Origin of the sequence: Maribacter sp. Hel_I_7 (assembly GCF_000688315.1) — a bacterium.
Classification (GTDB): domain Bacteria; phylum Bacteroidota; class Bacteroidia; order Flavobacteriales; family Flavobacteriaceae; genus Maribacter; species Maribacter stanieri.
The window spans coordinates 1,611,612-1,669,282 of sequence record NZ_JHZW01000002.1 but is presented as its reverse complement, the minus strand read 5'-3'; the positions used below and the strand labels follow the sequence as shown (position 1 = coordinate 1,669,282).

Here is a 57,671-nt window from a genome sequence, read left to right as displayed (position 1 = left end):
ATGACGGTCTTGATATTGACCAAGCTTACTCTGGTACTATTGATAATGCAGTCGTTATACAAGGGGGTATTTCTGATCACGCTTTAGAAATTGATGGTCCAGAAGGTTCTTTACAAGGTGGCTTTACTTTAACAAACGCTACTTTAATTGGTTTAACCGATAACGTTGAGAATGGAGAAATCGCAGATTACCGTTCAAACGCACAAGGTACTAGCAACAATATATTAGTAACTAATTTCACAGGAGTAGGTACTGATTTACAACTTTCTGATATTGAATTAGACAACGAAGGTGTTGCTGCTAATTATACTGCAGGTTCACTAGTATTTACCAACTGGGAAATTGTATTACCAGAAGGTGTTACTGCTTCTTCTGAAGTTTTTAATGACACTACAGACAGTACAACTTTTGAAGCTGATGCAACAACTTTCTCATCTGCTGTAACAGAAGGAACTGTTGGTGCTGATACATCTGCTTTTTCTTGGACTTACGCTAACACAAAAGCTAGCTTAGGTTTCTAATTATAAATACAAATAATAGTTACACATAATAATTGCTCGTCCTAAGATAATTTTTAGGCGAGCAATTTATTTCTTTTTAACATTTTCAACTCATTACTTATGAAACTCAAGTTATTATTAATTTTACTCATCACTTTTTCCGCTCAAATAATATCTGCGCAAGAGGGTATTATATCAGGAACTGTGAACGACGGTGAATTTAATGACGTTCTGCCTTTTGCTAACATTCTTATTAAAGGAACTACAAAAGGTACCACATCAGATTTTGATGGAAAATATGTTCTAGACGTAGAGCCAGGCACATACACCGTTACTTTTTCGTATTTAGGATACGAAACAAAAGAAGTAGCAGAAGTAATCGTTGCACCTGGTGCAGATCAAATAATAGATATTACATTAAACCCGCTTGCCAATGCGCTAGACGAAGTTGTGGTTACTACCACAGTTAGTAAAAACACAGAAGCTTCCGTGTTAAACCTACAAAAGAATTCGGTAGCATTATTAGATGGTTTATCCATACAAAGCATTAAAAAATCTGGTGCTAGCGATATTGCAAGTGCTATTAAATCGGTACCTGGTGTATCTGTACAAGGCGGTAAATTCGTTTACGTTCGTGGTTTAGGTGACCGTTACACTAAATCCATTTTAAATGGTGTAGATGTACCTGGTCTTGATCCAGATAGAAACACACTTCAATTAGATATTTTCCCTACCAATATATTAGATAATATTATTGTTGTTAAATCTGCAACCGCAGATCAACCTGCAGATTTTACAGGTGGTGTGGTTGATATTGTTACTAAAGATTTCCCATCAAGAGCAGAGTACAGTTTCTCTGCTGGTTTAGGTTATAACTCTAGCATGCACTTTAAGGACAATTACCTTAGCTATGATGGTAGTCCAACAGATGCATTAGGTTTTGATAATGGTCAAAGAGATTTAGCAATACCACAAAATATAGAAACTCCTTTACCTGTTGTAGACGGTAATAGATCTGCTGCCTTAACAAGATTATTGGAACCAAATCTAAAAGCACTAGAAAATCAAAGTGGTGCAGATTTCAATATTGGTTTTACAGCTGGCAACCAATACGACCTTAATGAAGATGGAACTAAAAAAATAGGTTACTTAGCCTCTCTTACGTATAAAAACAGTACTGATTTCTACGAAGATGCTGTTAGCGGACAAGTATTTAGAAAACAAGATCAAGACAAATCTGTTCTTGAGCTAACCGATGATAGAACACAATCTGGTAATATTGGTGTTAACAACGTACTTATTAGTGGGCTTGCAGGTATTTCATTAAAAAGCCTTCAGTCTAAATACAAGTTGAATGTATTACATATACAAAATGGAGAATCTGGTGCTTCATATATTAGACAAGATAATTTTAATGTAAACTCTAATACTATTTTCAAAGATGTATTAACGTATACACAACGTTCTATTACCAACATTTTATTAAATGGTGAACACACGAACGAAGATGCTTCTTGGAAAGTTTCTTGGAAAGTTTCGCCAACATTCTCTAAAATCTATGATAAGGATTTGAGAACGACTCCATTTAGATTTGAGCCAGAAACTGGAAACTTTACTATTTCTCCTAGTGAATCTGGAGACCCTAGTAGAATTTGGAGGGACTTAGAAGAATACAATGTTGCTAGTAAATTAGATCTTACAAGAAAGCATCAATTATTTGGTAGAGATGCAAAACTTAAATTTGGTGGTGCGTTTACTATTAAAGAAAGAGACTTTGTTGTTAATCAATTCTCGACACCTATACAATCACAAGCAGGAAACTATAGTTTAAATTTTGAAGGTAATGCAGATTTAGTTTTAGCTCCTGAAAATATTTATGATCCTGAAACAAGAGAAGGTACTTATGTAAGACGTGATTCTAATATATCTGATTCTTTCAACTCTCAAATTACAGTTGGTGCAGGTTATGTTGGCGATGAATTTAAACTATCTGATAGGTTTAACGCAATTGTTGGTGTAAGATTTGAAAAGTTTGACCTACGTTACTCAGGTGAAAACCAAGATGGTGAAGTTTTTGACAATCAAACAATTTTAGATAAAGCAGATTTCTTCCCTTCTGCCAACTTTATCTACGAACTAAACGAAGAAGCTAATAAAAAAATAAGAGCTTCGTTTTCTAGTACTACAGCAAGACCTTCTTTTAAAGAAGCATCTAACGCACAAATCTTTGACCCTGTATCAAGTACTTTCTTTATCGGTAATATTGATATTCAACCAACCTATATCAATAACTATGATATAAGATTTGAAGCTTATGGTGAAGGAACGAATTTCTTTGCGATCAGTGGTTTTGCCAAAACTTTTGATGATCCTATTGAACTTACGTTTATTAGAGAAGCTAGAGGGCAATTTATTCCTTTAAACTTAGGTGATGCCAAGGTATTTGGTGCTGAATTGGAATATAGAAGAAATATGGGCTTTATTCCAGGATGGGAAAATTTCAATTTCAATGCTAATATTTCTGTTATTGAATCTCAGCAAACATACAGTGAAGATGAAGAAGCAGCAAGAATCGATAACTTAAGAACAGGTGAAACATTAGATGATACGAGACAATTACAAGGGCAGTCTCCTTTACTTTTAAATGTTGGGTTTAGCTACGATAATAATGACAATGGATGGCAAGGTGGTATCGTTTACAATGTTCAAGGTAAAACTTTAGAGATTGTAGGTAACGGCGATATTCCAGATGTTTACACGCTACCCTTCCACAACTTAAAAATGAACTTAAGTAAAGAATTCGGTAAAGAAAATTCTAGTAAAATAACTTTAAAGTTTGAAAACATTATCAATGATGATATTGAGAGTGTTTATCAATCTTTTGGAGCTCAAGACCAAGTTTATTCTTCTAGATATCCAGGACAAGCTATTTCTTTAGGATATAGCTACCAGTTCTAAAATCTTTAAAATTCAGTATCCAAAAGCCCGCAATTTGCGGGCTTTTTTTATTCTTAATAACCTATAACCATTTGATAACATTTAGCTCATAATAGATGTGGGATTATATCTTAATTTTAGTAAGAATCTTAATATGATGAAAAAAATTACCTTTTTTTTAGCTAGCTTTATTATGGTCATTTTAGCTTCTTGCTCAAAAGAAGAAAATATAGACGAGTCTACATCTGATGAAATATTAAAACCGATTTCTAATGATGATGCATTTCTAATTCCTTCAGGAACACAAATCGTAAAAGACTCATTGCAATTTACATTGAAACTAAAAGATTTTGATCTGGAAATCGATTTTAATGAAATTCACTCAATATCTTTGTTTTTTAAAGACCCCATTTTAAATGAAATGAAACCTTTAGCTTATATCGATTTAGAGAGGGACTATCGCATATCCTACGAAGGAGGAAGCGACCTTGAGGAATTAGACTATACTATTTATATTGAAAATGCTGACGGAACCGATTATTTTGGTTCAAGTTTCGAACTTAAAAACCTGACGATTATAGGCTTAAATATTTCCAAAATTAGAGATATCCCTACAGGAACTTTAGATTATAGAGATTTTGATCAGTTAGTTAATTATTTTAATCTTCACGATTAATTCTACTCTTAATTTTTTTAATAAAAGCCCGCAAATTTGCGGGCTTTTTAAATTCAAAAAATTCTTACAAGCATAGACTACACGCTACTAAAATCAGTAGAAAAAGCGTAGTTAAAGTCATAAAAAGTGCATTTCATCGATCTTTTTGCATTTCATCGATCTTTTTACAATATCCACTCTTACAAAAACTAAAAGGAGTGTTAAATTCATATATTTGTGGCATAGCATTTGTAACCAGCTATATATGAAGCAACTTTACCTAATCATCTTCTTTTTTGTTATTTCCTTCAGCTATGGGCAAAGTTCTCAAAGCAATGGAGATATTGATGGTTTTAGTATGTACCCAAATCCGGTTACCACAGGTAAAGTCTATATTTCTACAAACCTTAATGCTCCGAAAGAAATTTTCATTTATGATGTTTTCGGTACATTACTACTAAAGACTACGATCTTAGGCAAAGAATTGAACTTATCAAATTTAGATGCTGGGGTTTACGTATTACGTGTTCTTGAAAAAAACAAGATGTGTACACGTAAATTAATTATCAAGTAATAGAATCACCATTTTTTATCTTACTTCTTAAAATCCTTATCGGTTAAATACACATTTTCCCGACGAATAACTTCGCCTATCTCATTGACCTACATAATCTTAGGTTTCACAACATTTTCGGTATCCTAGTAACACTTATATATACCTTTGAAGTGTTGATCCCAAATCAATAAAAAATGAAGAAAATCTACTTTATGCTATTTATGGTAGTATCTGTTGGGCTATATGCCCAAGACACCATAGATATCAACAACCTACGTAACGATGAAATTGCCGGTTTTAAATTATATCCAAATCCAACAATTGCAGATGTTGTTTATGTAACAACACAGTTAAACAACCTAAAAGAAGTTAAGGTATACGATGTTTTCGGTGAATTAGTGCTGACCGAAAAATTGTCTACAAAGGCAATGAATATTTCCCGCCTATCCCCTGGTGTGTATGTTGTGCAAGTAACCGAAAACGGTAAATCAATAACCCGCAAGCTTGTTATCAAATAAATATCCTACTTAATTTCTATCCAAAACCATTAAAATAATTTGGTTCAGTACCTTTGTCATAATCGGTAAGAACCAATGGAAAATAATGCAATTTTTGATATTCGCACAAAGAGGGATTTTTTAACTCAAGCACTGCGTATTTTCAAGTTTCAATACACCAATAATTCCGTCTACCAATCATTTTGCAAACTTTTAAATGTTGACCCAGATGCGGTTCTTACTTTAGAGCAAATTCCATTTTTACCTATAGAATTTTTTAAGTCTAAAGAAGTTCTAAGTACTACCACCTTACCAGAAATAACTTTTACCAGTAGTGGAACAACCGGGAGTGAAACAAGTAAACACTTCGTTACCGACCTAAGTATATACGAACAAAGCTATTTAAAAGCTTTTAATCACTTTTATGGAGATATTAGCGACTATTGTGTTCTTGCGCTATTACCTTCATACCTAGAGCGCACAGGTTCTTCCCTAATTTACATGGTTGAAGATTTAATTAAAAAATCTAATCACCCAAAGAGTGGTTTCTTTTTAAATGAATATGAACAACTTCAGGAATTGATACTTGAACTCCAAGAAACCAATACTAAAATATTGATTATCGGAGTTTCTTTTGCCTTACTTGAATTTACCGAAAAGTATCAACTATCCTTAAAAGATGCTGTTATTATGGAAACGGGCGGTATGAAAGGTCGCCGAAAGGAAATTGTACGACAAGAGTTACATCAATTATTATCACAGGGTTTCGGAGTGCAACAAATACATTCAGAATACGGAATGACAGAGCTTTTGTCACAAGCCTATTCTAAGGGAAAAGGCGCATTCGACTGTCCTAATTGGATGAAAATTCTAGTTCGAGATACCGAAGACCCACTTACCTATTTAAACACTGGAAAATCTGGCGGAATAAATGTTATAGACTTGGCGAATATTAATTCTTGCTCATTTATAGCAACTCAAGATTTAGGTAAAATGAACCAAGATGGCACTTTTGAAATTATTGGAAGATTTGATAATTCTGATATTAGAGGATGTAATTTAATGGTGCTTTAGTTTTTACTTAAAGAGTAATCTAATCCAGGACCATCACAAGCCATCCATAAGCTTGAAATCATTGTAGATGTTCTGTACATTAAAAGTTCTTTAGCATCGCCTGTACAATTGCCTGCTAGCTCTTTTCCCGTTTCAAAAGTAAGTTCTAAGTAATGATTAGCATCATCATCATATTCAATTACCTCAAAACTACCTGTAGCTTCAAAAATTAACCCATCTATAGTTCTTGACTTTAAGAAAGTGCCCTCAGGCGAAAAGATATAATACTCTTGCCATTCCATTTCTTCTCCTGTTGTTTCAGAATTTTGAAAGCTCCCTGACATTTGCACCAATTCCCATTTCTGTTCAGAAAAAACGAACTGAGTAGAAGCTAAACCGAAGTCATCATAACTAGAACAGGATGCAAGAAATATCAGATATAGAAATAAAACGGCATATTTTTTCATAATACAAAGCCTTTTATGTATTTACAAGATACCTAACCGTTAAATAGTTGCGTTAAGCCGATCTTAAATTAAAGCCCTAAAATTTTAGCATCTACAAAGAATGTAGAATTAACCTCTAATTCATGATCTGTACTCATTAATTCATCAGTAACGGTATTCAATCGCAAGCTGAATTCATCTTTCTTTATGTACTCTTTCAAATCTGTATCTGAGGTATCTAAAGTAATGACATTACCTGCATCTTCTGGCACTTCATCCAAATTTGCAATTAGAATTTCTTCTAAACCATCTGCCGATATATACACTTCTATAGAATTTAGAAAGCTGAAATCTGCTTCTTCTGGCGAAATCATAACCAACTCTAAATCTGTTAATTTAATTTCTTCGATTAAGTCTTTTCTGGTGTCATTTACAGCAAAAGTAGATTCCGAATTAGTTTCCATTTCTGGGGTAAAAACGTCAAACGGTAAATTAATTCCTGTAGATGATGGTATGGTAGCGCGTTGGCTATACTCCATATCAAACTTTGTCAATTCATCTATTTTATCGCAAGCAATAAACAATACAAGTAAACAGATAAAGGAAATATACTTTTTAAACATAATTTGGGGGTTTATGCTAGAAAACGTAATATGAACAAATTTATTCTAAGGGAATAGAAACATTCCCCCTTAAAACTGTCTTATCGTACAAAAATATAGGTTACCTCATCATCAGAAATCTCTGGACTATCTTCATAAGTAAGTGTGAGTTGCGAACCTTTAACTTCAAAACGAAACACCTTACCATCTGAAAAATTTATACGATTTGCTTGCCCTCCGTAAAAATGCTCTCCATTTTCCCTAAAAAAAGCATACTCGCTTTCATGGGTAACAGTTACCATACTTCTTTCAGTATTAAAGTCGATTTTGGTTAACGAAAAATCTATGTCAGGTTCAAAACCACAATAGCAAACTACATTAGAGAGTACCCATTCACCCTTTACAGCTTCATCTTCAATTACGCGATCATCATCTGAATTACAACTTAAAAACAGTAATGAAAAAACAATTAACAATCTCAATTTCATTATATTACAATTTTAAATAAGAGTGCACAACAAGCTCAAAAGTTGTTTTTTAGTTAAACACCAATACAAAATAATTTTTCTTACCTCTTTGTAATAGCACAAATTTATCGTTAATTAAATCATTAGCTGTAATTAAAAAGTCTTCTTTTACTTTCTCTTTATTTACCGAAATCGAGTTCTGCTTCAACTCTCTTCTTGCCTCACCATTAGAACCTAAGAAGTTCGTTTTTGCCGCTAATGCCCCAATCATATCAAGACCATCTGTTAATTCTTCTTTTGAAAGTTCTGCTTGTGGCACACCTTCAAAAATGTCTAAAAATGTCTTCTCGTTCAACCCTTTTAAATCTGACGCTGTTGATTTACCAAACAAGATTTCACTAGCTTTTACCGCATTGTCCAAATCATCTTGTGAGTGAACCATAACCGTAATCTCGTCTGCCAATCTCTTTTGTAAAAGTCTTAAATGTGGTGCTTCTTTATGTTGTTTTATTAAGTCTTCAATTTCTTGTTGACCTAAAAATGTAAAAATCTTAATGTATTTATCGGCATCTTCATCTGATGTGTTCAACCAATATTGGTAGAATTTATAAGGTGATGTTCTTTCTGCATCTAACCAAACATTACCTCCTTCGGTCTTACCGAATTTTGTTCCATCGGCTTTTGTAATTAACGGACATGTAAGGGCATACCCTTTACCACCGGCAATTCTTCTTATTAATTCTGTACCAGTAGTAATATTACCCCATTGATCGCTACCCCCCATTTGAAGGCTACAGTTATGTTGTCTGTATAAGTGAAGAAAATCATACCCTTGCACTAATTGATAGGTAAACTCAGTAAATGACATACCTTCTTTGGCTTCTGAAGAAAGTCGTTTTTTTACAGAGTCTTTAGACATCATGTAATTAACCGTAATGTGCTTACCTACATCTCTAATAAATTCTAGAAATGAGAAATCTTTCATCCAGTCATAATTGTTGACCAAAACCGCAGCATTATCATCACTACCACTAAAATCCAAGAAACGAGATAATTGTTCTTTCAATGCATTTTGATTGTGACGCAGTGTTTTTTCGTCAAGTAAATTACGTTCTGCAGATTTACCTGAAGGATCACCGATCATACCTGTAGCACCACCAATTAAAGCATATGGCTTGTGACCAGCTAATTGAAAATGGCGAAGCATCATTACCCCTACCAAATGACCTATATGTAAAGAATCTGCTGTTGGATCTATACCTACATAAGCAGACTGCATACCTTCTAATAAATGCTCTTCTGTTCCTGGCATTGCATCATGCAACATTCCACGCCACTGTAACTCCTTGACAAAATTTGTCATCTCTTCCTGAATTTTAATTGAAATGCAAATATAAATGGAATTCCTACCAGTACATAGTAGATTTAAGCATGAATTTCACTCCTATTCGCTAAATTTGAACTATGGTATTAGTTACAGGAGGCACAGGGTTGGTGGGGTCGCATTTGCTACTGAAATTAACAATGGAAGACAATATTGTTCGAGCACTTTATAGAACAGCGGATAAATTAACGCACGTAAAAAAAGTTTTCTCTTATTATTCAGACAACTACGAAGCATTATTTGAAAAAATTGATTGGGTACAAGGGGATATTTTAGATATTCCTTCCTTAGATACTGCATTTGAAAATATAGCCCAAGTATACCATTGTGCCGCATTTATCTCTTTTAATCCATCTGATTTTAAAAAACTAGAACGTATCAATAGGGAAGGAACTGCGAATATTGTTAATATGTGTATTACCGCAGGTGTCGATAAATTATGCCATGTAAGTACCATTGGCACAATAGGAAGAACTATTACTAAAGAAGAAGCAGATGAAGAGACCGAATGGACGCGCCAAAATGCCAACCCATATGCCATTACTAAACAACTTGCCGAAATGGAAGTTTGGCGTGGTGCTCAAGAACAACTAAAAATGGTAATTGTAAACCCTGGCGTTATTCTTGGACCTGGATTTTGGAATAGCGGTAGTGGTTCTTTTTTTAAAACCGCCTCTAAAGGCTATAGTTATTACCCCCCTGGTGGTTCTGGTTTTGTAACCGTTACCGACGTGGTGAACATTATGATTCAGCTTATGAATTCTCCAATTCACAGTGAACGCTTTATTCTAGTTGCAGAAAATTTATCGTACCAAGAGATTTTGCAAAAAATTACGTCTTCTATGGGGAAAAAATCACCCTCTAAACCATTGAAATTTTGGCAACTGAATATTGGCAGAATTGCAGATAAGATAAGAAATCTACTAACCGGAAGTCCTAGAACAATTACAAAAAATACTATCTACGGGCTAAAAAACCCAAATACATTCAACAATTCAAAAATTAAACAAGCATTGCAAATTGAATTTGAACCTTTAGAAGAACAAGTAGCATTTTGTTCTAAGCAATTTATTTCTGACCAGTCTTAGCCGCAATAGAGTCCTTTTCCTTTAGCTCTATTTTCTTTTTTGTTTTCTTGGCAAGGCTAATACTATCCCTAAGTTTTTTCTCCATATCCAATTGTACACGTTGCGCTTCTAGCTCAGACTCAACCTTTTTATACATATTCTCATACCTCAGAGGTTTTGAAGCATAGTATCTATCGCTATCTACAAATTGTACACTATCAATTTCAAATTTTTCAAAAACGAATGTAGTAGGCTCTATTCCGTTCTCCCTTAACTTTCCAAGATTGGTTGTTTTTGCAGCATTGACAATGGCCATTTCTTTTATAATGGACACCATTTTATCTTCCGGAATTAAATTATCTGGCTTTTCAATCAATTCTTCTGCACAAGAAGAAAATAATAACATTCCTAAAACTAATAATAGTACTTGTCTCATGGTCTATTAAATGTTAGTCTTTTTGCATTTCGTTTTTCTGAAAACTGACCATTACTATAACCTAAATGTCCATTAACGAATGTGTGTATTACCTTAGATGAGAATGTAGTATCCTCAAAAGGAGACCATTTACACTTATAAGCAATATTCTCTTTTGTAACCGTCCATGGGTCATTTAAATCTGCAACAACTAAATCTGCATAATAACCTTCACGTATATATCCACGCTTCTCTATCTGAAATAGAATTGCCGGGTTATGACACATTTTCTGTACCATCTTTTCTAATGAGATAACACCGTCCTTTACTTTTTCTAACATAGCATTTAATGCATGCTGAACTAATGGACCACCAGATGGCGCTTTTGTATAAACATTATTTTTTTCCTCTAATAGGTGTGGTGCATGATCGGTAGCAATAACATCTATTCTGTCATCTAACAAAGCATCCCAAAGCATGTATCTGTCATTTGCTGTTTTTACTGCAGGATTCCATTTTATTAAAGTTCCCTTTTTAGCATAGTCGGCATCTGAAAACCAAAGGTGATGAATACATACCTCTGCAGTTATCTTCTTTTGCTCTAAAGGAATATCATTCTGGAACAAATCGGTTTCCTTACCCGTAGATAAATGAAACACGTGTAATCTAGCACCTGTTTTCTTCGCCAATGCTATTGCTCTTGAAGAGGAAAGGTAACACGCTTCTTCACTACGAATAATAGGGTGCAATTCTAACGGAATATCATCTCCATATTCAGCTTTATATTTTGCCAAATTTTCTCGAATGGTAGTTTCATCTTCGCAATGTGCTGAAATTACCATCTCTGTATTTCTGAAAATATTTTCTATTACTTTTTCGTCATCTACAAGCATATTCCCCGTAGAAGAGCCCAAAAATAATTTTATACCAGAACAGGTATTCTTATCTAATTTCTTTAGCTCTTCCAAGTTATCGTTAGTACCACCAAAAAGAAAAGAATAATTGGCAAATGCCGAGTTAGCAGCTGTTGCAAACTTTTCTTCAAGCTTTTCAACAGTCGTCGTTTGTGGTGTTGTATTAGGCTGCTCCATAAATGTTGTTATACCACCGGCAAGAGCTGCCCTACTTTCTGTTGCAATAGTACCTTTGTGCGTAAGACCAGGTTCTCTAAAATGCACTTGATCATCTATAACGCCTGGCATAATATGTTTACCTGAACAATCTATTACCTCAGCATGTGCATCAGATATGTCTTTTGCTATTTTTACGATTATTTCATCAACAATAAGAATATCACTTTCCTCAATAATCCCTTCGTTAACAATAATTCCGTTTTTTAATAAAATCTTACCCATAACTAAAACTTATTTTTCAAAAATAGACTTCTCATCTTCATTATAAATACACCCCAAATAGCCTCACTTATAATTGATGAACTCATTTTAGATTTTCCCAAAACACGGTCTCTAAAAATTATAGATACTTCTTCTATTTTAAAGTGTTTTAAGTGCGCCCTAAACTTCATTTCTATTTGAAAAGCATAACCTACAAAACGAACGGAGTCTAAATCTATAGCCTCTAGTACATGTCTTTTGTAACACACAAAACCTGCCGTTGGATCATGCACGCGCATACCCGTAATTAACTTCACATAAATAGAAGCCCCATAAGATAATAACACCCTATACATTGGCCAGTTTACGACGTTCACCCCATTTTTATATCTAGAACCCACAGCAAGATCTGCTCCGTTTTCACATGCTTTTAATAACCTCAACAAATCTGAAGGGGTATGAGAAAAATCGGCATCCATCTCAAATATATAATCGTAACCCTCGGCTATCGCCCATTTAAAACCATGTATATATGCGGTTCCTAATCCAGATTTTTCCATTCTAGTTTCTAAAAAAAGTTTTCCATCAAACTCTTTTTGAAGACTACGAACACAATCACCTGTTTTATCTGGCGAATTATCATCTACGATTAGCACATGAAATTCTTTCTGCAAATCGAATACCGCCCTAATTATGGCCTCTACATTCTCAATTTCATTATACGTAGGTATGATTACAATACTACTGGACATAAGTTATTTATAGGTGTTTCGACAAAAGTAAGGTTTTAATAGTCTTCTTAAAATGGCCAACAATACCTTTATGAAATTTTTAAACTAGATAGCTAACCTTAAATTTGTAATTTTGTCACTTAGTAACCTATACAAATGTTGACTAAAATTCCAAAGCAGTTTTACTTTTTTTTAGCTGCAATATTCATTTTAAATCTTATTCAATCCAATTTTACGCAACTCATTTTTGATGAAGCTTATTATTGGTATTACAGTCAGAATATGGCTTGGGGCTATTTTGACCACCCACCAATGGTAGCACTTTTGGTTAAAATAAGCAGCTTTTTCTTTAACGGAGAACTTGGTGTAAGGTTTATGAGCTGTGTATTATCCGCAGTCAATATTTTACTACTTTGGTTGATGATAGACAATCCAAAAAAGAATGATTACGTAAAACACTTTTTTGTTCTTGTCTTTTCCATGACATTATTAAATGCGTATGGATTTTTCACTCTACCAGACACACCACTTTTATTTTTCACAAGTTGTTTTTTATTGACTTATAAGCACTTTATAAAAAAGCCTACAGCTGTCATAGCCATATTGCTGGGTGTTTTTATGGCTGCTTTAATGTATAGTAAATACCATGCTGTACTGGTCATCTTCTTTGTCTTATTATCTAACCTAAAATTAGTAACCAATAAATACGCATGGCTATCTGTAGTTGTTGCTCTGTGCTGTTACGCACCACATTTTTATTGGCTATATGATAATGATTTTGTTTCTATAAAATATCATTTATATGAACGACCAAATGGTGCTTATAGTTTTGAGAAATATACCCTAGGCTTTTTTGTTAATCTGGTTGCCGTATTTGGACTAACATTCCCTTTCATCTATAAAGCTCTTTTTAAGACTAAAGGAAATGACTTATTCAACAAAGCACTTATATACTTAACATACGGTGTTCTTATCTTCTTTTTTATATCTAGTTTTAATAGAAGAGTGCAAACACAATGGATTATTATTATTTGTATTCCTCTAGTCGTTATCGCTTTCAATTATATGCTACAAAACAAGCAAGCCTTAACTTGGATTTTTAGACTTGGTCTTATCAATACAGTTTTAATTATTTATCTACGAATGGGTCTCGCCTATCAACCGCTCCTTTTTAATTTCTTTTACGAAAGTCATGGTAATAAAGAATGGGCACAGGCTATTGAAAAAGAAGTAGGAAATATTCCTGTAGTATTTGAGAACTCATACAGAAATGCACCGATGTATTCTTTCTATACTAACGGCACGCCAACATTTTCCTTAAATAATTTTATGTACCGTAAGAATCAATATTCCATAAACGATTCTGAAGAAAAAGTACGTGGTAAGGATGTCGCCTATATCTCAAAATATTCTAACAACCCTACTTTTACTTATACAAGAGAAGATGGCGGACTCTACAAAGGTAAGTACATATCTAACTTTCAATCGTATCGTAAATTAGAGTGTATTATTGAGGACACTCCTGTTTCATTGAATTCTGATGAGGACATTTTACTAGAAGTCTACAATCCTTACAAAGAAAGCATTGATCTTAAAAAAGTGAAATTCGCAGTTACCTACATGGACGACTACAAAAGTCCTGTTGAAACTCTTAAAATAACACCAGAACTCGTAGAACCAAATACAACACTCTTAAAACAAAAAGACACCACAAATTTTAAATTTCAATTACCCAAAACCAAATTGAAAAACATTGGTTACTTTAGAGTAGTTATTTCTGAAAATGAGCTTCTTTATGGGCTAAACGGAAAACCAATTCCCATAAATTAATGGAACCTATTGCAAGAACATTTGGGCAAACCGATTGGATCACCATAACAATTATGGCTAGCTTGCTATTTCCATTAATTGCAAAAAGCATCTATTATCCACGATTTTTAAACTTCATTATTCTTCCTTTCAACAACAAGTACATTAGCATGTACACTAAGAAAGAAAAACTGTTTAATTGGTTTCATTTTCTAATGAGCATCTTTCAAATCATAAATACTACATTATTTATATTTTTTATTTGGCGAGCTTACTTGAATCCTACAGAGTCAAAAAACCCTTACATATTTCCATTATTACTTGCAGGTGTTTTCTTATTTATTACTGCGAAAACAATGTCCCAGCTTTTTAACGGGTTCATATTTAATTCCTACAATACCTTTAATGAGTTGATTTTTAAGAAACTAACCTACCTTAATTATTCCAGCATTATTCTTTTCATTGCTAATGTGTTCTTGGCATATGTTTTTATAGATTCAACAATTGTAATTATTATTGGGTTAATTCTGTTTCTCGTTATTAATATAATTGGTTGGGTTACAGTATTAAGGAATTATCAAAAATTGATTAGCACCTATTTTTTCTATTTTATTTTGTACCTTTGCGCACTCGAAATTGCACCCTTAGTTATTATGGGAAGCTTTCTAAAATAGTGCAGCGTATGAAAGTAAAAACGATTTTGGTCTCTCAACCCGAACCAAAAATGGAAAACTCCCCCTATTCCAAACTTATCGACAAAGAGAAAGTAAAGGTTGATTTTAGACCATTCATTCATGTAGAAGGAGTTGACGCAAAAACAGTGCGCCAGCAAAAGATAGATTTGAATGATTTTACTGCGATTATCTTAACCAGTAGAAACGCAGTAGACCATTTCTTTAGAATAGCAGAGGAGATGCGCTTTAAAGTGCCAGATTCCATGAAATATTTCTGCCAATCTGAAGCTGTTGCCTATTATCTTCAAAAATATGTGGTCTACAGAAAACGTAAGATTTACGTAGGAAAAAGATTATTCACAGATTTGGTACCGTTGATCAAGAAATATAAGGATGAAAAATTCTTACTTCCTTCATCAGATGTACTTAAAAGTGATGTTCCAGATACTTTAGAAACTTTAGGAATTAATTGGAAAAGAGCTATTTTTTACAAAACTGTAATTAGTGATTTATCTGATTTAAGAAATGTATACTATGATATCTTAGTATTCTTTAGTCCGTCTGGTATTGAGTCTCTATTACAAAACTTTCCAGATTTCGATCAAAAAGAAACTAGAATAGCAGTTTTTGGAAACAGCACAGTAGATGCAGCTACAGATGCTGGCTTAAGAATAGACATTAAAGCCCCAACACCTGAAACACCATCTATGACGATGGCACTACAGAAATATATTATGAGTGTAAATAAATAATACACTCAATAACATTATAATAAAAAAGCCTTGCAATGCAAGGCTTTTTTTATGACTTAAAATGCGTACCGTTGTGGTCCGCCCCTTCTTATTTCTTCACTGGCATAACTTTCAAACTTTTTAAAGTTTTCCCTAAAAGCATTTGTTAACTTAAACGCAGTGGTGTAATACTTTTCATCATTGTTCCAAGTTGATCTTGGACTTAATACTTCACTTGGCACACCTGGGCACTCTCTAGGCTGCGCTACACCAAATACGGAGTGGATATGATACTTATCATACGAATACAAGCCTAAGTCACCGTTTAAGACCGCTGAGATCATAGCTCTTGTGTATTTCAATTTCATACGTGTACCAACGCCGTAAGGTCCGCCTGTCCAACCTGTATTTACAAGCCAAACATTTACACCAGACTCCTTCATCTTTTTACTTAGCATTTCTGCATACTTAGTAGGATGTAATGGCATAAACGGTGCTCCAAAACATGCCGAAAATGACGGTACCGGCTCTACAACACCTGCTTCCGTACCCGCTACCTTAGCAGTATAACCAGATATAAAGTGATATGCAGCTTGACTAGGAGTTAGTTTAGATATTGGAGGCAATACACCAAAAGCATCTGCCGTTAAAAAGAAAATATTCTTAACATTCTTACCAATTGATGGTTGTTGAATATTATCTATATGATGAATTGGGTAACTAACCCTTGTGTTCTGTGTAATTGAAGTATCGGCAAAATCAACATTACCATCTTTATCCAATACTACATTTTCTAAGATAGCACCTGGTTTAATAGCACCGTATATTTCAGGTTCTTGCTCTTCAGATAAGTTTATAACCTTAGCATAACAACCACCTTCAAAATTGAATACAGTGTTTCTACTGGTCCAACCATGCTCATCATCTCCAATTAATTTTCTATTAGGATCCGTTGATAAGGTTGTTTTACCCGTACCTGATAATCCAAAAAAGATTGCGGTATCCCCATCTTCACCCACATTAGCAGAGCAATGCATTGGCAATGTTTCTTTAAAAACAGGTAAAATAAAGTTTAAGGCAGAGAAAATTCCTTTCTTAATCTCGCCTGTATATCCTGTTCCACCAATCAAGGCAACTTTATCTGTAAAATTCAAAATTGCAAAATTATGCTGTCTTGTACCATCTACTTCTGCATCTGCCATAAAGCCAGGAGCATTAATTACAGTCCATTCTGGAGTAAAGTCTTTTAACTCTGCTTCAGTTGGACGAAGAAACATGTTATAAGCAAACATATTAGACCAAGGATATTCGTTTATAACCCTAATATTTAATTTATAATCCTCATCTGCACAAGCATAACTATCCCTAACAAAAAGTTCTTTTTCATTTAAATAGGAAATTACCTTAGCGTATAATGATTCAAACTTTTCTTGTTCAAACGGAATATTAATATTTCCCCACCATACCTTATCTTTTGTAATATCATCTTTTACGATAAATCTATCCATAGGGGATCTACCGGTGAATTCACCAGTATTGACAGCAAGCGTACCATTGCTAGTCTCAACTCCCATACCCATTTCTAGTGTGGCTTTTTGTAGTTGTTCTGGTGTTTCTTGATAATGAAAATTGGCGTGTGTAATCCCATATTGTTTTAGGGATATGGTATTCGCATTTGTCATTGAGCTTTTCATGCTTTAGAAAATTTGTTCGTGTAAAACTAAAAAAATAAAAGCTGAACCACTGATTTTCAGTGCTCAATTAGCCGCATTCGTCGTCGAAATACGAATTCAATTAAAGAATCGTGAAAAATGAAAAATATTCGCAGACACTTTATTCCTTTTAATGCACATTATAAAGCAATAACGCTTATTAAATGCATTATTGTTATTTTGGAATTAAAATTTTAAGAAATAAATAAAAAAAGTCGTGTTTTTTTGACAACAGATTTTCATTTTACACTGAAATAATCAGCCGTTTTTGTAGCTAAAAGCACGGCTGCGTGCTTCATATTATACTCAAGATCCTTACTCTCATCTTGAATTTCAAATACATCGAAAATACCTTTTTGCTTTAATACACCTTTAGAGATGTCTAACTTTCCACAAATAGCAATTACAGGTAAATCATACCTTCTACCCAAATTAATTATCCCTTGCAATAATTTACCATTCAATGTCTGCTCATCAATTTTACCCTCTCCTGTAATAATATAATCAAAACGTTCTCTTGCCAAAAGCTTATGAACACCAGAAAGCTCTAAAATAAAATCTATACCACTTAAAAATTCTGCATCAAAAAAAGTTTTCAACCCAAAAGCAGCTCCTCCTGCCGCACCAGCACCAGGTAATTCTGCATGATCTACGTTGTATTTCTTCGACACAATGGTATTAAGATTTTTTAGCCCCATATCAAGATCTTCAATAATCACATCTGTTGCTCCTTTTTGTTTAGCATAAACATAAGCAGCTCCATTTTCACCGAATAATGGATTGGTAACATCATTTACCGCATAAAACTTAACCTTTTTTAAATCTGTAGATATGGCTGTATCATCTATAGTTTTTAATAATTGTAAGCTAGACCCTATTGTATCTAACTTCTCTCCCTTATCATCTAAAAATAGATACCCCAAAGCTCTAGCCATGCCAATACCACCATCGTTTGTTGCACTACCCCCTAAGCCAATATAAATATGCTCTACTCCTTTTTCTACGGCATCCTTTATTTGTAAACCAGTTCCATAGGTTGTGGTTAACATAGGATTTTGTTGTTCTGGTAACAACAACTCCATACCAGAGGCATTTGCCAATTCTATGTATGCAGAATTTGTTTTCTGATTGTATAAATAATAAGATTGAATCAATTTCCCTAATGGGTTCTCGCTAATTACCTGCATAGAAATGCAAGGTATGTAACTGGCAACGGCATTCATAAAACCATCACCACCATCTGATGCTTTGATGTAGTGAGAGGCATACGGAATACCTGATTCTTTTATACCTGAAATAAAAGCCTTGGTAAAGGCTTCACTCGATAAAGACCCTTTAAATTTATCTGGAATGAGTAATAGTTTCATTTATTTAAATTTTTGGGGGAAACTATTTATTGAAATATCCCATAACTCTGGGAGTACAAAATATACGAAAAAGGTTAATATAATAATAGAAATAACATTCATAAAGAAACCTTTACTCACCATATCCGGTATTCTTAAGTAACCAGACCCAAAAACAACAGCATTTGGTGGCGTGGCTACAGGCAACATAAAAGCACATGATGCCGCTACCGCAGCACCTACCATTAAAACGAAAGGATGCACATCTATAGTCAATGCCATCGGAGCCAAAACTGGCAGTAACATTGCCGTAGTTGCCAAATTAGAAGTTATTTCGGTTAAAAAATTCACCGCTGCGATCAGCACTAGTATTAAAATAATAATTGGCAAACCTGCCAAGGAAGTCATTTGACTTCCTATCCAGACTGCCAAACCACTTACCTCAAATCCCTTTGCCAGCGCCATTCCACCACCAAACAATAGAATTATACCCCATGGCATTTTTACCGCTTCTTCCCAATTTATAATCTGATCTCCTTTCTTTTTAGACGGAATCAAAAACAATACGATTGCAAAAAATATAGCAATAATGGTATCATCTAAACCAGGTAGTACTTTCTGTAATAAAAATGAACGCGTGATCCAACAGAAAGCTGTTAATGCAAATACGAATGCCACAACTTTCTCTTCATATGATATTTTACCAAGATTAGATAACAATCTTTTGATTTCTTCCTTACCGCCCGGAAAGGATTTTTGCTTAAACTTGAAAGCATACTTCGTTAGATATTTCCAACAGATAAAAATAAGTATAATGGATATTGGCAATCCAAAAGCAAACCATTGTATAAAGGTTATTTCATAGCCATAAGTATCTAAAATTACACCTGCTAAAACCAAATTTGGCGGCGTACCTATTAATGTTGCCACACCACCTATAGACGCACTATAGGCAATTGCCAACATTAATGCCTTCCCAAAAGTTTTATTCTCGTCTTCAGCTGTTTTTGGATTATCTTCTAGTTGCTTAATTATCGCCAAACCTATCGGTAACATCATCACCGATGTTGCCGTATTTGAAATCCACATAGATAAAAATGCGGTAGCCACCATAAAGCCAAGAATAATCTTTCTAACATCTGATCCTATTAAATTGATGATATTTAAGGCTATTCTTCTGTGTAAATTCCATTTTTCAATAGCTATAGCTATTATAAAACCGCCCATATACAGAAAAACATACTTATGACCGAAAGAACCTGATGTTGCCGATAATTCTAACCCACCAGATAATGGAAATAAAACCAAAGGCAATAGCGCCGTTACGGCAATTGGAATAGCTTCCGTAATCCACCATACGGCAATCCAAATGGTTGAAGCCAGCACTGCATTGGCTTGCTCAGAAAGCCCTACTGGATGAAAAAAGAAATGAATTATAATAAATGAAATAGGACCTAAGATCAATCCCAGTAATTTTGTTTTACTCATACTAGCGCCATTATAGGTTGAAAATACGTTATTTAAGTACTAAAATGTCGTATTAACCTGTCTATTTCAAAATTTTTGACTTCACAATTCCGTAACCTAATAATGCCCAGGCCGCCAATAAAAATAAGCCGCCAATAGGAGTGACAATTCCAAAAACTTTAAAGTCAAAATCTACAAGTGAATTCAAGGCCAGTACATAAATTGAAAATGAAAATAACACTACACCAATTACTGTACATAGGTATATTGTCTTTTTAGATTTTACCATTTCATAAGGTATTAAGCCAAGAGCGAACAGAAAAAAGGCATGATACATTTGATACCGAACTCCTGTTTCAAAAGTTGCCACAGCTTGGGCATCCACTATATTTTTTAACCCATGTGCACCAAAGGCACCAAATGCAACCGCCAACAGTCCAAATAGACAAGCTGTACCTAAAATTGTTTTTTTCATAACTTTTTCTGTAACATTATTTATAAATGTAACAATTTGATACCTTAGTAAAATCGTTACAATCAAAAATACTGAAAACGTATGATGCGAAAAATTCTTGTTATCGGCGCAGGTAAGTCCACCTCTTATTTATTGGATTATCTTTTAGGAAAAGCGGAATCTGAAAAATTAGAAATCACCATTGGTGATATTAACCCTGATGCAATATCACCAGCTATCGCCAACCATGAATATTGTAATGTTATTGGTCTAGATATTTTTGATGATGCTGAAAGGAAAAAAGTAATTGAAAACGCTGATATCGTTATTTCAATGCTTCCTGCTCGTTTTCACATTAAGGTAGCAAAAGATTGTGTTACTTTAAAAAAACACCTTGTAACTGCTTCTTACGTTAGTCCAGAACTACTTGCTCTTGATAAAAAAGTTAAGGAAGCCGGACTCGTATTCATGAATGAAATAGGTCTTGACCCTGGTGTAGATCACATGAGTGCCATGCAAGTAATTGACCGTATACGCGATAACGGTGGCAAAATAATATTATTTGAATCTTTTTGTGGAGGTCTGGTAGCCCCAGAACATGATAATAACCTTTGGAACTATAAATTTACATGGAACCCAAGAAATGTTGTACTTGCCGGCCAAGGTGGTACCGCTAAGTTTATTCAAGAAGGGACATACAAATACATACCTTACCACCGACTTTTTAGACGTACAGAGTTTTTTGAAATTGAAGGGTATGGTCGTTTTGAGGGATATGCCAATCGCGATTCATTAAACTACAGGGAAGCATATAAGTTACAAGATGCCTTAACCATTTACAGAGGAACCATGCGTCGTGTAGGTTTTTCCAAAGCATGGAATATGTTCATACAATTAGGAGCTACCGACGATACATATACTATTGAAAACTCTGAAAATATGAGCTATCGTGAGTTCATTAACCTTTTTCTTCCTTATTCCCCAACCGATTCTGTTGAATTAAAACTGAGGCACTACCTTAAAATAGATCAAGATGATATTCGTTGGGACAAATTATTGGAACTAAACATTTTTGACCAGACAAAACAAATAGGAATACCTAATGCGACCCCCGCACAGGCACTCCAAAAGATTCTTGAAGATAGCTGGACATTAAAGGCCGAAGAGAAAGACATGATTGTTATGTACCATAAATTCGGATACGAATTAAATGGAGAGAAAAAGCAAATAGACTCTAAATTAGTGGTTACAGGAGAAAACCAAACTTTTACGGCAATGGCAAAAACCGTAGGATTACCAGTTGCCATGGCCGCTTTAAAAATTCTTAACGGCGAAATTAATACTCCAGGTGTACAGATACCTATTAGCAAAGAAGTATATGAACCAATATTAAAAGAGCTTGAGTCTTACGGTGTTAATTTTAAGGAGTATGAATTACCATATTTAGGCTATAATCCAAATTCTGTAGTTAACTAAACCCTTTTAACTGTCAGATTGAAACCAAATAAGTACATTTATGTTTATTTTGATAAAACATGAAAACACCTACTTCTTTGGCTAAAATTGACGGAATAGATAAGAAAATCTTACGATTTTTAATGGAAGATGCCCGTAAACCAGTTCTTGAAATTGCAAGAAGTATTGGTATATCTGGCGCAGCTATACACCAACGATTAAGAAAGTTAGAGGCATCAGGACTTTTATCTGGCTCTAAATTCATTGTAAATCCTAAATCTTTAGGGTATACCACCATGGCTTACATAGGCATATATTTAGACAAAGCAATGAGCAACCCGATGGCGGTAAAACAACTTGAAAAAATACCTGAAGTATTAGAGTGCCATTACACTACTGGTAACTGGTCTATTCTAATTAAAGTACTATGTAGAGATAATGAACACTTAATGCAGGTACTGAACAAAGAAATACAAGCTATAGAAGGGGTCTCTAGAACAGAAACCTTTATATCATTGGCACAACAGATAGATAGACAAATTAGTATATAAAAAAAGCCTTCTCAATTTGGAAGGCTTTTTTTATTCAACATTAGTTTTAGCTTAATCTCTACCACCAAAAACTTGAAGTCCCCAGTATACTAAAGTTGCCAATGAACCAATTGCAGCTACCAAATACGTGCGAGCAGCCCATTTTAAGGCATCTTCAGAACCTTTATATTCTTCTGGCGTAACTATATTTTTATTTTTTAACCATGCCAACGCTCTATTACTTGCATCATATTCCACAGGTAAGGTTACAAAACTAAATAGTGTAGCAAAGCCCATCATCACCAGACCAGCTACGGCAACCCAATACCCAAATCCTACTCCAGCAGCGGCACCTAAAGCCAAACCACCGAAAACAACCCACATAGACATGCTTGATGTAACACTTACTATTGGCACTAACTTAGAGCGCATACCTAACCACTCATACGCCTGTGCATGTTGTACCGCGTGACCACATTCGTGAGCCGCAACGGCAGCTGCAGATGCATTTCTTTGGTTATACACACCCTCACTTAAGTTTACTGTTTTGTTTTTAGGATTGTAATGATCTGTAAGCATACCAGGGGTAGAAACAACTTTAACATCGCGTATACCATGGTCAGCCAACATTTTTTCTGCAATTTCAGCACCACTCATTCCATTTTGCAAATGCACCTTGGAATAAAATTTAAACTTACTTTTTAATTTGCTGCTTACTAACCAGCTAACCAAAGCAATGGCACCAATCAATATATAATATCCCATCATAACGTTTCAATTTTTAAATCGATTAAATATACTAAAGATTCGTTCTTTTCTAAGAATCTAATATTATAAAAGCAAAAACCCCGCCAAATTCCTTTCGGAAATGGCAGGGCATATTTTACTGACATTTTGTACAGGTTAAGCGACTATCTCTTCCCAACCAAAAGCTTCTATAATTTCTTGGTATACAACTTCTCCCTTAATTATATTCAGCCCTTTCTTTAAGGTTGGGTCTTTTTCACAAGCTGCTTCCCATCCTAAATTAGCTAGCTTTAAAGCATACGGCAATGTTACATTTGTTAAGGCCATAGTAGATGTATAAGGTACGGCACCCGGCATATTCGCTACAGAATAATGAACCACATCATCTATTATATAAATAGGATCTTCGTGCGTTGTAGGCTTGGTGGTTTCTACACATCCACCTTGATCAACAGCAACATCTACGATAACCGTACCAGGTCTCATTTCTTTCAACATGTCTCTGGTAATCAAATTTGGCGCCTTTGCTCCTTTTAATAAGACTCCACCAATAATTAGATCATGTGTTTTAATAAGTCTTCTGATATTAAATTCATTAGAGAATTCGGTAACTACATGTGGTGGCATTACATCATTTGCATAACGCAGGCGCTTCATGTTAACATCTAATATAGTTACGTGAGCCCCTAAACCTGCTGCCATTTTAGCAGCTTGTATACCAACAACACCCGCTCCTAGCACCAAAACTTTACCTGGAGCTACACCAGGCACACCACCTAGCAATACACCACGTCCTTTTACTGGTTTCTCTAAATATTTTGCTCCTTGCTGAATTGCCATTCTACCGGCAACTTCTGACATTGGCGTTAAAAGTGGTAAAGTACCTTCTTCATCTTCTACTGTTTCATACGCTATACAAACCGCTTTTTGCTTGATCATAGCCTTGGTCAACGCTTCACTAGATGCAAAGTGGAAATAGGTAAAAAGTATTTGACCTTCTTGAATTAAATTATATTCTTCTTCAATAGGCTCTTTTACTTTTACGATCATTTCGCTCATGGCATAAACCTGACCAATAGTATCTAGTATTATAGCACCTGCCTGTTGATAATCTTGATTGAAAAAACCACTGCCTTCCCCTGCTTCTGACTGTACATATACTTTGTGGCCGTTTTTTACCAATTCAAAAACTCCGCCTGGCGTCATACCTACCCTGCTTTCATTGTTCTTTATTTCTTTTGGAATACCAACAATCATGATTTATCATTTTATGTTATACTGCAAAATTGAAACTAATTATGCAGATAACAAACAATAATTCGATAAAACGTAGGGGTTGGTTGGTAAAAATATATAATTATGAGTTTGCACCCCTATAAAATTAGGGGGTGTGCTGTTATTTATATTTTAATTTCATTAAAACCATTAAAATTAGAAGGGCAGATGTAATTCCATTTGCTAAAATAACAGGCAAACTATTTATATTCACTCCATAAACCAACCAAAGCAAAACCCCTGTTAATAAAACAGTATACATAGTAAGGGAAATATCTTCAACAGATTTATTTTTCCACGTTTTATATACTTGTGGTACAAATGCCGCTGTGGTTAAAGTAGCGGCGATCAAACCTAAGATTTCGACACTGTCCATATTTTTATATTTTACAACTGCATAAACAAGAAGAGGCGATAAATATCGCCTCTTCTTTTAAATATATTCTCTTAATTACCCAACGATATTGACAATTTTACCCGGTACTACAATCACCTTTTTAGGCTCGCGACCTTGTAATTGTTGTTGGGTTTTTTCATTGGCCATTACCGCAGCTTCTATCTCTTCTTTAGATAAGTCTAACGAAAGCTCTAAAGTAAATTTCATTTTACCATTAAAGGAAATAGGATACTCTTTACTGCTCTCTACCAAATACTTTCCTTCGAATTTTGGGAAAGGCGCTGTAGCTATAGATTCAGTATGACCCAATTTATTCCATAACTCTTCTGCAATATGTGGTGCGTACGGCGATACTAAAATAGCCAACGGCTCTAGTACTTTTCTACTGTAACATTTTTGCGAAGAAAGTTCATTAACACAGATCATAAATGTTGATACCGATGTATTGAAACTGAAGTTCTCTATATCTTCTTCTACCTTTTTTATGGTTTTATGTAATGTTTTCCACGATTCTTTTGAAGGTTCATCTTCGCTAACTAAAAAGGAAGCATTCTCACCTGTATGAAATTGTCTCCATAGTTTCTTTAAGAAAGAATGTGTACCTGTAATACCAGCTGTATTCCAAGGTTTAGATTGCTCTAATGGCCCTAAGAACATTTCATACAAACGCAAACTATCTGCACCGTACTCCTCACAAATAGCATCAGGATTAACAACGTTGTATTTAGATTTGGACATTTTTTCGACTTCGCGACCTACTTTAAATGTTCCATCCTCTTCAGTGATAAATTCCGCATCCGCAAATTCATCCCTCCACTTTTTAAATCCTTCAACATCCAACTCATCTGATGCATTTACTAAAGATACATCCGCATGAATTGGAGTAACATTTCTTCCTTCTATTAAGCCTTTAGAAATCAATGTTTTTCCATCCTCATCTCTATAAACAAAAGCACTAGTCCCAGTAATCATACCCTGATTAATAAGTTTCTTAGCAAACTCATCTTTAGGCACCAAACCTTTATCGAACATGAATTTTTGCCAGAAACGAGAATACAACAAATGCCCTGTTGCGTGCTCACTACCGCCAATATATAAATCTACATCTTGCCAGTAATTAATAGCATTTTCAGAGAATATCTTTTCATTATTATGCGGATCCATATACCTATTAAAGTATTGCGAACTACCTGCCCAACCTGGCATAGTATTCAACTCTAAAGGAAATACCGTTTCATTATCAATCTTATCATTAGAAACTACCTTATTTTCTTTGTTACACCATGCCCAAACCTCAGCATTACCTAATGGCGGCTCTCCTGTCTCGGTAGGTAAATATTTTTCAACTTCTGGCAAGGCAATAGGTAAATACTCTTTTGCAATCATTTGAGGCATTCCGTCCACGTAGTACACCGGAAAAGGTTCTCCCCAATATCTTTGACGACTGAATACAGCATCACGCAATCTATAGTTTATTTTTCCTTCGCCATGCCCTATTTTCTCTAACTCATATATCGCTAATTTCATAGCTTTCTTATATGGTAATCCGTTTAGGAAATCAGAATTTGCAATAACCGTTTTATCCTTATCAGCAAATGCTTCTTCAGAAATATCCACACCTTCAAATATGTTAGGAATAGGAATATTGAAATGCTTTGCAAAATCGTAATCTCGTTGATCACCACATGGCACGGACATCACCGCTCCAGTCCCATAACCCGCCAATACATAGTCACCAATCCAAATTGGAATAGGCTCTTTTGTAAATGGATGTTCTGCATATGCACCTGTAAAAGCACCTGAAATAGTCTTCACATCTGCCATACGATCACGCTCCGAACGTTTTGCAGTTGCTTCTATATAGGCTTCTACTTCAGCTTTTTGTTCGACAGTTGTTATTTTAGAAACCAACTCATGCTCAGGAGCTAAAGTCATAAAACTAACTCCAAAAATAGTATCGGGTCTGGTGGTAAAAACTTCTATTTTCTCATCATGATCCTTCACATTAAAAACAGCCGAAGCACCTTGAGAACGACCTATCCAATTTGTCTGGGAATCTTTCAAAGGTTGTGGCCAATCAATTTTATTTAATCCGTCTAACAAACGTTGTGCATAGGCAGAAATACGCATACTCCATTGGGTCATTTTTTTACGAACCACTGGGTGACCACCACGTTCTGATACTCCGTTTACTATTTCGTCATTCGCCAATACCGTACCTAGTGCAGGGCACCAGTTTACTTCAGTATCTGCCAAGTACGTTAATCTATATTGTAATAATATTTCTTGTTTTTTAACATCAGAAAATGCGGTCCATTCTTCAGCTGTAAAAGGTTCTATATCATCGTCACATACTGCATTTACGTTGGTATTACCATCCGTAGAAAATTTAGCAATTAACGTTTCTACATCCTCTGCTTTGTCAGTATCCTTATTATACCAAGAATTGAATATTTGAATGAATATCCACTGTGTCCATTTGTAATACTCAGGACTAGAAGTACGTACCTCTCTGCTCCAATCAAAAGAAAAACCTAGCTGATCTAACTGCCTTCTATATGTTTTAATATTTGCAGCTGTAGTTACCGCAGGATGCTGACCTGTTTGAATAGCATATTGCTCTGCCGGCAAACCAAAAGAATCATATCCTTGTGGGTGCAATACGTTAAAACCTTTATGCCTTTTATATCGTGCATAAATATCACTTGCAATATACCCTAGCGGATGACCCACATGAAGTCCTGCCCCAGAAGGATAAGGAAACATGTCTAACACATAGAACTTTTCTTTTTCAGAATCGTTCTCTGCTTTAAATGTTTGATTTTCTGCCCAGTATTTTTGCCATTTGGCTTCAATTTCGTTGAAATTGTATTGCATGATCTTTACTTCTTTTCTGTAAGTCGCAAAAATAGGTTTATTCTGTTAAAGGCGAAAGAATAACGTTATGGATACAGCCTTTGCTATACCTCTAATAAATTTCCACTGTATAATACCCACAGCATAGAAGCTAGGGCAGATAAATTAATGAGGTAACCAAACAATTTCATTTCTGACAATGTATACGCCCTACCCTTAAATATCACAAAAATATCTAATACCATAAACGCAGAAAAGAGACCAAGAAATGATGCCAAAACTATATCTTGAAACCAATACCAAACTAAAACAGATTCGCACACCAATATCAAGAGCATCAGTAATTTTGAATTTTTACGCCCTATCAATGTGGCTGTAGTTCGCTTGCCCGAAGCTAGATCTGGCTCTATATCCATTATTTCACCAGCAATATGTGCCTGAAATGCAAACAATGATAAATAGACCAATGTCTGCCATGGTAGTGGGTCTAAATTATTCAGTTCTGTTGAAAAGAATACCGTAACCACATACCCAACCTGAATTAGAATTTCGAACGGAGGTCTTTCTTTTATTCTAAACGGCTTAAAATTATAAAGGATGTTCACGACCACCATAAACAGTAGCAAAAAGAACATTTTTAAACCAGAAATAAAGGTAAATACAATTACAAACACAGACGTGAGTATGGTAATTTTAGTCAGCACACCACTGAGCTGAGACTTTGAAGCCTTCGCACCAAAAAGAAAATTTCCTTTTCTGTCATTTACGGCATCTGCATCTATATCATTATAATCGTTTAGACCGTAAACCAAATAGTTTAATGGAAAGGTGACAAAGAATAGCCCTAACCAAAAATTCATATTCAACCAAAACTCTGACTGATTGCCAAAGGGAACTAAATAAATCCAAATTGTAGGAAACCAAAGTCCGGGTCTCGATATTTTTAGATCCAATAAATTAAGCATCTTGTATAATTAGGTTGTGATTTTGGTGAAAATACCAATCTTCAAATAGGCTCTGTATCTTGAATTGAGTTTATTTATTCATCGTACTAAAAAGTATATCTTTAACCAGTGAATATGATGTACTCCAGATGTTTTCTACTTACTATTCTACTAACGTGTTGCGGCATAACTTCATTGCATGCGCAACTAGGTTTCTGTGGTGGTAATTCTGGTGACCCAATTTTTACAGAAGATTTTGGTTCTGGAACAACCGACGGGCCTGCTTTACCTGCCGGTACAACTACCTATAGATTTACCACAGGAACCCCAAACGACGGAGATTACACAATTTCAAGCACATCTAACTACTTTGATTGGCTCTCTATACAAGATCATACACCTGGTGATAGCAATGGAAAATCTTTTATAGTCAATGCCAGTTTTACGGCGGGAGAATTTTACCAGCGAGAGGTAACAGGGTTATGCGAGAATACCACATATGAATTTTCATCGTGGCTCATTAATTTACAACCAACAGGTAGCTGTGAAGGCAACAGTATTCCCGTAAATGTACGTTTTCAAATATGGGACGAAACAGATACTAATCTTCTTGCACAAGGTGATACAGGGAGCATACCTGGTACTGGAAGTACTCAATGGAATCAATACGCCTTAGTTTTTAAAACAGAACCAGGGCAGACATCCGTAATTCTAAAGATGAGAAACAACAGTAATGGCGGCTGCGGAAATGACCTTGCCATAGATGATATTCTATTTAAATCTTGCGGAGATAATATCAACGTTTCTTCTGGTGCCAACGAACAAAGCTTGGTGGTTTGCGAAAATCAAGGCGGTGTATCAAGAACATTAACCGTTACACCAGATTTTTCCATTTTCTCAACACATGCGTACCAATGGCAACAGAGTACAGACCAGCAAAACTGGACAGATATTCCTGGGGAAACGGGTGACACCTTATCGACACCTGCTGTAACCAGTACCACATATTTCAGGGTAAAAACGTCTGAAGACCCCATAAATGTGAACAATGACTTATGCAATGTAGTATCGGATGTTTTTGATATTATAGTTTTACCAGTACCCAACGCCCCAACCAGCGCAGGGGATGTTATTATTTGCGAAGGCGAATTAGGAACCTTAACTGCTACAACTCAAAATTCATATTCCATTAATTGGTATGATGCCCCTACTGGTGGAAATTTAATTTTAGCTGAAAATCAAAATTTAGAAATAGGGATAGCCGGCACGTATTATGCCGAGTCCAATTCAAATGAAATAGAATGTGCATCCATCACTAGGACTGCAGTTACCTTAACCGTTAATCCATTACCCCTAATCCCAGATGATGTAAGCACTTTTATTTGTGAAGACTCTTTTATTACTCTCGATGCAGCTGTTGATAAGGTTACTTACCAATGGAGCACAGGGGCAACCACCAAACTTATAGATATTACTGAGCCAGGTGAATATTCGGTGACCGTTACCAATACCAATGGATGTTCAGAATCTCGCAATTTCTTTGTAGAACAAATAGACTTACCAAGGATAGACCGAATAGAATCTGACGGACCCTCTATTATTGTTTCCACTATTAACGAAGGAAATTTTGAATATTCCTTAGATGGAATTTCATTTCAATCCAACCCAATTTTTGAAGCTGTAAAAGGAGGCTTTTATACTATTTACGTGCAAGACAATACAAATTGTGGCGTAGTAACCGAAGATTTTTATCACTTAGTCATTCCTAAGTTTTTTACGCCTAACGGAGATGCCGTCAATGATGTTTTTGAACCAGACGGACTTGAGATTTTTAATTCTGTTACGATTTCAATTTTTGACCGCTACGGCAAGCTCATCAAATTCGGAAATACAAATTCGTCTTCGTGGGATGGTACTTTTCAAGGTGAAAGATTACCAGAAGATGATTATTGGTATCTAATTGAAGCGGATTCTGTCCAATTTAAGGGACACTTCAGTTTAAAACGTTAACGGTTCAAATTTTTAAGTTCCATTTGACAATACTTTGCTATTTTTACTGCACTTTTAAGTACTATGGCGAACTCTTTCGAAAATTACCAAAGACGCAAACTCATCTCCTCCTATTTTTCTGTGGTGCTAAGTATTGCATTGGTCTTGTTCCTATTAGGAATATTAGGATTACTGGTATTGAATACCAAAAAAATGGCAGACCGTTCTAAAGAACAGATTACCATATCTGTCTTTTTAAAGGAGAACACCAAAGAGATTGAAGTAGAACAACTTCAAAAAACTCTGGCAATGTCAGAATACACCAAATCTTCTACTTATGTTTCTAAAGAAGAAGCAGCAAAGCAACACAGTGAAGAAATAGGAGAAGACTTTGTTGATTATTTAGGCTATAATCCACTAAAAAATTCTATCGACGTAAAACTTAACGCAGATTTCGTAACTGCAGAAAAAGTAGAAGAAATAGCCGATACCCTAGCAGAAAAGAGCTTTGTAGACGAAGTAAGTTATGATAAGGTCTTAGTAAGTATGGTAGCCAAAAGTGTAGAACAAATAGGCTTCTGGATTTTAGTAGCCAGTGCCATCTTTACCTTTATAGCTGTATTATTAATAAACAGCTCTATTCGATTATCTATCTACTCTAAAAGATTTATCATCAAAACCATGCAAATGGTTGGTGCAACAAAGACCTTTATTAGAAGACCGTTTATATGGCAAAATATTAAACTAGGTATGATTGGTGCCGCAATTGCTTTATTGGCTATTGGCGGCGTCGTATATTATGTAAATACTAATTTTCAAGATTTAGGCCTTTTAGATGAACCTTATATTCTGGTAATTTTATTCGTTAGTGTTTTTCTATTAGGAATTCTTATTTCGTTCATTAGTACCTATTTCGCGACCCAACGCTTCTTAAATCTTAGAACGGACGAATTATATTATTAAATTTGCGGCATGAGTAAAAACAATAGAGTAGAACAGCATACCAAGCAAGAATTTATTTTTCAAAAGAAGAATTACGTATTCATGTTCATTGGTCTTGCCTGTATTACGGTAGGTTTCATTTTAATGAGTGGTGGTGGTAGTGACGATCCAAACGTTTTTAATCCTGAAATCTTTAATTTCAGAAGAATTAGACTAGCACCTACTTTGGTACTTATTGGCCTAGGAATAGAGATTTATGCCATTTTGTTGAACCCTCACAAAAAGAAAGATTAATTGGATACTTTAGATGCTATTATACTCGGTATTATTCAAGGATTAACCGAGTTTCTTCCTGTTTCTTCAAGTGGTCATTTAGAATTGGGTAAAGCCATTTTAGGAGATAACTCTGTACAAGAAGAAAGCTTATTGTTTACCGTAGTTCTTCATTTTGCTACCGCACTGAGTACCATTGTTGTTTTCAGAAAAGATATCTGGGAAATTTTAAGTGGGCTATTTCAATTTAAATGGAACGAAGAAAGTCAGTTTTCTGCTAAAATTATCATCTCTATGCTTCCGGCCGTATTCGTAGGTCTGTTTTTTGAAGAACAATTAGAAGCTTTTTTTGGTGGCAATATTAGGTTTGTAGGCTTTATGCTTATCATTACCGCAGTACTATTATACTTTGCAGACAAAGCAAAAGACACCGATAAAAAAGTAAGTTTCGCCAATGCATTTATTGTAGGTATATCTCAAGCAATTGCTATGTTACCTGGTATTTCTCGTAGTGGAGCTACTATTTCTACTTCTGTTCTTTTAGGTGTAGACAAATCAAAAGCTGCTCGTTTTTCTTTCTTAATGGTTGTGCCGTTAATTTTCGGTAAAATTGCCAAGGACCTTATGAGCGGAGATTTAACTTTCGACGGAGAAAATAATGTAGCGATGGGCGCAGGTTTTATTGCTGCCTTTCTTGCCGGTCTTGCTGCTTGTACTTGGATGATTAAATTGGTACGAAAAAGTAAGCTTTCGTATTTCGCCATCTACTGTCTTGTTGTAGGATTGATTGCCGTAATTTACGGATTCACTAATCCGTAGTACTACCTAAACACTCAAATTCATGAAAGATTTGACCAAAGAAGACTATTTAAACGGTCAAGTATTATTGATTGATAAACCATTAGAATGGTCCTCTTTTCAGGCGGTCAATAAATTGAAATGGGCTATCAGAAAAAGGTTTAGTTTAAAGAAATTTAAAATCGGACACGCAGGTACTTTAGATCCGTTAGCTACGGGACTTCTTATAATTTGCACCGGAAAATTTACCAAGAAAATCACCGAATACCAAGGACAAGAAAAAGAATACACTGGTGTTTTCACCTTAGGTGGCACCACACCATCTTACGACCTTGAAACAGAAATAAACGAGACTTTCTCAACAGAACACATTACCCCCGATTTAATTAAAACCACCACTAGCCAGTTTCTTGGTGAAATTGAACAAGCACCACCTGTTTTTTCTGCACTAAAGAAAGATGGAAAACGTTTGTATGAATTAGCTCGCGAAGGCGTATCCGTAGATATCCCAAAACGAAAAGTATCTGTAAGTGCTTTCGAAATTACTAAAATTGACGGTCTAAATATTCACTTTAGAATTGCATGCAGTAAAGGCACTTATATAAGATCAATAGCTCACGATTTTGGCAAAGCCCTAAATTCGGGAGCACATTTAACTGCACTTAGAAGAACCAAAATAGGTGATTTTAACGTAGATAATGCACAAGACCCTTTGGTCTTTGCCGATATATTATTAGGACCTGAAGAAAATAAGTAACCAAGATTTGATTGTCATTTATCGATCTTCTAAAATATTTTGGTGTTATTAAGGTTATATAACCATGAATCTGAACAGAAAACAATTATCATTACTTGCCACTATTTTTAGCTTGTCTATTGTAGTGCTGGTTTTGTATGGAATTCAGTTTGGTGGACAACAAGAATCTCATGAAGATTATGTTGTAGAAATGATCATGGACCAAGAGGTTTTAGAAGAAATTCTAAAAAAAGAGGAACCATTAGAGGAGCAAATCAATGCAGACCCTATAAAAAGCCACTTAGCCTTTAATGAAACGGCAAAGCCAAGTTATGGCAATCCAGAACCTTTACAGACTTTAGAAGAATTAATGGAAGAACGCAGCGAAATGAGCGACGGTGACCCTACCGAAGATATCATTTCTGATACGGGTTATTCTGAGAGAGTAAAAGCGCTGGCTAAAAAGAGAGAAGAAAAAAAACAATTATTAGGTGAAAAGGAGGCTCAGAAGAAAGAGTTTACCAATAACCTAGCCGCAAGAAGAACATCTGTTTCTTACTCTTTGGTTGATAGAAACAATTATAAATTACCTCCCCCCATATATACTTGTATTGAAGGAGGCAAGGTTGTTATCAATATAGAAGTAAATGCATTAGGCTATGTTACCGAAGCAGATTACAATGAAAGAAGTTCGGGAACTTCTAATGGCTGTCTTGTTGAGAACGCTATTAATTACGCCTTAAAAGCAAGATTCAATTCTTCTGAAAAAGATTCTCAAAAAGGTACAATTACTTACTTATTTCAAGGGAAGTAAACTAGTCCAGAAAAGAAACACACAAAACATTGCTAAAAATGCTAATTTGAACTTTTGAGTACCGCCTCGAAATTTTTAATCTTAATTATCGAGTAATTTTAGCAAATCTTCTAGAATACTTTGCCCTTTATCTTTATTATAAAAAATCTGTAAGTCTTGTTTAAATTCTGCTGTTAACTGACCATTTTCCGCTTTATAGGTATCTACCAAATTTGTCGCTTTCATTGACCTTGGTCCCCAAGTGGCTACTACGGTATTTTCCTCTCCATCAATTGCTATTAATTTTGGTATAGACATACCGCCATTGGTTAGAAACTGATTCATAATATCTAAATTCTCATCACGTAGAATTATAGACAATGATATATTAGGATTTAATTCTGTTATCTTGTTCATCACCGGTAATGCAGGTGACGCATCTCCACACCAGCTTTCTGACAATACCAACCAAGATATTTTTTGCTGAACAGATTTAATCTTAGCAACAGCATCATCGCTAAACTTCAAGGTTTTGTCCCATCTTCGCATACGACTATTATTCAATTGCGTGTATTGAGACAATGCTTCCGATTGAACCGGACCTGTTGCCAATCCTTTTTCAGCTAAATCTGAAACCAAATTTCTATATTCTGAATAGCTATAACCAGTTTCTAATCCTTTTTTAACTAAATCTTCTATCACTAATTCCATCAAGCTTACTTTTATTTTTATCTATTCTAATCGAACGCTTTAGTAGTGATAAATGTACAAAGCTTACAAATTCTCTGGATTGACCGCTAGACTATTAAATAATTTAGCCTTAGCCGTAAAGTATTTATTCTCTACCTGATTTTGTTTTAAAACAGCATCTATCAGCTTACTTTCCCTTGAATTAATAAGGAACAGCGAGCTTTCTCCAAAGGTAAATTTTCGTTCTTCTGCTGCCAATAAGGCTTCATAACTTGCCACAATATCATCTATTAAAACATTCTGATTTTCAAATGAATCTAACTCATTGTAAATAGCCGTTATTTTATTTTGAATCTGTACCTCAGCATTATCAAACTCGTACTGAGCATCTTTTAATTTCAATTTTGCCAATTTCAAATCTCCCCTTTCTTTTCTCAGAAATAACGGGAGCTCAAAATTCAATCCACCCTTGTAGTTCTGTGTTTCAAATGAATTTATATACTCTGGTGTTTCCGTAATAAATTTATACTCCACGTCTATTTTAGGCAATAACTTGTTTGTCTTTAAACGCTTATCTACTACCAAACCATCTATTTTATACCCTAATGATTTTAATTTAGGGTGATTCTCCAGAACAAAACTATCTAATGGCTTTCCTAAAATTTCCAATGCTTGATCTATCTCTGTATCTAAAGAAGTATCTGGTACCACTTGCGGCTGTAGTTCCATTGGTATGTTTTCACCCATCCACAAGTAATTAGAAAGTTCTAACCTCGCATTTTGCAAAACAACATTTGCTTGCTCCTTTTCTAACGCTCTATTCTGAACTGCTATTTTAGCCTCAACCGTATCTATTGCTGCTATTTCTCCAGACTGCGCACTTCTGTTTACGCCTTTTAGCCTAACCTTTGCATTTTTTAAAAAATCATTAAACAATAAACTATTGCGGTAAGCCTGCAACCAATTGAAATAGGCCAAAGAAGCATCGAACAATACTTGATTGACCAATAAATCTCTATCTGCCTTAGACTGCTCCCTAAAAAATTTGGCTTTTTTTACGGTGGCCATGCGCTCGTTCATCCAAGATCCACGACCTAAAGAAAGAGACACCCCGGCACTGTAAAGCCCGTCATCTGGCACATTTCTTTCGGCATTTAAATACTCACCCGAATACTGCTCAAATTCACCTTTAAACTCTATTCCGTACCAAGTAGGCACTTTAAAAGTAGAATTCAATAAATCATAATACTCCGTTCCTTTAAACTCCTTTGTAGCATAATCAAGGGAAATTTTAGGGTCAAAACCGCCACGTGCTTTCATAAGATTTGCTTGCCCCACGCTCATAACCATCTCTGCCTGTTTGGTAATAGGGTGATACTTTTTTACATACCCCAAATACTCTTTAAAATTCAATGGTATAGTATCATCCGTTTGGGCATTTGCAACAAAACCAAGGCACAGATAGAAAAAGAAAATAAATCTTCTCATCGTTATTTTTTTACGGGTTTGTCTTGTGCTCCTTCTGGTTGATAATAATTTGGTGGAAATCCGTTTAATTGACGCCACAGCTCATACCAAATTGGCACATCTTCCAATAATGCAATTGTATTTGCCCCAGAACCTACACGTAAAGCATTTGGCCAAGCTTGATCTTCCTTATCCGGGGACAGCAACACTCTATATTTCCCATTCGGATTTATGAATGTTTCAATGGCAACTACCTTACCGGCATACGTACCGTATGATGCATTTGGCCACCCGCTAAATACTATTGCAGGCCATCCATCAAACTGAATTCTGACTGTTTCTCCTAAATGAATAAGCGGTAAATCTATAGGATTTACAAATGTCTCAACCGCCATATCATAATCTGCAGGCATAATACCAACCAACGGAGTTCCTTCTTTAAAGGTTTCTCCAATACCAGATGTTATTACCTTATTTATATACCCATTTTGCGGTGCACGTATATATCGTAACGCACTTCGCATTTGATAATTTGTATAATCATTCTCCAATTTACTTACCTGTGCCTCAGAGTCAAATTGATTGGACATCGCCGTAAATTTATCGCTCTGTGCTTTTGAAATTTTATCGGTATACGAAGCCTGCACTCTATTAATTTCTACCTCGGCATTTATAATTTCATTCTTGGCAGCCAATAATTTATTCTCTTGAGAAAGTAATTTTGCTTGCGTTTCCTGTAGTTTTAATCTTTTCTCTTCAACATCTGTTACCGCCTTTAAACCTTCGCTTTGCAATTGCGCCGTACGCTCATATTGCCGCTCCGCTATTTTAATATTGGTTTTAGCAGCTTCAAAATCTATACTATCACTTTGCGCTTTTAGCTTTGACTGCAATAGTTTATTTTTTGCCTGCTCTAACTTTAACCTTCTTTCATTAAAAAGTGCACCAACCTGATTATCCAATGATTTTACCTTACCCTCGTAAGATGTAACAGAAGAACTTTTAGACTTCAATTGTTGCCCGGTACGTTCTACTAAATCTGGATCGAAATATTCTGATTTAACTTCAGATATAAAGAGAATGGTATCTCCCTTTTCTACATAATCTCCCTCTTGTACAAACCACTCTTCTATTCTACCCGGTATTTGAGATTGAATAGTTTGTGGTCTTTGACCAGGAGTCAAAGTGGTTAAATATCCTCTTGCATTTATAGTTTGTGTCCAAGGTAGAAACAATACAATAACACCTACTGCCGCAAAAGCAAAAAGAAACCTATTAAAGTGCTTGTAATGTCTATTATGATTAACTTTTTGAACGGATTTAAAACGCTCTATAGACACATTTTGGTTTAGTTTTTTATGAGATATATTAAGCATCTTTTCCTTCGATTTCGTTAATAATCTGACCTTTTTCCATCGTAATGATTCGTGAACATTTTTTGATCCACTTATCATTCTCACTCACCACTAACAATGCCCAGCCGTTAGATGGGTCGCTTAAAAAGCTTAAAATCTTATCTGCTTCTTCAACGTTAAACTGATCTAAAGGATCTTTTAGAATAAGTAGTTTTGGCTTGCGCACAATACTTCTGGCTAAAACAATTTTCTTTGACACCGTATGCGGAATCTGTTTCCCCTCTGGATACAGAATTGTATTTAAACCTTCTGGTTGTTTTTTAACAAAATCAGTCAGTCCAACTTTATCAAGTGCCCAATACACTTGCTCATTAGTGGTGTCTTTATCGCCAAAAGTAATATTGTGTAAAATTGTCCCCTCAAAAGGCGATTCTTCTGGTAGCGATTGCCCTAGATGAGAACGATAATAATTTAAATTCATTCCTTTTAAAGAAACACCATTTACATATACTCCACCGGAATCGGGCTCTATGATACCTGCTATAATTCTTAGCAGCGTATTTTTACCAGAACCACTGCTTCCTCTTAATAGAATAGTACACGATGGAGAAATTGTTAAACTTAAATTAGAAATTATCTCTCTTTTAGGTTGTGGTACGCTATATGAAATTTCATTTAACTCTATGGTAAACGCTTGGTTCTCCAAAAATGGTTTTTCACCATTCTGTTGTTCCAATTCCTTATCTACCACCTGTCCCATTTTTTCTAAAGAAGTTAATAGGTCATAAAAAGTTTCAAGTCCCAAAATCAGCTTCTCTACTGAGCTTATCACTAAAAGAATAATGATTTCTGCAGCTACAAATTGACCTATGTTCATCTCTTGGTTTAGTACCAACAATCCACCTATCAGTAAAAGTCCGCCAGTTACCAAAACCTTAAAACCAATCATCTGTATGAACTGTAGCACTATTACCTTAAAGTGGCTTTCTCTGGCATTCAAATACTCTACTACTAGGGTATCGTTTTTATCCAAAGCATGAGAAGTTTTACCAGATAGTTTAAAACTTACAATTGAACGGGCAATCTCTTGAAGCCAATGCGCCACTTTATATTTACTCCTAGACTCATCTAAACTAGTGTCTAAACCACGTTGTGCAGTAAACTTAAATACTACATATATCAGCAAAAGCAATAAAATACCATACACAATAAAGAAAGGATGGTAGAATGACAACAGCAATAAACCAAATACAATTTGTAATAATGCGGCAGGAAAATCTATTAAAACTTTAGACAATGATTTTTGAATCGTTAGCGTATCAAAAAACCTATTCGCCAATTCTGGCGGATAGTAATTATGAAGTTCGCTCATTTTTATTTTCGGAAATCTATATGCGAACTCAAATGATGCCCTAGTAAAAATTTTTTGCTGAACATTTTCAATAATTCTAATTTGCATTAACTGAAGTATCCCCACAAATGCTACACCCAAGGTTACCAATACAACCAATACTATCCACGATGTACTTATTTGAGCACCTTGCATTAAGTTAATTATTGCTTGTATACCTAATGGCAAAGACAAGTTTACCACACCAGCAAATATGGCATAGTAAAAAACCTGAAATACGTCTTTCTTATCTAGTTTTAATAAGCCAAGAAAACGTTGCCAGGCAGTTAGTATATTTTTACTCATCTATTTCTTTATTTAGCGTATTGAATACAAGGTGTGTTAGATACTGTGTCGGGGTTACCTTGTCGTTACAATCTGTAAGGGAAGGAAAATGTTCTTTTAAAAAATGCTGATGCAAACCATTTTCTAAAATGGTACTTGCCAGACTTGTTGGATATTGATAATCAGAATCAACTTCTGTAATCATTTCTCCCAGCCTACCTATAAGTCTTTTGTAAATGATGTAGAAACCTTCTTTATTCTCGGCATCTACCTCTTTAGTTAAGTATGACTTGGAATATTCATTAATAACAATTTTGTTTAGCAACACTTCATTAATGTGAGAGAAAGCAGAATCTTCTTTAACCTCTCTAGTCATTATTAATATTGCTTTTAGCAGTTTTTCTTTTGAGCTTTTAATACTATTAGTTGCGAATACCATTTGATACTCCATCCAACCCCAATACCAAGATGTTAGATATAATAGAAGCTTATGTTTATTCTCAAAATAACGATAAATAGAACTTTCGTTAGAGCCTATTTTAAGTCCCAATTTTTTGAAAGTAAAGTTTTCAAAACCCATTTCATTAATCATCTGAATACTTATTTCGATGATTCTCTTTCCCAATTCAGAGGACTCTGGATTCTTAACAAATAACTTGTCGTTAATCTTAATAGTTACGCCCTGTAATAATCTATCCATTACTCCTAAATTTAAATCTATTACAAATATAATAGTATTACTATCATACTATAATAGTTTAACATTTTTTAACGAAAGTAATGCTTTCTTATTTGAAGTTTATGTTATTTTTGAGTTGAATGAAACATCACAGAAAAGATGTTTACAAAAAGTATGTTTAATTTAAAATGTAGTGTTATGAAATATACCATTGTACTGCTTGCATTTTTAATGTTTTCAACAAGCAGCTTTAGTCAAAACGAGGTCAGTAATTTAAAACCTGGCGATATCTTATTTATAAGTAAAGATGGAAACACACCGTTTCAACATCTCTATTTTCCAAAAACAAATTTTATTATTAAGCGCGGCGCCATTGCCAATTATAAAGGTTTAAATGGAATGCATGTAAAAATTGAATCATTAACAGATGACTATATCGCAAGAATAGTACCTGTAAACGGTAGCAAATTTTTTAATAAATTTTCTTACGTAAATGCCAATTTAAAAAGTGCATTAAACGACGAAGAATTAAAGCAGTTGAATACTGGATATAAATCTTAACTGTTTGTATAATTAGCGATTAACGGAAATCCTAAATGGTCTTTATAAAAGAGCTGTTTAGGATTTTTTATTACCTACAAATCAACAACTGCAGCATTAAAGAAGCGTAATAAAAAAGGGGGTGTAAAATATTTAAAGTATGATTCTAGGATACATTACGGTTAAGAATAAAAAACAGGCAAAAGAGATTACAAAACTACTTTTAGAGCAGAATTTGTTATTTACTGCAAACATTTCAACAACAAAGGTTTTTAGAAAGAGTAGAGCTACTGGATTGATTGAAAAACGCAAACAGACAGTGATAGAAGGCAAAACAAAATCATTACTTTTTGTAGCCATACATACGCTGTTAAGAAAAAATTATTCCAAAAACATGCCTATGCTTTATGCCGTACCTATTGTTTACATGGACGAAGAACAATCTAAGTTGCTACGAGAACAGACAGCCAAATTATAAATACTACAGTTAATCTAAGCCCAAGTTTATATTTGCCTCTGGCAATTACTTTCCCTTTCAACATTACTTTAGGAATGCCCATTTATTTGAGTATTGTTAACTGGTTTTAATTTGACCAGAAGCCAATATATAGTACTTTTAATTCATGGATAAAAATAGATGTGGCTGGTGTAAAGGCGATACCCTTTACGAAAAATACCATGATCAAGAATGGGGCGTTCCTGTAAAAGATGATGCATTATTGTTTGAGTTTTTAGTGCTGGAAACTTTTCAAGCTGGGTTAAGCTGGATCACCATTCTTAAAAGACGAGAGAATTTTAGAGTTGCTTTTGACCATTTCGATTATAAGAAGATTGCCAAATATCCTGAAACTAAAATTCTAGATTTACTACAGGACGAAGGAATCATTAGAAATAAATTAAAAGTTAGGGCTACAGTAACCAACGCCCAAGCATATATAGAAATTCAGAAAGAATTTGGTTCTTTCAGTGACTATATTTGGGAATTTGTAAATCATAAGCAGCTTAAAAACAAGGTGGTAAATTATAAAGAAGCACCAGCAAATACGCCTATTTCAGATACCATTAGCAAAGACCTTAAAAAGCGAGGTTTTAAATTTGTAGGCAGCACAATTATATATGCATTTATGCAAGCTACCGGTATGGTAAATGACCACCAATTAGATTGTTTTAGATACACCGAAGTCTAAGTAATAACAAATATACTTACCATGAATAATATTCAAGTAAAAATAATCTTAGCTAGTTTTCTTTTCTGTTTTCAACTAGCACACTCTCAATATAAATACGAAAAGGAACATCGTATTCTTAAATCTCAATTTCCTATAGAAGCAATTGCTATCATTGAAGAACATATCACAGATTATAAGCGCATTAAATTTTATAAAGAAACAGATAGTATAAAAATCAGTTTTGAGGCCAAACTTAAAAAAGACAAACTTTGGTATAGTATAGAATTTAACGAAGACGGCAAGCTTGAAGACATAGAAATACTAATAAAATCTACTGACATACCAAATGACACCTATTCAAACATTGAAAGCTATTTGAACAATAATTTCACTAAATATCGAATTAAAAGACTGCAACAGCAATATCCTTCAACTAATGATTCATTTGATGAAATTTTTAAAAATGCATTTCAAAATCTTATTCTACCCTCTAACAACTATGAAATTGTAGTTGTTGGTAGAAAAGAGAAGGGATATTTAGACTACGAAATCTTGTTTGATGCTGACGGTAACTTTAAACAAATAAGAACCTCTCTTCCTCCAAATTATGACCACGTGCTTTATTAAGGGATTATTTGTTAGTTTATTTATAGTATGGATAGGAACTCTTAACCTACAATCTCAGGACAATACCACTGTATATTGGGAGCCAGAAGTATCCTTAAACTATAAGGCAACCCCTTTACTAAAACAGAATTTTTCATTATCAAATAGAAATTACATCTACAATGACCAAAAAGCGCAACTTACCGTACGGCAAATAGAAATCTCCCATTTTTCATCTTTGGCAATTGACCCATATAAAAGTATTGGTTTAGGAATCCAATATAGATTTAGAGAAGCCTTTGAAAATGACAAGGAAAATGAGCTTAGATTTACAGAGCAATTTAATATTGCCAAAAAAACAAGTAGCGCACGTTTAGGCCACCGATTTAGAATTGAACAGCGCATACGACCCACTAGTTCTGAACATCGTTTTAGATATAGATTCGCTGTAGATATTCCCTTAAAGGGTTTGAAAATGGATATTGGAGAACCCTATTTAGTAGCTACAACAGAGTCGTTACTTAGCCTTGGAAAAAGTATAAAACCAATGTATGACCAAAGAATAACTTCTCAAATAGGATGGTCTATTTCCCATAATCTAAAAGCACAGTTTGGCATTCAATATAGAATGGAAAATTATACCGAACGTACGGAGCATGTGTTCTTTATTTTAAACAGTCTTGTAATCTCACTTTAAGAATTTTACAAACTCTTTTCTCGAAATTTCTTTAGCACCCATACTTTCTAAATGGTCTGTATGTAGTTGGCAATCTATTATATTGTATTCTTTAGCTTGTAATTCTTGCGCCAATTTTATGAAAGCAAATTTTGACGCATTAGATGTTAAACTGAACATACTCTCGCCGCAAAATATATGACCTAAATCAACACCATATAAACCACCTACTAGCTTGTCTTTTTCCCAAACCTCATAAGAGGTCGCTATTCCTCTTTTATGCAATTCAATATAGGCATTCTTCATTTCCTCCGTTATCCACGTACCATCCTGCCCCGCTCTAGGAACAGAAGAGCAATGTTCTAAGACTTCTTTGAAACACGTATTTACCGTTAAGGTGAATTTGTTGTCACGAATTACTTTTCGCATACTTTTAGAGATTTTAATCTCATTTGGATAGAGTATCATTCTGGGATCGGGACTCCACCATAGAATAATAGAATCATTATCAAACCAAGGAAATATTCCACTTTGATATGCCAACAATAATCGTTCTGGAGAGAGATCACCACCCACCGCCAATAGACCTTCTACATTAGCACTATCTACTGGTGGAAACACAAGCTCGTCGGTTAAAAAGTACATGGCTACTTAGGGTATTCTAAATTTATCTGAAATTAAATAAAGGGTGTAAAACAAAAAAACTTGTTCAACTACTTAAGTTAAACAAGTTTTTTATTTAGAAGGCATACTGCCTTATAAAATTTCTTTACGATCCTTAGAACGGAAGATCGTCATGATCTTCTTCATTTAAGTTATCTGCAGGCTCAAAAGCCTCCATTGGTGGTACTGGTGGCATTCCTGCTGCAGGTGCACCTTGAGATGCTCCTTCTATACGCCATCCTTGAATAGAGTTAAAGTACTTAACCTGACCTTGAGGATTTGTCCACTCTCTACCTCTAAGGTTGATGCTAACTTTTACATCTTGCCCTACTGCATACGTGTTCAACAAATCACATTTATCTTGTACAAACTCTACCATTATATGTTGTGGATATTGCTCGTCTGTAGTAACAACCAATTCTCTTTTTCTAAACCCATTAGACCCAAAAGTTTGGGTTTCACCTATCAATTTAACTTTACCTTCTATTTCCATCTTGAACTCTTTTTACAATAGTCTACAAAAATACATAAAATGATGCGTTAATAAAACATGGTGCAACGATAACAACACAACAATTATTCACAATTAGGGTTATCTTTAGTATTAGATAACTATTGGATGAACTTTATTCCTAAAAACAAAATTTCCAACATTTTTCTATTGATAGGCTCCTTTGTAGTAGTGAGCCTTATCTTATGGAATACCAATAGCTTTTTCAAACAATTTAAGGAAGAGGAACGTTTAAAAATGGAGATTTGGGCTACGGCACAATCAGAATTTTTACAATCTTCTGAAACTGTAGATTTAGGAAGTCTTCATCTTAAGGTATTTCAGAACAATACTTCTACCCCAATGATTCTTATTAACAAAGATGAATCTATACGGGTAAATAATTTTCCACCTAATAAAAAGCAAGATTCAGCCTATATTCAACAACAACTGAGTAAATTCAAGAGCGAGAATACTCCTATTTCTATAGACCAACAAGGCGAACATTTGGCCACCTTATATTATGGAAACTCTGATGTGCTTAACAAACTAAAATTTTACCCTATTGCCTTACTCTTAATAATTTTTCTTTTTGCCGCAGTAATCTACTTCTTGTTTAAAACAAACAAAGCTGCAGAACAGAATAAATTATGGGCCGGTATGGCAAAAGAAACCGCACACCAAATTGGCACTCCACTATCATCTCTTTTAGGATGGAACGAATTGTTGAAATCTGAAGACATCAACCCTAGTATTACTAAAGAGATTGAAAAAGATATTGATCGATTACAAACTATTACGGAACGTTTCTCTAAAATTGGGTCTCTACCAAAACTTGAAGAAAGTGACATTGTAAAAGAAACCCAAGATGCATATGATTATTTAAAGCGAAGAAGCTCTAAGCTCATTCATTTTTCATTTAACACCAAAGTTGACCATTTACCGGTTATGCTCAATAGTTCATTATATAATTGGACTATAGAAAACTTGGTTAAAAATGGAATAGATGCCATGCGTGGAAAGGGTAGTATTGCCATAGAAATAGTTCAAGACAACAAATTCGTCAACATTTTAATAGCAGATACCGGGCACGGTATTTCAAAAAGCAACTATAATAGTATCTTTACACCAGGTTTCACCTCTAAAAAAAGAGGATGGGGTCTTGGTCTTTCTTTAGTAAAACGTATCGTAGAAGAATATCACGACGGTAAAATAAAGGTGTTATCATCTGGCAAAGAAGGAACTATAATGCAAATTTCTCTAAAAGTGTCTCACTAATTATGGCCAAGGAAAAATTAGAAGTTATTAAAGAAGCCAAACTGAACAATAACTGTCCTGAATGTTTTAATCAAGATTTGAATCTTACTTTTTATCAAAAACATACCTACGGTAGCTTCTTTCATAAAATTACAACTGAACTAAGCAACAAATTAGTTTGCAACACTTGCCATTCTACAATCTATCCTGTAAGCTGGACGGATGATATAGAGCGCATGTTCAATTACTACCAAAAGACAGCAGTACCAGCTAAAAAATCATCTAAACCAACATTACTTTTTTACAGTTTAATATTGGTAATGATCGCCTTGGTGGCAGCTGTAATATATTTGTTTATTTCTGGAGCTATTCCACTTTAGCGCCTATAGCCTGGGCAAGATCAGAAAGCTCTTCATTACTTAGTTTTACCTTATGTTGAAAAGTGGCATCTTTCATTTCATTTAAAGGAATTAAATGCACATGCACATGTGGTACCTCTAACCCAATAACCGACATACCTACACGCTTACAATCAACTGTTTTCTCTAAAGCTATACCTACTTTTCGTGAAAATGACATAAGTCCTAAATATGTCTCTTCATCTAATTCTAATATTTTATTGACTTCTTTTTTAGGTATACATAATGTATGCCCCTTTGCATTGGGGTTGATATCTAAAAAAGCTAGAAAATTTTCATCTTCAGCTACTTTAAAACATGGTATTTCACCATTAATAATCTTAGTAAAAATAGTTGGCATAGTTTCTAATATTTAGTGGCAATAAAAAATCCTACCCTAATGAATAGGATAGGATTAAATATAGTTATTTAAAAAATTTAAGCTCTTGTAATTTCAAGTATTTCAAATTTTATAGCTCCGCTAGGCACAACAATTTCTGCCGTATCCCCTACTTTTTTACCTAATAGACCTTTACCTATTGGAGAACTTACCGAGATTTTACCTGTCTTAAGATCCGCTTCACTTTCTGCAACCAACTTATAGGTCATTTCCATGCCATTATTTTGGTTTTTCAGTTTTACCGTTGATAGCACCAAAACTTTAGAAGTATCTAATTGAGACTCGTCAATTAAACGTGCATTTGCAACAGTGTTCTCCATCTTTGCAATTTTCATTTCCAAAAGGCCTTGTGCTTCCTTTGCAGCATCATATTCTGCATTTTCAGATAAATCACCTTTATCTCTTGCCTCACCGATTGCTTGAGAAGCTTTTGGACGCTCAATATCTCTTAAATGATTTAGTTCTGCCTTAAGTCTTTTTAAGCCTTCGACAGTATAGTATGATATGTTACTCATAACTTCCTCGTTTTATAAATAGACAAATCCTCTGCAATTGCCTGTTAGGTCGGCTTTTTAAGAGAGGATTTAACACAAATATACATAAATTTTACGCACATTTGCTTAAGTTTTTCAAAACAAAATTAAAGCATGATGAGCAGATTAAGTATCTTAATTTTATTGATTATTACAGCCTGTAGTAGTGATGGTACTAATAGAAATCCTTATTTACAAGAAATTAATTTTCGCTTTGAAGCTAATTTAAATTTACCCTCTTATAGTCCACTTACAAATACCGGTAGCGCCGTATACATTCCAAGTGATCTTGCGGGTACAAGAGGTGTTTTTGTTATTAATTCAGGTTTTGATCAATTTAGGGCATTTGAAGGTAGTTGCCCAAATCATGCACCGAACGATTGCTCTACCATGGTTTTGAACGGACAAACTGCTACTTGTTCTTGTGAAGATTATGAATACAGTTTATTTACCGGGCAATTATTAAATAGACCTGACGACGAAAACAGATATTATGACATGTTAGAATACCGTACCAGCATTAGTGGCGGTAGTGTTATTATATTTAACTAACAACTATTCTTCTAAACGATACTTATCCATTATTTCTTTAAATAATTCTCCCGTACTTGGTGGAGTGTAAGAAATGGCATTCGCACCTGCCTCAATGGCATCAAGAATAGTTTCTTCTGTTTTTCCGCCAGTTGCAATAATGGCAACATTGGCATCTAAATCTCTTATTTTCTTAATAATATCGGATGTTTTACCAGCACCTGAAACATTAAAAATATCAACACCTGCAGCTAATCTGCCTTTTATATCATCTTTTTCAGATACTACGGTAATAGTTACGGGTATATCAATTTTTTCTTTGAGTAATGTAATAAGACTATTAGGCGTAGGTTTATTTAAAACCACTCCCAATGCGCCTTGAAACTCGGCATGTATTGCCAATTCCAATGACCGTACCCCTGTAGTTAGTCCGCCACCTACTCCACAAAAAATAGGTTTGTCTGCAGCCAAAATAAGTGCATTTGAAATTACCGGTTGTGGTGTAAATGGATACACCGCAATAATAGCATTGGCATTCGTGTTTCTGATAATTGCCACATCTGTACTAAACAAAAACGACTTAATTGATTGACCAAAAACACGAATACCAGAGCATTGTGAAATTACTTCTGGAACAGTAACAATGTTGTTCCTTAACCTACTACCAAACACCGGAATATTACGCTCCATAACCCTGAAAATTAAGGGTCTAAATTAGAATATTCTTTACTACGTTAATGGAATTAGATAAATATTTAAGAGAAATTTACAATGCTATTCTACTATTATGATTTTTAAAAATTTACTGTTGCCCCTAATAAGAAATTAGTGCCTGCTTGTGGATAATATCCTTGAACTTCAAACGTATTTCCTGGTGTAGACCAACTGTCTAAATAAGTATAACCGTTAGATACATATTTCTCGTTAAGGATGTTATTTACCAACCCAGAGAATACAACTGACTTAACTACACTGTTCATTTTAATTTCATAAGTAATATTGAAATCATTAGTAAAATAAGAATCTAATTTAGATTCTTCTGTATCTGTATTACTTAAATACTGTTCACCAACAAACTTGGAATATAAAGAAAGACTTAATGCATCACATGGCATATAACTAAGCACATTACCCGCTACCAAGCCTGGTGAATACGCAATATTAGTATCTCCTAAACCTTGCAAAAGACCATCTCTGTCTATAAAGAAGTCTTTATTCTTATTATCACTAATAGATACATTTGGGCTAAGGTTAAACTTATCCCCCAATCTTATTTTTGCATCTATTTCAAGACCAAATCTATAGCTATCTCCAACATTTTCTCTTAATGAGGCTCCAACATCATTAAGTTCTCCTGTTAAAACAAGCTGGTCTTTATAACCCATATAGTATAGATTGGTATTCACTTGCACATCAGCAGATACATAACGCCATCCTAACTCATAATCATTTAATTTTTCTGGCTTTGGATTACCGCCTTCATAGTCATTCCTATTTGGCTCTCTATTGGCAACTGCATACGACAAATAGAAATTGTTGTTCGCATTTAAATCGAACGTAATACCGGCTTTAGGGTTGAAAAAATTAAACGTATCATCTACAAGCCCGGTATCTTCACCATTTGCCTGATAACCCACTGTTCTATACTGGATATCCCCGTATAGTGACCATTGATCATTTAACTGGTAATTTGCCTTTGTATATAAATTGAAATCCGTTTTCGTAGAGCTATCATCATAATAGCGATCTTGATAGCTACTGTTACTTGCATATTTAGCCCAAATAACTTCCCCAAAATGGTCTCCTTCATACTTATTGAAACCACCACCAACTATTAAATCTAGCTTGTCTTTCCTATAGTTTGCAGAAAATACGGTACCGTAAAAATCATTATCTAACCAACGTCTTCTAATTACATCAGTAGTATTTACATCTACCCCATTAACGTTTATAAGGTCAAAACCGTAGGTAGAGAAATCATCATCTTCTTTGTATTGCTCAAAGTACCCTCTACCTCTAGTATAATGTATCGCGATATTGGTACTCCAGAAATCTGAAATTTTCTCGTTCCATAATAACTGTGCATGGTCTTGCTTGTAATTATCTACTTCATTATTATAAAATTGTGTATTTCCCTCTGAATCTGTATAAATACCAGCAGAATTAAAAGTTCTGTCATCTTGTAAAGTTTGAGCATCAATACCATTCCAAGCTTGATAAGTAACCTCATGACCCCCAAATATTAATGCTTTGATCAATGTATTATCATCTTTGTATGCTCCTTGTAAAAAATAAGAATCTAGATCCGATCGTGCTCTATCAATATAACCATCAGAATTTATTTTTGATAGCCTACCTGAAATTTCAATATGGTCGTTTAAAAGACCCGTACTGAATTTTAAGTTATTTCTCAAGGTACCATAACTACCAATAGAAGTTGAAATTTGACCATAGGCATCTTGAGAGAACCCATCTGTTAAGAGGTTAAGACTTGCACCGAATGCGCCGGCACCGTTTGTAGATGTACCTACACCTCTCTGCAATTGCAAACTCTCTGTAGAAGATGCAAAATCTGGCATATTCACCCAAAATGTTCCTTGAGATTCCCCATCGTTATAAGGTATACCATTTATGGTAACATTAATACGGGTGGCATCGCTACCTCTAACTCTAATACTGGTATAACCAACACCTGCACCAGCATCTGTTGTGGTTACAACCGATGGTAAAAAATTCATTAAAACAGGAATGTCTTGACCCAAATTTCTTGGCTTAATATCCTCTTTTGTAAGATTTGAAAATGTAACTGGAGATTCATTGGTTACTCTAATTGCAGAGACGAACACTTCGTCTAATACTACTTTTTGACCCTCTAAAGAATCGGTTTCCTGTTCTTGGGCACAGACACCCATACTCAGCGCAAAAAACGCCAAAATTGTGAAAATAGATAGTTTCATTCGTAAAATTATTACGAATAAAAGGGGCTATTATTCTAAGTTAAAATTGATTTTTGAGCAACTAAGCTCGGTTTCCAAAAGATTTCATATGAATAAAAAAAACCATACTACATCTTACTCCAAAAATCTAAAATAAATTTTTGAATTGTCCCTTGGCAGCATTACCCGCCCAGGTTCTTTGGGTATAATCTCAGCTTTATTCTAAATATGTCTAGAATTCGGCACCCCTTTGAGATGCCGCAAATGTAATACACATAATTCATCTCTCATAAAGAAAACTAAAAAAATAACTACTTGTTTATTTAACAACATTTTAAAACTGTTACCCAAGGTTTTATCGTACTTATACTAAGTGTATTACTACTTTATATGGATTCTAAAAAGAATAAATTCACCCTTAAGATTACCGTTAGTTATTTACTATTAATCATATTAGGTGTAATAGCATCATACTATATTTACACCGAAGTTAAAGATTATATCGCTACCGAAAACACTAACGAAAATGACAGTAAACTTCTAAAAACCAATTCTTTTCTAGCCCAACTTTACGAAGCTGAAAGCCTTTCTAAACTTGCTTTACAGACCAAAAGCAAGACTAATTTTGCGGCATATGAAAATAAGATAGATTCACTTTACATTAATATAGATGAATTAAAAACGCTTACAGATAGTGATTACCAACACGGACTTTTAGATAGTCTTAGCGCTCTATTGAACAAAAAAGTTACCAACATTAATGCTTTACGTTCCCTAAGACTTAAAGATCAAACTGGTACTGCCATAAATTCTGCACTAAAGGAATTTGATAAGCTTGAGGAATCTTTAGGCATTATTAAACCGGAAGGATTGGCACCAAATTTAGAAGAACTATCACCAAAGGCTCAAAGTGCCATTAAAAAAGTAGCGGATTATTTAAATGCAAACGTGCCGGACGAGAACAATCCACAACAAAAGGCACAGACGATGGATAGTGTAGTTCAGGTTTCTAAAAATCTTCTGAAGGATGTACAACAGGAAAACACCTTAAATGAAAATTCGTTAGCCGTACGAGAAACTAATATTAACAGAACAGATATTGAATTATCTCAACAACTACGCTCCATACTTTCTTCTTTTGAGCAAGAGATTATAATGAACAGCATCTCTAGTTCCATAAAAAAAGAGACTTTCTTAAAAAGAAGTATTCGGCTAGCCGTAATTGCTGCAATACTTGGTTTTCTGGTAGTCGCTGTTTTCACATTTATTCTTAATCGAGATTTTTGGAAAGCGAACTTATACAGAGAAAAACTAGAAAAGGAAAAAGCATACTCAGAATCTCTATTAAAAAGTAGGGAACAATTAATTGCTACAGTTAGTCATGATTTGCGAACACCGCTAAATACGATAAGTGGATATGCTACAATAATTGAAGAGTCAAAAAATACCGTAGATAATAAAGAACACATAACCCATATTAAATCTGCCACAACGTATGTAAATAATTTGGTAAACGATTTACTTGATTTTTCTCAGTTAGAAGCTGGTAAAATGATTGCCAAGAATTCTACTTTTAGGTTAGATAGATTGATACAGGAAACTTCTAAAAACATAGCTTCTCAATACAAAAACAAAGAAATTGAGCTTATTCTAAACTTAGGCGAGTCTTTAGAAAACCCAATTATATCCGATGCTTTTCGGTTACGTCAGATAATTTCAAATCTATTGGGGAACGCCTATAAATTCACCCAAAAAGGGAGTATTTCACTTTCGGGTAGTGTGGTCGATACAAATAAATCTAAAAAACTTATCCTACAGATAACTGATACAGGTATTGGTATTTCTAAGGAAAAACAAGAGCTTATTTTTAAGGAATTCACTCAAGCAGAAAGTGATACCGATAAAAAATATGGTGGATACGGATTAGGACTTACCATAACTAAAAAACTTACTGAATTACTAGGAGGCGCGGTAACATTGAAAAGCGAAATTAACGTAGGTAGCACTTTTACTCTTGAAATACCTGTAGCATTTGGCGAAAAAATCAATGAAAGCCAGCATGAGCATACAGCGTTAGAATCATTAAAAATATTAGTTTTTGACGATGATACCGCTTTTTTAAAATTGATTGGCGAAATGTTGAAATCTGCAGGAATTGAAGCACACCTCTTTTCAGATTTCAATAACTACCAAACTAATGCTAATTTTGATTTTGATGCTGTATTGACCGATATAGAGATGCCTATCGTAACCGGTTACGAGGTAGTTGATAAACTAAAATCTGGCTCTTACCCAAGTTTTAAAGACCAACCTATTATTGCCATGACTGGCAGGAGAGGTCTATCACCTGAGCATTTTATAGAAAAAGGATTTAACAAACTCATTCGTAAGCCATTCTCAAAAACAGAACTACTTCAAAAACTAAACGAAGTATTTAATAATTCTGAGGAAGAGATAATAGTAGAGTCCATTAAACCCCACAATAAATCTACAGAACTTTACAGTTTAAAGACCTTAAAAATGTTTTTGGGCGATGATAAAAATGCCTTAGACGAAGTATTGCTAATTTTCATAAAAGACACTGAAGAAAATTCAAATCAACTAGATAAAGCCGTTAAAAACATTGATGTAACGCAAATAAATAAGACTGCCCATAAAATGCTACCTATGTTTCGGCAACTAGAAATTAATACTGTTATTCCTATTTTAGAAATATTTGAAGTTTTAAAAATTGATGAGAATACATTTGAAAAATTGATGATCAAAAATGATAAACTACAAAAAGAGATTAATGTATTACTAGAAGCGCTTTCAGCAGAAATAGTTATAAATCCAAATCGTAATAGTTGATTCTGTTATAGAGTGTTTTTCTAGTTACTTGTAATAGCTTAGCCGCTTTAGACTTATTGTAATTGGTACGTTTTAAAGCATTTATAATCTGCTCTTTCTCAAAATCTGCTTTTGAAAGACTTCCTATTTCCACAGATTCTAAAACTGGATTCATTAACTCTGACGGCAATGCTTTTGCCTCAATTTTACTGGTTGTAGTTAATAGTACTGCACGCTGAATTACATTCTGTAATTCCCTAATATTTCCTGGCCAATGATATGCATTGAAAATGTCCCAAACCTCATCTGAAAAATCGGTTATTTGTTTATTTAACTTCTTATTGAACTTTTCTAAAAAGTGTGATGCCAATATAGGTAAATCTCCATGTCTGTTTTTTAATGCGGGTATTTGTAATGAAAATTCATTTAACCGGTGATACAGATCTTCCCGAAAAGTACCCTTCTCTACCGCTGCTTTTAAATCCTCATTGGTAGCAGATAAAATTCTAACATCTACATCTATTTCAGTATTACTTCCTATTTTTTTAATCTTTCTTTCTTGCAATGCACGTAATAGCTGTATTTGATTCTCGTATGATAGATTACCGACTTCATCTAAAAATAAAGTTCCTTCGTTTGCCGCCTCAAAACTTCCAATTTTATCGGCTATAGCTCCCGTAAAACTTCCTTTTATATGACCAAAAAACTCACTAGCGGCTAATTCTTTGGGTATTGCCCCACAGTCTAACGCTATAAATGGTTTTGCTTTTCTAGAACTTTTATGGTGAATATTCTTTGCAGTCACCTCCTTACCCGTTCCACTTTCCCCAATTATGAGAACAGACATATCTGTAGGCGCAACTAAAACAATATGCTCTTCTAAAACCTGGGTCGCTTCACTTGTTAACACTAACTCATTTGAAGTAGTTATTTCTCCTTCCTCAACATCCTTTATACTATCATTTGTATTTGATGAAATAACAGGTTCTTTGGCACTTGTTGGTTTAGCATTCAAAGCGCCATCAATAACTAATAACATTTGGTCTGGCGTAAAGGGTTTAGATATATAATCATAAGCACCCATCTTCATTGCTTTTACAGCTGTAGCCACCTCTGCGTAACCGGTCATAACAATTACCGGAATACTACCTTTAAGTTCAGAAACTAATTTTATACCGTCATAATCAGGTAAGCGCAAATCTGTAATTACCAATTGAAAATCTTGTTCCTTTATCTGCTTTTCGCCATCTAACCCAGTAAGACTTAATACTACATCAAAATTATTTCTTGCCAAAAACCTTTGAAGCATTTGTGCAAAAGAAGTATCATCCTCAATTATTAAAATTTTGGGCATAGTGGTTTGGGTGTTCTAAGTATCTACGTAAAAATACCATATGCCGACTATTAGTATTTTAAAATTATCATAAAGCTTTTAAGAGTTGAATTAAAAAACTGCATAAAAAAAGGAAAGAATAGCATTTAGCTATCCTTTCCTGACCAAACCAACTTGAACAAACAAGTTTCTCTATAATTACATATCTATCCAATTACCATCTTCATCTGCATACACTGTACCTTGTGTGCCATCTTCAAGCGATAGTATTAGCTTAAATTGCTTCTTTTCATTTGTATATGCCTTATCTAAATTTGCCGTTGGAAAATTTGTAGATATTGCATTTGTTACTGCTTGTGGAACTTCAGAAACCGATATTTCTTTAAAATCATCGGCTACTACCGATATTTCATTTACTTGGTTATGAAGTATTCCGTTTTCTGAAAGTAGTGCATCTTGTGCATTCACTGCAAAACCTCCTATTGTCATTGCTCCTAATAAAAATAAAGTTTTCATCTTTCTAATATTTTAGTTAATAATTCATTCCAATACTATTAACATAGAAAAAAGAGTGCCACAAGACACAAACTCACTAAAACACTTGACAATCAGCATTTTAAAATTACAACACTTAAAATACTATTGGGTAAATCTGTACCCACAATTTATTAGTGTATAATTTTTACTCAATAAAATCATCACCAAAAAAGTGATTATAGAACATTACTCAAAAAAAAGGAGCTGCAAATGCAGCCCCCCTCAAACCACCTATCAAACTCTTGTCTTAAAATTTTTTAAATCAACACCTCAATCAATTCAACAACAACTAAAATTGGCAATGCTAATCCGGGGGATTATTTCAAATACAATTATTTGGTGGCACCTTCATAGTTAACGGTTAGTGTTTACGCGAAAGTGATTTTATTTCTATTTATCTCTCTAAACATAATTTTGAAATGATACTTAATGTTAATATCAAAACTGTGCATATAATTGAAATAAATACTATAGTGACCATTTTTTCATAACTTGCTTCACTTATTTAGACACAACATTTTCTGGTAGGTCACATTTTAAATAAAAAAAAAACTGCATTTGGCAGTTTTTTTTATCCCCATCTGTAAAATGGGCTATTTTTTATTGAACCAATTACCGTACTGATCAATGTAAACAGTTTTTCTTGTTCCACTTTTAAGCACCATAATTAATTTAAATTCTCCTTTATCATTTTTAAAAGCTCCTCCCAATTTTGATGTTGGATACTGCTTTAATATTTCTTCAATAACTGGTGGCGTTAATTCACTAGATTTTATTTTTACAAACTCGTCTACTTTATTTATAACCACTCCTGTTTTTACCGTTTCTGATGCTGTCATTGCCGTAGCGTTAAACATCATTCCAAAAGTCAACAATACAAGTAATGCGTAATTTTTCATGCGTAATTTTTTAATAATTAATAACTCTCATTCCTTAAATACTTACGGAGGAATCTTACATATGGATTATTAGTTAACGAATTTTTAAAATTTTAAATGCAAAAAAGCTGCCTAGGCAGCTTTTGACAATCAACTAACTCAAACTTATAATATCTACATTTCTAACCAGTTACCTTCTGCATCTGCATAGAGAACTGTTGATGCTCCATCTTGTGAAGTAATTTCTAATTTATAATTATTTTCATCGTCAATATATGCTTTGTTCAACATTGCACCTTCATAATCTGTTGCTAATGCATTTACAATTGGTGTTGGTAAATCTGAAGCAGCTACTTCTGTATAATCTTGTAAAAAGATATCTTCCATTATACCATCATGAAATATTATTGGGGTAGCAGCGGTTCCTATTGTTAAACTACCTATCGCTAAAGCTGTTGCAAAAACTAATTTTCTCATCTTTCTAATTTTTAAATTAAACATTCTTGAAATGTATATTAGAAAAATTGTGCCAATAGAAGTAGTAAAGGCTGAAATATATTTAAATATCTGATTTTCAATATTTTGAGATATATTTTAAAATTATCAGTCTTGGGTAAAACTGTGTGTAAATAAAAAAAGTGTGTAGCAACTACACACTTTTTTATACGATACTATATCTTAATATCTAAGCCTGATGCGAATCTTTTAAAAGATCTACCACGCTTTTTACTGGATTAAAGGTTACCAAAGGTACTTCCACAAAAATTGTATTCCAGAATGCCATAGCTCCATTCCATAATCCTGGAAGCTCAAGTGCTTTTAATTCTTTACCATCTTTAGTTTTACCAGTTATAAATCCTTGTTTTTCATCAACGAACTTAAGTAGGTCATACTTTTCACCTTTATAATTACGAACAGCACAAACCAAATCTACTGGATTAAAATGGGTAGAATTCTTAAGAAGGTTGGCTTGCTGAGAATTACTCATATCTATTTGCGCAGATTCTATAATCTGTAGAGAAACTTCTCCTTTACCATTGGTTACCCAAAAAGGACCTCCACCAGGTTCTCCTTCATTTTTCACCATCCCACAAATACGAATAGGTCTATTGACCTTATCCTTAAGTATATTAATTTTTTCTGTATTTGATTTTGAGCCAAAATCATTTGAGAAGCGAACATTTAAATTTGCACTCAAAAAGTTTTTAATTTCTTCAATTTTCTCATCAGACACATCACCTGTATCCAATAATGCGGCATAATCAAATGCCTTACTTTGTTCTCTAAGAAGTACACCTGCCAACACCTTTTTACTATCAGCAACAGCTTTGGCATCTTTCATTACGGCAACATTATCAATATTCTTAATAAAAATAATATCGGCATCTTGTTCATTTAAATTCTGAATAAGCGCACCATGACCTCCTGGTCTAAATAAAACAGAGCCATCTTCATTT

59 protein-coding genes and 1 pseudogene (2 of these 60 cut by a window edge) are annotated in these 57,671 nt (G+C 34.4%); 28 read left to right on the top strand and 32 right to left on the bottom strand.

Translation table 11 applies throughout. From position 1 onward, the window contains the following. The 6 genes from P178_RS0108865 to P178_RS0108840 form a co-directional block, all read left to right on the top strand. Positions 1–521, top strand: partial view of a hypothetical protein gene (locus tag P178_RS0108865; RefSeq protein WP_027065894.1) — the end only. Its footprint begins 772 nt before the window's first position; 521 of the gene's 1,293 nt are visible here — the last part of the coding sequence; its start codon lies beyond the left edge, outside the window; the stop codon is at positions 519–521. A gap of 99 nt (positions 522–620) precedes the next feature. Next, entirely contained in the window at positions 621–3,458 is a 2,838-nt protein-coding gene (locus P178_RS0108860; RefSeq protein ID WP_027065893.1) for a TonB-dependent receptor, read from the top strand. 133 nt (positions 3,459–3,591) lie between these two features. After that, a complete protein-coding gene (locus P178_RS0108855; protein WP_155941601.1) occupies positions 3,592–4,113 on the top strand; it encodes a hypothetical protein in 522 nt (173 codons plus the stop codon). A 244-nt stretch (positions 4,114–4,357) separates the two neighbouring features. Then, the gene (locus P178_RS0108850) at positions 4,358–4,666 is read left to right on the top strand and encodes a T9SS type A sorting domain-containing protein (RefSeq protein WP_027065891.1); all 309 of its coding nucleotides are present in this window, start codon (positions 4,358–4,360) and stop codon (positions 4,664–4,666) included. A gap of 176 nt (positions 4,667–4,842) precedes the next feature. Further along, positions 4,843–5,166 carry a T9SS type A sorting domain-containing protein gene (locus P178_RS0108845; RefSeq protein ID WP_027065890.1) on the top strand — a complete coding sequence of 108 codons (324 nt, stop codon included), beginning with the start codon at positions 4,843–4,845 and terminating at the stop codon, positions 5,164–5,166. Positions 5,167–5,241: 75 nt separating this feature from the next. Continuing rightward, positions 5,242–6,219, top strand: a complete 978-nt coding sequence (locus P178_RS0108840; protein WP_027065889.1) for an acyltransferase — start codon at positions 5,242–5,244, stop codon at positions 6,217–6,219. Here P178_RS0108840 and P178_RS0108835 read toward each other — a convergent pair. From P178_RS0108835 to tyrS, 4 genes are all read right to left on the bottom strand, one after another. Beyond that, positions 6,216–6,665, bottom strand: coding sequence for a hypothetical protein (locus P178_RS0108835; RefSeq protein ID WP_027065888.1), 450 nt, complete (start codon positions 6,663–6,665; stop codon positions 6,216–6,218). The genes P178_RS0108840 and P178_RS0108835 overlap by 4 nt on opposite strands. A gap of 68 nt (positions 6,666–6,733) precedes the next feature. Further along, the gene (locus P178_RS0108830) at positions 6,734–7,267 is read right to left on the bottom strand and encodes a hypothetical protein (protein ID WP_027065887.1); all 534 of its coding nucleotides are present in this window, start codon (positions 7,265–7,267) and stop codon (positions 6,734–6,736) included. 80 nt (positions 7,268–7,347) lie between these two features. Beyond that, positions 7,348–7,734: a hypothetical protein gene (locus P178_RS0108825; protein WP_027065886.1), complete on the bottom strand. Its 387-nt coding sequence runs from the start codon at positions 7,732–7,734 to the stop codon at positions 7,348–7,350. Positions 7,735–7,783: 49 nt separating this feature from the next. Then, positions 7,784–9,076 (bottom strand): tyrosine--tRNA ligase, encoded by a 1,293-nt coding sequence (gene tyrS, locus P178_RS0108820; protein ID WP_027065885.1) that lies wholly within the window; start codon positions 9,074–9,076, stop codon positions 7,784–7,786. Positions 9,077–9,177: 101 nt separating this feature from the next. Between tyrS and P178_RS0108815 the strand changes: the two genes are divergently transcribed. Beyond that, positions 9,178–10,185: an NAD-dependent epimerase/dehydratase family protein gene (locus tag P178_RS0108815; RefSeq protein ID WP_027065884.1), complete on the top strand. Its 1,008-nt coding sequence runs from the start codon at positions 9,178–9,180 to the stop codon at positions 10,183–10,185. On the opposite strand, the gene P178_RS0108810 is transcribed toward P178_RS0108815, so the two are convergent. Genes P178_RS0108810 through P178_RS0108800 form a run of 3 tightly spaced genes read right to left on the bottom strand, consistent with a single transcriptional unit; the run spans position 10,166 to position 12,665 of the window. Next, positions 10,166–10,600 carry a DUF4296 domain-containing protein gene (locus P178_RS0108810; protein WP_027065883.1) on the bottom strand — a complete coding sequence of 145 codons (435 nt, stop codon included), beginning with the start codon at positions 10,598–10,600 and terminating at the stop codon, positions 10,166–10,168. The genes P178_RS0108815 and P178_RS0108810 overlap by 20 nt on opposite strands. Then, positions 10,597–11,934, bottom strand: coding sequence for a dihydroorotase (locus P178_RS0108805; protein WP_027065882.1), 1,338 nt, complete (start codon positions 11,932–11,934; stop codon positions 10,597–10,599). The genes P178_RS0108810 and P178_RS0108805 overlap by 4 nt, the downstream gene beginning before the upstream one ends. Before the next feature lie 2 nt (positions 11,935–11,936). After that, on the bottom strand, positions 11,937–12,665 hold the full coding sequence (locus P178_RS0108800; protein WP_027065881.1) for a polyprenol monophosphomannose synthase: 729 nt from the start codon (positions 12,663–12,665) through the stop codon (positions 11,937–11,939). A gap of 135 nt (positions 12,666–12,800) precedes the next feature. On the opposite strand from P178_RS0108800, the gene P178_RS0108795 reads away from it, so the two are divergent. From P178_RS0108795 to P178_RS0108785, 3 genes are read left to right on the top strand one after another with little or no spacing between them, the layout of a single operon-like run. Next, positions 12,801–14,474, top strand: a complete 1,674-nt coding sequence (locus P178_RS0108795; RefSeq protein ID WP_027065880.1) for an ArnT family glycosyltransferase — start codon at positions 12,801–12,803, stop codon at positions 14,472–14,474. Continuing rightward, positions 14,474–15,127, top strand: a complete 654-nt coding sequence (locus P178_RS0108790) for a DUF4271 domain-containing protein (RefSeq protein ID WP_027065879.1) — start codon at positions 14,474–14,476, stop codon at positions 15,125–15,127. Before P178_RS0108795 ends, P178_RS0108790 begins: the two co-directional genes overlap by 1 nt. An 8-nt stretch (positions 15,128–15,135) precedes the next feature. Continuing rightward, positions 15,136–15,879 (top strand): uroporphyrinogen-III synthase, encoded by a 744-nt coding sequence (locus P178_RS0108785; protein WP_027065878.1) that lies wholly within the window; start codon positions 15,136–15,138, stop codon positions 15,877–15,879. Between the two features lie 56 nt (positions 15,880–15,935). Here P178_RS0108785 and pckA read toward each other — a convergent pair whose 3' ends face one another. From pckA to P178_RS0108765, 4 genes are all read right to left on the bottom strand, one after another. Then, on the bottom strand, positions 15,936–17,552 hold the full coding sequence (gene pckA, locus P178_RS0108780) for a phosphoenolpyruvate carboxykinase (ATP) (RefSeq protein WP_027065877.1): 1,617 nt from the start codon (positions 17,550–17,552) through the stop codon (positions 15,936–15,938). Positions 17,553–17,809: 257 nt separating this feature from the next. After that, a complete protein-coding gene (locus P178_RS0108775; RefSeq protein ID WP_027065876.1) occupies positions 17,810–18,937 on the bottom strand; it encodes a glycerate kinase in 1,128 nt (375 codons plus the stop codon). Next, the gene (locus tag P178_RS0108770; RefSeq protein WP_027065875.1) at positions 18,938–20,404 is read right to left on the bottom strand and encodes an SLC13 family permease; all 1,467 of its coding nucleotides are present in this window, start codon (positions 20,402–20,404) and stop codon (positions 18,938–18,940) included. A gap of 61 nt (positions 20,405–20,465) precedes the next feature. Next, positions 20,466–20,858 carry a DUF423 domain-containing protein gene (locus P178_RS0108765; RefSeq protein ID WP_027065874.1) on the bottom strand — a complete coding sequence of 131 codons (393 nt, stop codon included), beginning with the start codon at positions 20,856–20,858 and terminating at the stop codon, positions 20,466–20,468. 81 nt (positions 20,859–20,939) lie between these two features. Here P178_RS0108765 and P178_RS0108760 point away from each other — a divergent pair, with 81 nt between their 5' ends. Continuing rightward, a complete protein-coding gene (locus P178_RS0108760) occupies positions 20,940–22,313 on the top strand; it encodes a saccharopine dehydrogenase family protein (RefSeq protein WP_027065873.1) in 1,374 nt (457 codons plus the stop codon). A gap of 59 nt (positions 22,314–22,372) precedes the next feature. Further along, positions 22,373–22,843, top strand: coding sequence for an Lrp/AsnC ligand binding domain-containing protein (locus tag P178_RS0108755; protein ID WP_027065872.1), 471 nt, complete (start codon positions 22,373–22,375; stop codon positions 22,841–22,843). A 51-nt stretch (positions 22,844–22,894) separates the two neighbouring features. Here P178_RS0108755 and P178_RS0108750 read toward each other — a convergent pair whose 3' ends face one another. The 5 genes from P178_RS0108750 to P178_RS0108725 all read right to left on the bottom strand — a co-directional run bounded on the left by P178_RS0108750 (position 22,895) and on the right by P178_RS0108725 (position 29,062). Beyond that, complete coding sequence (locus P178_RS0108750) at positions 22,895–23,590, bottom strand: zinc metallopeptidase (protein ID WP_027065871.1); 696 nt, start codon at positions 23,588–23,590, stop codon at positions 22,895–22,897. Positions 23,591–23,725: 135 nt separating this feature from the next. Continuing rightward, positions 23,726–24,826 (bottom strand): alanine dehydrogenase, encoded by a 1,101-nt coding sequence (gene ald, locus P178_RS0108740; protein ID WP_027065870.1) that lies wholly within the window; start codon positions 24,824–24,826, stop codon positions 23,726–23,728. A 139-nt stretch (positions 24,827–24,965) separates the two neighbouring features. Next, a complete protein-coding gene (locus P178_RS0108735) occupies positions 24,966–25,220 on the bottom strand; it encodes a SemiSWEET family sugar transporter (protein ID WP_027065869.1) in 255 nt (84 codons plus the stop codon). 75 nt (positions 25,221–25,295) lie between these two features. Then, entirely contained in the window at positions 25,296–28,118 is a 2,823-nt protein-coding gene (leuS, locus tag P178_RS0108730; protein WP_027065868.1) for a leucine--tRNA ligase, read from the bottom strand. 83 nt (positions 28,119–28,201) lie between these two features. Beyond that, entirely contained in the window at positions 28,202–29,062 is an 861-nt protein-coding gene (locus P178_RS0108725; RefSeq protein WP_027065867.1) for a UbiA family prenyltransferase, read from the bottom strand. A gap of 114 nt (positions 29,063–29,176) precedes the next feature. On the opposite strand from P178_RS0108725, the gene P178_RS0108720 reads away from it, so the two are divergent. From P178_RS0108720 to P178_RS0108695, 6 genes are all read left to right on the top strand, one after another. Further along, on the top strand, positions 29,177–31,051 hold the full coding sequence (locus P178_RS0108720; RefSeq protein ID WP_036145944.1) for a T9SS type B sorting domain-containing protein: 1,875 nt from the start codon (positions 29,177–29,179) through the stop codon (positions 31,049–31,051). Between the two features lie 63 nt (positions 31,052–31,114). Next, positions 31,115–31,993, top strand: a complete 879-nt coding sequence (locus P178_RS0108715) for a cell division protein FtsX (RefSeq protein ID WP_027065865.1) — start codon at positions 31,115–31,117, stop codon at positions 31,991–31,993. 9 nt (positions 31,994–32,002) lie between these two features. Next, positions 32,003–32,266 (top strand): DUF3098 domain-containing protein, encoded by a 264-nt coding sequence (locus P178_RS0108710; RefSeq protein ID WP_027065864.1) that lies wholly within the window; start codon positions 32,003–32,005, stop codon positions 32,264–32,266. After that, the gene (locus P178_RS0108705) at positions 32,267–33,064 is read left to right on the top strand and encodes an undecaprenyl-diphosphate phosphatase (RefSeq protein ID WP_027065863.1); all 798 of its coding nucleotides are present in this window, start codon (positions 32,267–32,269) and stop codon (positions 33,062–33,064) included. A gap of 22 nt (positions 33,065–33,086) precedes the next feature. Continuing rightward, a complete protein-coding gene (truB, locus tag P178_RS0108700) occupies positions 33,087–33,800 on the top strand; it encodes a tRNA pseudouridine(55) synthase TruB (RefSeq protein ID WP_027065862.1) in 714 nt (237 codons plus the stop codon). 64 nt (positions 33,801–33,864) lie between these two features. After that, complete coding sequence (locus P178_RS0108695) at positions 33,865–34,593, top strand: hypothetical protein (protein ID WP_027065861.1); 729 nt, start codon at positions 33,865–33,867, stop codon at positions 34,591–34,593. Between the two features lie 81 nt (positions 34,594–34,674). Here P178_RS0108695 and P178_RS0108690 read toward each other — a convergent pair whose 3' ends face one another. The 5 genes from P178_RS0108690 to P178_RS0108670 all read right to left on the bottom strand — a co-directional run bounded on the left by P178_RS0108690 (position 34,675) and on the right by P178_RS0108670 (position 40,459). Then, positions 34,675–35,283 (bottom strand): thioredoxin family protein, encoded by a 609-nt coding sequence (locus P178_RS0108690; RefSeq protein ID WP_036145941.1) that lies wholly within the window; start codon positions 35,281–35,283, stop codon positions 34,675–34,677. Positions 35,284–35,346: 63 nt separating this feature from the next. Beyond that, positions 35,347–36,750 carry a TolC family protein gene (locus P178_RS0108685; protein WP_027065859.1) on the bottom strand — a complete coding sequence of 468 codons (1,404 nt, stop codon included), beginning with the start codon at positions 36,748–36,750 and terminating at the stop codon, positions 35,347–35,349. A gap of 2 nt (positions 36,751–36,752) precedes the next feature. Then, the gene (locus tag P178_RS0108680; protein WP_027065858.1) at positions 36,753–38,105 is read right to left on the bottom strand and encodes an HlyD family secretion protein; all 1,353 of its coding nucleotides are present in this window, start codon (positions 38,103–38,105) and stop codon (positions 36,753–36,755) included. After that, positions 38,098–39,780, bottom strand: coding sequence for a peptidase domain-containing ABC transporter (locus P178_RS0108675; protein WP_027065857.1), 1,683 nt, complete (start codon positions 39,778–39,780; stop codon positions 38,098–38,100). The genes P178_RS0108680 and P178_RS0108675 overlap by 8 nt, the downstream gene beginning before the upstream one ends. Further along, positions 39,773–40,459: a TetR/AcrR family transcriptional regulator gene (locus tag P178_RS0108670; RefSeq protein WP_036145938.1), complete on the bottom strand. Its 687-nt coding sequence runs from the start codon at positions 40,457–40,459 to the stop codon at positions 39,773–39,775. Before P178_RS0108670 ends, P178_RS0108675 begins: the two co-directional genes overlap by 8 nt. A gap of 177 nt (positions 40,460–40,636) precedes the next feature. On the opposite strand from P178_RS0108670, the gene P178_RS22605 reads away from it, so the two are divergent. From P178_RS22605 to P178_RS0108645, 6 genes and pseudogenes are all read left to right on the top strand, one after another. After that, on the top strand, positions 40,637–40,999 hold the full coding sequence (locus P178_RS22605; protein WP_155941600.1) for a hypothetical protein: 363 nt from the start codon (positions 40,637–40,639) through the stop codon (positions 40,997–40,999). A 139-nt stretch (positions 41,000–41,138) separates the two neighbouring features. Beyond that, complete coding sequence (gene cutA, locus P178_RS0108660) at positions 41,139–41,456, top strand: divalent cation tolerance protein CutA (protein WP_027065855.1); 318 nt, start codon at positions 41,139–41,141, stop codon at positions 41,454–41,456. A 17-nt stretch (positions 41,457–41,473) separates the two neighbouring features. After that, a pseudogene (locus P178_RS23205) lies at positions 41,474–41,566 on the top strand (sodium-dependent bicarbonate transport family permease); the annotation flags it as partial. 35 nt (positions 41,567–41,601) lie between these two features. Beyond that, positions 41,602–42,165 carry a DNA-3-methyladenine glycosylase I gene (locus tag P178_RS0108655; RefSeq protein WP_027065854.1) on the top strand — a complete coding sequence of 188 codons (564 nt, stop codon included), beginning with the start codon at positions 41,602–41,604 and terminating at the stop codon, positions 42,163–42,165. Between the two features lie 21 nt (positions 42,166–42,186). Continuing rightward, on the top strand, positions 42,187–42,774 hold the full coding sequence (locus tag P178_RS0108650) for a hypothetical protein (RefSeq protein WP_036145934.1): 588 nt from the start codon (positions 42,187–42,189) through the stop codon (positions 42,772–42,774). Next, positions 42,755–43,450 carry a DUF2490 domain-containing protein gene (locus tag P178_RS0108645; RefSeq protein WP_027065852.1) on the top strand — a complete coding sequence of 232 codons (696 nt, stop codon included), beginning with the start codon at positions 42,755–42,757 and terminating at the stop codon, positions 43,448–43,450. The genes P178_RS0108650 and P178_RS0108645 overlap by 20 nt, the downstream gene beginning before the upstream one ends. Here the strand turns inward: P178_RS0108645 and aat are convergent. Together aat and P178_RS0108635 are read right to left on the bottom strand one after the other, a co-directional pair. Continuing rightward, positions 43,442–44,074 carry a leucyl/phenylalanyl-tRNA--protein transferase gene (gene aat, locus P178_RS0108640; protein WP_027065851.1) on the bottom strand — a complete coding sequence of 211 codons (633 nt, stop codon included), beginning with the start codon at positions 44,072–44,074 and terminating at the stop codon, positions 43,442–43,444. The genes P178_RS0108645 and aat overlap by 9 nt on opposite strands. 133 nt (positions 44,075–44,207) lie before the next feature. Then, the gene (locus P178_RS0108635) at positions 44,208–44,585 is read right to left on the bottom strand and encodes a DUF3127 domain-containing protein (RefSeq protein ID WP_027065850.1); all 378 of its coding nucleotides are present in this window, start codon (positions 44,583–44,585) and stop codon (positions 44,208–44,210) included. A gap of 126 nt (positions 44,586–44,711) precedes the next feature. On the opposite strand from P178_RS0108635, the gene P178_RS0108630 reads away from it, so the two are divergent. Together P178_RS0108630 and P178_RS0108625 are read left to right on the top strand one after the other, a co-directional pair. Further along, complete coding sequence (locus tag P178_RS0108630) at positions 44,712–45,860, top strand: sensor histidine kinase (RefSeq protein ID WP_027065849.1); 1,149 nt, start codon at positions 44,712–44,714, stop codon at positions 45,858–45,860. Between the two features lie 2 nt (positions 45,861–45,862). Continuing rightward, positions 45,863–46,219 (top strand): hypothetical protein, encoded by a 357-nt coding sequence (locus P178_RS0108625; protein ID WP_027065848.1) that lies wholly within the window; start codon positions 45,863–45,865, stop codon positions 46,217–46,219. Here the strand turns inward: P178_RS0108625 and P178_RS0108620 are convergent. Together P178_RS0108620 and greA are read right to left on the bottom strand one after the other, a co-directional pair. After that, positions 46,206–46,598, bottom strand: a complete 393-nt coding sequence (locus tag P178_RS0108620; RefSeq protein ID WP_027065847.1) for an HIT family protein — start codon at positions 46,596–46,598, stop codon at positions 46,206–46,208. The two genes, P178_RS0108625 and P178_RS0108620, sit on opposite strands and share 14 nt — an antisense overlap. 77 nt (positions 46,599–46,675) lie before the next feature. After that, entirely contained in the window at positions 46,676–47,152 is a 477-nt protein-coding gene (gene greA / locus P178_RS0108615; protein WP_027065846.1) for a transcription elongation factor GreA, read from the bottom strand. 132 nt (positions 47,153–47,284) lie between these two features. Here greA and P178_RS0108610 point away from each other — a divergent pair, with 132 nt between their 5' ends. Beyond that, the gene (locus P178_RS0108610; protein ID WP_316930002.1) at positions 47,285–47,722 is read left to right on the top strand and encodes a hypothetical protein; all 438 of its coding nucleotides are present in this window, start codon (positions 47,285–47,287) and stop codon (positions 47,720–47,722) included. Positions 47,723–47,725: 3 nt separating this feature from the next. On the opposite strand, the gene P178_RS0108605 is transcribed toward P178_RS0108610, so the two are convergent. Together P178_RS0108605 and P178_RS0108600 are read right to left on the bottom strand one after the other, a co-directional pair. Then, positions 47,726–48,391 (bottom strand): hydrolase, encoded by a 666-nt coding sequence (locus P178_RS0108605; RefSeq protein ID WP_027065844.1) that lies wholly within the window; start codon positions 48,389–48,391, stop codon positions 47,726–47,728. Positions 48,392–48,495: 104 nt separating this feature from the next. Then, complete coding sequence (locus P178_RS0108600) at positions 48,496–50,658, bottom strand: TonB-dependent receptor (protein ID WP_027065843.1); 2,163 nt, start codon at positions 50,656–50,658, stop codon at positions 48,496–48,498. A gap of 369 nt (positions 50,659–51,027) precedes the next feature. Here P178_RS0108600 and P178_RS0108595 point away from each other — a divergent pair, with 369 nt between their 5' ends. Next, positions 51,028–53,487 (top strand): ATP-binding protein, encoded by a 2,460-nt coding sequence (locus P178_RS0108595; protein WP_027065842.1) that lies wholly within the window; start codon positions 51,028–51,030, stop codon positions 53,485–53,487. Here the strand turns inward: P178_RS0108595 and P178_RS0108590 are convergent. The 5 genes from P178_RS0108590 to P178_RS0108570 form a co-directional block, all read right to left on the bottom strand. Beyond that, on the bottom strand, positions 53,462–54,820 hold the full coding sequence (locus P178_RS0108590) for a sigma-54-dependent transcriptional regulator (RefSeq protein ID WP_027065841.1): 1,359 nt from the start codon (positions 54,818–54,820) through the stop codon (positions 53,462–53,464). The two genes, P178_RS0108595 and P178_RS0108590, sit on opposite strands and share 26 nt — an antisense overlap. A 177-nt stretch (positions 54,821–54,997) precedes the next feature. Next, positions 54,998–55,315, bottom strand: coding sequence for a hypothetical protein (locus P178_RS0108585; RefSeq protein WP_027065840.1), 318 nt, complete (start codon positions 55,313–55,315; stop codon positions 54,998–55,000). Between the two features lie 614 nt (positions 55,316–55,929). Next, positions 55,930–56,235, bottom strand: coding sequence for a hypothetical protein (locus tag P178_RS21675; RefSeq protein ID WP_027065839.1), 306 nt, complete (start codon positions 56,233–56,235; stop codon positions 55,930–55,932). Positions 56,236–56,388: 153 nt separating this feature from the next. Beyond that, positions 56,389–56,691: a hypothetical protein gene (locus tag P178_RS0108575; RefSeq protein ID WP_027065838.1), complete on the bottom strand. Its 303-nt coding sequence runs from the start codon at positions 56,689–56,691 to the stop codon at positions 56,389–56,391. 208 nt (positions 56,692–56,899) lie between these two features. Next, positions 56,900–57,671: the 3' portion of a DUF4301 family protein gene (locus P178_RS0108570; protein ID WP_027065837.1), read on the bottom strand. Its footprint extends 767 nt past the window's final position; only the last 772 of its 1,539 coding nucleotides appear in the window; the start codon falls outside the window, past its right edge; the stop codon is at positions 56,900–56,902.

What these genes read in the sequence shown, in the direction of transcription:
- P178_RS0108860 (WP_027065893.1), top strand. Translation starts at nt 621, where the DNA reads ATGAAACTCAAGTTATTATTAATTTTACTCATCACTTTTTCCGCTCAA.
- P178_RS0108855 (WP_155941601.1), top strand. Translation starts at nt 3,592, where the DNA reads ATGATGAAAAAAATTACCTTTTTTTTAGCTAGCTTTATTATGGTCATT.
- P178_RS0108850 (WP_027065891.1), top strand. Translation starts at nt 4,358, where the DNA reads ATGAAGCAACTTTACCTAATCATCTTCTTTTTTGTTATTTCCTTCAGC.
- P178_RS0108845 (WP_027065890.1), top strand. Translation starts at nt 4,843, where the DNA reads ATGAAGAAAATCTACTTTATGCTATTTATGGTAGTATCTGTTGGGCTA.
- P178_RS0108840 (WP_027065889.1), top strand. Translation starts at nt 5,242, where the DNA reads ATGGAAAATAATGCAATTTTTGATATTCGCACAAAGAGGGATTTTTTA.
- P178_RS0108835 (WP_027065888.1), bottom strand. Translation starts at nt 6,665, where the DNA reads ATGAAAAAATATGCCGTTTTATTTCTATATCTGATATTTCTTGCATCC.
- P178_RS0108830 (WP_027065887.1), bottom strand. Translation starts at nt 7,267, where the DNA reads ATGTTTAAAAAGTATATTTCCTTTATCTGTTTACTTGTATTGTTTATT.
- P178_RS0108825 (WP_027065886.1), bottom strand. Translation starts at nt 7,734, where the DNA reads ATGAAATTGAGATTGTTAATTGTTTTTTCATTACTGTTTTTAAGTTGT.
- tyrS (WP_027065885.1), bottom strand. Translation starts at nt 9,076, where the DNA reads ATGACAAATTTTGTCAAGGAGTTACAGTGGCGTGGAATGTTGCATGAT.
- P178_RS0108815 (WP_027065884.1), top strand. Translation starts at nt 9,178, where the DNA reads ATGGTATTAGTTACAGGAGGCACAGGGTTGGTGGGGTCGCATTTGCTA.
- P178_RS0108810 (WP_027065883.1), bottom strand. Translation starts at nt 10,600, where the DNA reads ATGAGACAAGTACTATTATTAGTTTTAGGAATGTTATTATTTTCTTCT.
- P178_RS0108805 (WP_027065882.1), bottom strand. Translation starts at nt 11,934, where the DNA reads ATGGGTAAGATTTTATTAAAAAACGGAATTATTGTTAACGAAGGGATT.
- P178_RS0108800 (WP_027065881.1), bottom strand. Translation starts at nt 12,665, where the DNA reads ATGTCCAGTAGTATTGTAATCATACCTACGTATAATGAAATTGAGAAT.
- P178_RS0108795 (WP_027065880.1), top strand. Translation starts at nt 12,801, where the DNA reads ATGTTGACTAAAATTCCAAAGCAGTTTTACTTTTTTTTAGCTGCAATA.
- P178_RS0108790 (WP_027065879.1), top strand. Translation starts at nt 14,474, where the DNA reads ATGGAACCTATTGCAAGAACATTTGGGCAAACCGATTGGATCACCATA.
- P178_RS0108785 (WP_027065878.1), top strand. Translation starts at nt 15,136, where the DNA reads ATGAAAGTAAAAACGATTTTGGTCTCTCAACCCGAACCAAAAATGGAA.
- pckA (WP_027065877.1), bottom strand. Translation starts at nt 17,552, where the DNA reads ATGAAAAGCTCAATGACAAATGCGAATACCATATCCCTAAAACAATAT.
- P178_RS0108775 (WP_027065876.1), bottom strand. Translation starts at nt 18,937, where the DNA reads ATGAAACTATTACTCATTCCAGATAAATTTAAAGGGTCTTTATCGAGT.
- P178_RS0108770 (WP_027065875.1), bottom strand. Translation starts at nt 20,404, where the DNA reads ATGAGTAAAACAAAATTACTGGGATTGATCTTAGGTCCTATTTCATTT.
- P178_RS0108765 (WP_027065874.1), bottom strand. Translation starts at nt 20,858, where the DNA reads ATGAAAAAAACAATTTTAGGTACAGCTTGTCTATTTGGACTGTTGGCG.
- P178_RS0108760 (WP_027065873.1), top strand. Translation starts at nt 20,940, where the DNA reads ATGATGCGAAAAATTCTTGTTATCGGCGCAGGTAAGTCCACCTCTTAT.
- P178_RS0108755 (WP_027065872.1), top strand. Translation starts at nt 22,373, where the DNA reads ATGAAAACACCTACTTCTTTGGCTAAAATTGACGGAATAGATAAGAAA.
- P178_RS0108750 (WP_027065871.1), bottom strand. Translation starts at nt 23,590, where the DNA reads ATGATGGGATATTATATATTGATTGGTGCCATTGCTTTGGTTAGCTGG.
- ald (WP_027065870.1), bottom strand. Translation starts at nt 24,826, where the DNA reads ATGATTGTTGGTATTCCAAAAGAAATAAAGAACAATGAAAGCAGGGTA.
- P178_RS0108735 (WP_027065869.1), bottom strand. Translation starts at nt 25,220, where the DNA reads ATGGACAGTGTCGAAATCTTAGGTTTGATCGCCGCTACTTTAACCACA.
- leuS (WP_027065868.1), bottom strand. Translation starts at nt 28,118, where the DNA reads ATGCAATACAATTTCAACGAAATTGAAGCCAAATGGCAAAAATACTGG.
- P178_RS0108725 (WP_027065867.1), bottom strand. Translation starts at nt 29,062, where the DNA reads ATGCTTAATTTATTGGATCTAAAAATATCGAGACCCGGACTTTGGTTT.
- P178_RS0108720 (WP_036145944.1), top strand. Translation starts at nt 29,177, where the DNA reads ATGATGTACTCCAGATGTTTTCTACTTACTATTCTACTAACGTGTTGC.
- P178_RS0108715 (WP_027065865.1), top strand. Translation starts at nt 31,115, where the DNA reads ATGGCGAACTCTTTCGAAAATTACCAAAGACGCAAACTCATCTCCTCC.
- P178_RS0108710 (WP_027065864.1), top strand. Translation starts at nt 32,003, where the DNA reads ATGAGTAAAAACAATAGAGTAGAACAGCATACCAAGCAAGAATTTATT.
- truB (WP_027065862.1), top strand. Translation starts at nt 33,087, where the DNA reads ATGAAAGATTTGACCAAAGAAGACTATTTAAACGGTCAAGTATTATTG.
- P178_RS0108695 (WP_027065861.1), top strand. Translation starts at nt 33,865, where the DNA reads ATGAATCTGAACAGAAAACAATTATCATTACTTGCCACTATTTTTAGC.
- P178_RS0108690 (WP_036145941.1), bottom strand. Translation starts at nt 35,283, where the DNA reads ATGGAATTAGTGATAGAAGATTTAGTTAAAAAAGGATTAGAAACTGGT.
- P178_RS0108685 (WP_027065859.1), bottom strand. Translation starts at nt 36,750, where the DNA reads ATGAGAAGATTTATTTTCTTTTTCTATCTGTGCCTTGGTTTTGTTGCA.
- P178_RS0108680 (WP_027065858.1), bottom strand. Translation starts at nt 38,105, where the DNA reads ATGCTTAATATATCTCATAAAAAACTAAACCAAAATGTGTCTATAGAG.
- P178_RS0108675 (WP_027065857.1), bottom strand. Translation starts at nt 39,780, where the DNA reads ATGAGTAAAAATATACTAACTGCCTGGCAACGTTTTCTTGGCTTATTA.
- P178_RS0108670 (WP_036145938.1), bottom strand. Translation starts at nt 40,459, where the DNA reads ATGGATAGATTATTACAGGGCGTAACTATTAAGATTAACGACAAGTTA.
- P178_RS22605 (WP_155941600.1), top strand. Translation starts at nt 40,637, where the DNA reads ATGAAATATACCATTGTACTGCTTGCATTTTTAATGTTTTCAACAAGC.
- cutA (WP_027065855.1), top strand. Translation starts at nt 41,139, where the DNA reads ATGATTCTAGGATACATTACGGTTAAGAATAAAAAACAGGCAAAAGAG.
- P178_RS0108655 (WP_027065854.1), top strand. Translation starts at nt 41,602, where the DNA reads ATGGATAAAAATAGATGTGGCTGGTGTAAAGGCGATACCCTTTACGAA.
- P178_RS0108650 (WP_036145934.1), top strand. Translation starts at nt 42,187, where the DNA reads ATGAATAATATTCAAGTAAAAATAATCTTAGCTAGTTTTCTTTTCTGT.
- P178_RS0108645 (WP_027065852.1), top strand. Translation starts at nt 42,755, where the DNA reads ATGACCACGTGCTTTATTAAGGGATTATTTGTTAGTTTATTTATAGTA.
- aat (WP_027065851.1), bottom strand. Translation starts at nt 44,074, where the DNA reads ATGTACTTTTTAACCGACGAGCTTGTGTTTCCACCAGTAGATAGTGCT.
- P178_RS0108635 (WP_027065850.1), bottom strand. Translation starts at nt 44,585, where the DNA reads ATGGAAATAGAAGGTAAAGTTAAATTGATAGGTGAAACCCAAACTTTT.
- P178_RS0108630 (WP_027065849.1), top strand. Translation starts at nt 44,712, where the DNA reads ATGAACTTTATTCCTAAAAACAAAATTTCCAACATTTTTCTATTGATA.
- P178_RS0108625 (WP_027065848.1), top strand. Translation starts at nt 45,863, where the DNA reads ATGGCCAAGGAAAAATTAGAAGTTATTAAAGAAGCCAAACTGAACAAT.
- P178_RS0108620 (WP_027065847.1), bottom strand. Translation starts at nt 46,598, where the DNA reads ATGCCAACTATTTTTACTAAGATTATTAATGGTGAAATACCATGTTTT.
- greA (WP_027065846.1), bottom strand. Translation starts at nt 47,152, where the DNA reads ATGAGTAACATATCATACTATACTGTCGAAGGCTTAAAAAGACTTAAG.
- P178_RS0108610 (WP_316930002.1), top strand. Translation starts at nt 47,285, where the DNA reads ATGATGAGCAGATTAAGTATCTTAATTTTATTGATTATTACAGCCTGT.
- P178_RS0108605 (WP_027065844.1), bottom strand. Translation starts at nt 48,391, where the DNA reads ATGGAGCGTAATATTCCGGTGTTTGGTAGTAGGTTAAGGAACAACATT.
- P178_RS0108600 (WP_027065843.1), bottom strand. Translation starts at nt 50,658, where the DNA reads ATGAAACTATCTATTTTCACAATTTTGGCGTTTTTTGCGCTGAGTATG.
- P178_RS0108595 (WP_027065842.1), top strand. Translation starts at nt 51,028, where the DNA reads ATGGATTCTAAAAAGAATAAATTCACCCTTAAGATTACCGTTAGTTAT.
- P178_RS0108590 (WP_027065841.1), bottom strand. Translation starts at nt 54,820, where the DNA reads ATGCCCAAAATTTTAATAATTGAGGATGATACTTCTTTTGCACAAATG.
- P178_RS0108585 (WP_027065840.1), bottom strand. Translation starts at nt 55,315, where the DNA reads ATGAAAACTTTATTTTTATTAGGAGCAATGACAATAGGAGGTTTTGCA.
- P178_RS21675 (WP_027065839.1), bottom strand. Translation starts at nt 56,235, where the DNA reads ATGAAAAATTACGCATTACTTGTATTGTTGACTTTTGGAATGATGTTT.
- P178_RS0108575 (WP_027065838.1), bottom strand. Translation starts at nt 56,691, where the DNA reads ATGAGAAAATTAGTTTTTGCAACAGCTTTAGCGATAGGTAGTTTAACA.